Source organism: Indolivaga alginatilytica (genome assembly GCF_003201355.1).
Classification (GTDB): Bacteria; Bacteroidota; Bacteroidia; order Bacteroidales; family Dysgonomonadaceae; genus Dysgonomonas_A; species Dysgonomonas_A alginatilytica.
Genome location: NZ_QICL01000027.1, coordinates 1 through 57671 on the forward strand (window position 1 = coordinate 1; position 57671 = coordinate 57671).

The following is a 57671-nucleotide window of genomic DNA, read 5'->3' on the forward strand; positions in this document are numbered from 1 at the left end:
TTTATCAGTTTAAGCTCTTTCTTCTTGGGAATCATAACTGAAAAATAATGGGGATTATTCTTTTAAGTTAATGATTTTCAAGAGATTGAGCAAATAATCAATCGCTTATTTTATTGATTATAAACATTTTAACTAAATAAATCAGCGGAAAAGTTCAACTACTGATTCGCATTATTAATTAAACCCGTATTGTGAAGTTATGAGTAAACAGGTACGCAAGGACTCTGATTGCGAAGAGTGTAAAGAACGAGAGAAAACCGTAGAGGATGTAATACAGAAATTAAAAGAATCGGAAGTTACAAGTCTCGGACAGAAAAGAAAAAGTATCATTGATCTGTTTAAGGATATCAGAAGCGGGACTATGTTCGCAGAAGACCAAAATCAGATTACAGTATTAACCATTAAAATAGAAGTGTCATGGCCAGAGGATTCGCAGGGTATATAATGGAAGAGCACCGTAAACTGGAAGAGGAACTTCTGGCCGATGCGTACTTAAAATGCCGGAATACAGATCACTCAAAGAATTGTAAAGATGAAAGATTATTTGAGTATGTGTACTTTAAGGTGACGAGGAATAAACCTTACGTGGGTAATTACGACAGGTTTACCAAAGTCCATACTTATCTGCGAAGAACCTGCAAATGTTTCAAAGTCGCCATCGAAGGCATTTTCGGGTTTAGACCTCGCATGTATAGGTATCCCATTTATTCGGTAAAGGAGATCGCTTTTAGTCTCTTTTTCAGGAATACTTTGAAAAGAAGTTATGGGTAATGGAGTAGGTTTTGTGCAGTTATTATATTTAGAGTAAGTACCCAGAAATTCCATATGGGCTATATTTACACGACTCTTATCAGCTGTGGAAAAACTATAATAACGATATGTTTTGTTATTATTCAATTTAATTTCTTGCAAATATGGAAGAGGTGCAGTTTGTAAAACAAAAAGAGTATCAAAATTCTTTTTCTCGTCATTACTTCCACTAAAAAAAGCCCCGACCAATTTTTGTTGCAGCTCTTTGAGTTTTCTTTTTTCAGGATATTTTCGTAGAAGAGTCATTTCTTCGAGAAGTTCTTTATTTGGATGAATAGATACAAATTGAACTCCTTTTAGTAAATCTGCTTTATTATTTAGTTGTTTTAATACCCCATCAGTTACTCGAAAGTCAAAGATATATTTTGGGGAATTAACCGTGAGAGGCATAGGTATACTTGCTGTTATACCGGATAAATGAACCATAAAAGGTTCACCAAAATTTAATATTGTCTCGTCATCATAGTATACAGGTACAAATATGGTATTTAAAGGTACTTGTTCAAATGTGACTTCTTTTGTTTTCTTATTAATAATCCCCCATCCAACAGGGTTCAATTCATCTCCGTTGAACATACAGAGGTATGCTAACTTATTATTTGTATTCTCATTAAAAGGTAACCGTAATGTGATAGTTTGGTGATAACGGAAAGTCTGATCCAATAATAATGGGGATGAAAACTCGTCGGGAATATATTCAGACTCTTCAGCTAAAAAATAAGGTGTTTTTTGATTAGCGGCGAAAGTTTTTCTATAAACTTTTCCTGCATATTTAATATCGCTTTCCCAATCTTCTCTGAGATTATTTTCAGGTGCGGTGTAAGGTTGTAATATACCCTTTGAATCAGGGGATGTACACCAGAAATGCCTTCTGTTTCTGTCTTTCCATTGTGGAGTATATTCATATACTACTGGTATACCGCATGCCCTTAATGAATTACAAGTCCAATTGGTCATGTTATGGCAATCCATATTAAATTTAGGGAGAAAGAGATCAAATATGGCTATATGTTTTTCAGGTTTGGTGTAATCATTTAACCAACGGCATTTATTTATATATACTTTATATCTTTCGATTGGAAAAGTACTATTTGAGAAGCCATCCGGAGCTAACCTGTCTATCCACATTTTTTTTAGATCAGAACGTGTTAGTAACAATTCCTCATTTGTTGTTCTGTAAGGAAGTATAAATTCTTTAAAATCATCAAATTGCATATCTTTTAGTAATGGGTTATTTTCCCAGACCTCAAACGCTTGATCTATATTGTCAAGAAGAAACTCCGATTTTACACGCTGTAAGTCTGTTAGTGTATTTTTCTCAATTTTAGGTAAAGGAATGGTACTGAATTCATGCCTTTTAAGCTTTCTTAAATCATCATATCCTTTTGGTTTAAAGGAACGGATATCGGATATTTTATAATTCTGATAAATGGTATTATACAAAGAATCTGTTTGGAAAAAGAAAGAATAATAAGCACTGTCTAAAATGATTGTATTTTTACTGCTATGATATTGCATATTGCTGATTAAAAAGCAGGCTGCTTCATATTTTTTTCGATCCTTATTTTTATAGTGATTCAAAACAATTTCTAATTCGGCTCTGTTATCACCGGCTAGCTCCAGTGCATTACTTACTTCTTGCGGATACTCTTTACATCCGGAAATAAATAACATTAATAATAGTAGATACTTTAAGTTCATGCTTACAGCATTATTCGATTTATGTCTAGAATTTGGAAAATAAGAATGCCTAGGATACTTATTCACGAAGAATCTTTGTGTTTCCATCGAACGATGAGTTTTTCTGAATTAATACTGGTTATCTAAAAATGCAAGGTATGCTTTCTATCCTGAATTATAGGGGGTGAAATTAACCAAATGCGATAGATCAACTGTTTTAGAATGGAAAATTGCAAAACGTCATATATTAAATACTGATATTCAAATTATCAATCAATTTACAATTTTGTTATTTACGTTGCTCAGTACTACACATCATAAAAAAAACATTGCATTGCACGCGATTTGCACACACCCATGCTAAAAGCAAGCAAATCTATCCAATTAGATGAAAATAAAATTTTCAACAATTAGCTGGAAACCAATAATATTGCAACTTAAAGAAAACGGATGAAAGCAGTTGAGAAGCAATCAAATGCGACTCTTAATCAATGGGTCGAGGGTTCGAGCCCCTCCGGGGTCACTTAGGGAGAATAATCAAGGCTGTAAATCAACGATTTGCAGCCTCTTCTTTTTAGGTACTTATAGAATCACTTACAAAAAGAAATGTGCTTCGCTAGGAATTACAGTAAACCCCGAACATTAGAATCTAAAAAGAATCAGCTAAGACCTAAACTGTCCGAAGAGAAGTATCAGCTCCGGTTTTCATTTACACAATTTATTGGACAATGTCAATTGAAATGTTTTATCTTCGTTATTACTTTACTAGTCTAGAACCAATATGAAAAATATACTTTTTATAATAGTCTTATTACATTTTTTTGGATGTAAACAAGCCAATCAGCCAGAACAAAAGATCATATTTCTAAATTTAGGATATAATTTATTACCTGATACATTGGGAGACCCTCAATTAAATATTTACCAATATGTTGAATATAATTCAGACAGAGATCCTTTAATAATAGCTAAATCAAGCGGTAATTTATTTTTTGTTGTATATCATCCTTTATAGGCATCGATAACTAAAATTAGTTTTCGTCTTATTTTTACTCATTTCAAAACGCCCATTAACATATTTTTCAAAATTCCGACAACTATTAATTTATTTGATTCTATAGATTGAATCTATAGAGAGTATTACTAATTTGCTTAAGGGTGAATTTATAAGAGTTTTCTGACTTACTAAGTATTGAATGAAGGTAAATCTTATCATTTGAGTTTCTGACTTAAATGATTAATTACACAATAAATAACATATTATAGTTTTTTTTGACAGTGACTTAATTTTCATACTTATTTGACTCATTTCTCCCCATTCTCTTTCTGTAGATACACCACCTTTGTTTCACCTTATTTTAATAAGTAAACATTTATCTAATTCCATTATGAAAAAAAACAATTATGTAACTTTAAAATGCAGGGATAAAGTGAGAATAATACATCGCTTTGTCTTGATTCTTGCACTGGTGTTTATTGTGCCTGTTACAATATTTGCACAGGGAAAAAGCATAACAGGACTAGTGACCGATTCTAAAACAGGAGAACCCTTAATTGGAGTTTCTGTTGCCGCAGAAGGAACAACAACAGGTACTATTACTGATATAGAAGGTCGGTTCTCGTTGAATGTTCCCCAAAATTCTACTTTAAAACTCGTTTACATGGGGTACATAACACAATCGGTACAAGTCGGTAATCAAACTAATCTGAATATTAAATTAGTTGAAGATAGTAAATTACTGGATGAAGTGGTTGTTGTTGGTTTTGGTACACAGAAAAAAGTAAACCTGACCGGTGCTGTAGGTATAGCTACAGCAAAAGACATTCAGGATCGCCCTGTAATGCTGGCAACGCAAGCTTTGCAAGGGCTTGTTCCGGGATTAAACATCTCTCAGAATAATGGTAGTTTAGAATCGCGTGCATCGATTAATATTCGGGGTACGGGTACTATTGCCGATGGTTCGAAAAATTCGCCTTTGATTTTGATTGATGGAATGGAGGGGGATATCAATGCTCTTAATCCTCAGGATATTGAGAATATCTCTGTTTTGAAAGATGCTTCATCTTCTTCTATTTATGGATCGAGAGCACCTTTCGGGGTAATATTAATTACTACTAAAAAAGGAACTGTAGGAAAAACAGTAGTAAATTATAATAATAGCTTCAGATGGAACAAACCCATTTTGATGCCTCAGATGATGGACTCTTATACTTTTGCAAACTATTTTAACGATGCTGCTTTAAATGGAGGCGGTACTGCTCATTTCAGTGATGCATGGTTGGCTAATATATTAGCTTTTCAAAGAGGAGAGATAACCACATCAACAGTCCAAAACAGGAATAACAATCGTTGGGAAGAAGGTTTCGACCCGAATGGTATTAATAATACAGGAGGTAATGATAATAGAGATTACTATAAGGAAATTTTCCGATCTCAATCGATGGGGCAGGAACATAATTTTAGTATCAGTGGTGGAAACGAAAAAGTAACTTATTACACATCCTTCAATATTTTGGCACAAGATGGTTTAATGCAGTTTAATCAAGATACTTACGACAGATATGCCGCCACTGCAAAAGTGGGCTATGATGCTGCAAGTTGGGTAAGGGTTAATTATACTAATCGATTTATTCGTGATAAATACAAGCGTCCATCGGCTATGACAGATGGTCTATTCGGAGACTTAGGGCGTCAGGCCTGGCCAACGCTTCCGTTATATGATCCGAACGGCTTTTTAATGCAACGAACCGCTCTGGCTCTTAGAAATGAAGGTAATGACAGGATTGAAACAGATAATTTATACCAACAAATTCAGTTTGTTTTCGAACCTATTAAACATTGGAAAACATTTGCCGAAGTAAATTATGCAATAAAAAATGCAAACAGACATTGGGATAAGCAAGTGACATACATGTATGACGTAGACAGTAATCCTTTTGTGTGGTCTAAAAACTCTAATGTGCACGAAGATCATTTGAAGGAAAACCAATCGGCAGTTAATTTATATACCGAATATACGTATACCGTGAATAAAAATCACAATTTCAAAGGTATGCTTGGGATCCAGTCGGAAAATATGAAACAAACCAAATTCGGGTTGCAAAGAGATGGGATTCTGGTTCCAGGAATCAACGAAATTGATGGAACCAGTGGAACTGACTATGATGGCAAACCCGTGACCCCATCGGTGAACGGATCGAGACAACGTTGGAGTACTTTCGGATATTTTACCCGTATCAACTACGATTATCAAGGAAGATACCTTGCCGAATTTAATTTAAGGAACGATGGATCTTCACGTTATAGAAGCCATAATCGCTGGGTATGGTCTCCATCATTCTCTTTGGGATGGAATATTGCACAGGAAGATTTCTGGAAACCACTTCAGGATGTGGTAGGAACATTAAAACTAAGAGGATCGTACGGACAATTAGCTAATCAGAATACCGATAAGTGGTATCCTACTTATGCTGCTATGACAGTAAAAGCATCGGAAGGTGCATGGATGCAAAACGGTATTAAACCGAATGTGTCGTGGGCTCCGTTGACCCTGATTGATGAAAATCTGACATGGGAGAAAATACGGACTACTAATATAGGTCTCGATTTTGGTTTGTTAAATAATAGATTGACAGGCTCCTTCGATTATTTCGTCCGTGAAACAAGAGATATGTTAGGTCCTGCACCCGAGAGACCTGTAATACTTGGGGTTACTGTGCCAAGGGCAAATAATACAGACTTACAGGATAAAGGTTTTGAACTTCAGATTGCATGGCAAGACCGATTAAAAAACGGACTGGGCTATGGCGTAAGATTTAATTTGGCTGATTATCAGACAACGATTACGAGATATCCCAACCTCACAGGTAATCTGGGTGCACGTACAGGAGAAACGTACAATCCTAACCAAAAAATGGGCGAGATATGGGGATACGAAACTATAGGAATAGCTAAAACTCAGGCAGAAATGGATGCACATCTAGCCACTTTACCTAATGGAGGACAGGATGCTCTAGGTAATCAATGGGGGGCAGGAGACATTATGTATAAGGATATTGACGGAGATGGTAAAATTAATAATGGTAGCAATACTTTGAATGACCATGGCGATTTGAAGGTGATAGGTAATACCACCCCTAGATATCAGTTTGGATTTGAACTTACCGCCGATTGGAAAGGTTTCGATATGAGAGCGTTTTTCCAAGGTATTATGAAACGTGATTTCTGGAATGGTAATTATTTCTTCTGGGGAGCATACGGAGGCGGAGATAAGCAGACAGATACCGGAGGTAGCGGTATGTGGTGGTCAACGGGTTTTATACAGCACGAGGATTATTTCAGAGATGCAAATACCAATTCTGTAGTGAATGGAGTGAATGATGTAAATCTTGATTCTTATTACCCAAGACCTTTATTTAATTCGAGTAAGAACACCAAAAGACAGACTCGTTATTTACAAGATGCATCCTATATAAGATTAAAAAACTTACAAATAGGCTATACACTTCCAACAGCTCTTTCTCGTAAACTATGCGTATCGAAACTAAGAGTATTTGTCTCGGGAGAAAATTTGTGGACAAAGACAGATATGGCAGAAATGTTTGATCCCGAAACAGTAGATGGCGGATGGGGCAATAGCGGAAATGTATATCCTTTGTCCAAAGTATTTGCATTTGGTCTGAATATTAATTTTTAATTTGATTACTTATGAAACTATATAATTATTTAATAAAGTTTTGTACTTGCATAATGGTGTCATCCTTATTTGTTGCTTGTACCGATGATTTGAACCAAAGCCCCCTTTCTACGATTCCGCCTGAAATATATTTCGAGTCCGAATCGCAATTGGAGTCATATGTGAATAATTTATATGCTCCCCGTAATCAATGGGATAATGGGAACGATCAGGAATTTGATGTACATGGAAACTGGAGTTTCGGGACATTCGGATTGGATAATAATACGGATAATATGAACAACAAAACTTCAGCTAATCACTTTATTCCCGGAGAATGGAGGGTAGATCAGACCGGAGGCGAGTGGGCATTCACATTTATCTACAAATGTAATTACTTCCTGAAACATGCACAGGAAAAACTGGATGCGGGAAAAATAACAGGAACCAGAGTAAATATTGACCAATCTTTTGGGGAAGTTTATTTTTTCAGAGCATTCGAGTATTTTAAAAAATTGCAAAGGGTAGGTGATTTCCCTATCGTAACTGAACCTTTGCCCAATGAGATGGCTCCTCTGATTGAAGCAAGCAAGAGACAACCACGCACAGAAGTTGCTAAGTTTATTCTGGCTGATCTGGATAAAGCGATTTCACTCTTAAAAGAGAATCCTGATGGAGGAAGAAAGAACCGAATATCGCTGTATGCTGCTTATATGCTTAAATCGAGAGTAGCATTATACGAAGGTACATGGATGAAATACTTTAAGGGCACAGCTTTTGTTCCCGGAGGAACCGGTTGGCCGGGTGCTGCAAAAGATTATAACAGCGGTTACACTATTGCTAATTATGATGCAGTAATGAATGATTTTTTCCAGCAATGTATTGATGCATCTAAAATTGTGGCAGATAAATACCCGTTGGTAACAAATAATGGAGTACTTCAACAAAGTATTACAGACGTAGAGAATCCATACCATAATATGTTTGGAAACACCGATTTGAGAGGTTACTCAGAAGTTATCCTATGGAAACAATACGACAGGGGATTGGGTATAACACATAATGTACCCATTGCAGCACAGACAGGTGGCTATGTAAACGGATTAACAAGAGGATATGTGGACAACTTCCTTTTAGATAATGGAAAACCGATTTATGCTGATCCGTCAAGATATGCAGGAGATGATTATATTGCAGATGTCAGAAAGAATAGAGACGGACGCTTGTGGCTGTTTTTAAAAGAACCTCAGCAAAAGAATATGTTATTTAATACCGAAGGAGCCGGACGTGCTAATCCGATTGAAGGTTATCCGAATATCACTTCGTCGAATGCGGAAGTAGGGTATGGTACAGGATACGCCATACGAAAAGGCGGAACTTTTGATGGCAGACAATTTACGGATAATGGCGGATGTTATACAGGCTCTATTGTTTTCAGATCGGCAGAAGCCTATTTAAATTATATAGAGGCTTATTATGAGAAGAACAATTCTCTGGATGGAGTAGCTACCCAATATTGGAAAAGTTTAAGAGACCGTGCCAAAGTAAATAACGATTTCAATATCACAATTGCTTCAACTGACATGAGTAAAGAAGCTTTGAATGACTGGGGAGCTTATTCTGCCGGACAATTGATTTCTCCTACGCTATATAATATTAGAAGAGAACGCCGCAGTGAGTTAATGGCTGAGGGTTTAAGAATGGCAGACTTAAGGAGGTGGAGATCTTTGGATCAGCTTATAGCCAGACCTTATCATCTGGAAGGAATGAAACTATGGGGACCGATGAAGGCTTGGTATGTGGATGATAAAGGTGTGTCTATATTGAAATACGGAGTGGTTGATGCCAATGTTAGCGGTCCAGAGCAAAGTGTCTATATGAGGCCTCAGGAGATAAATCCGAACTCATTGGTGTTGAAACAGGGCGGTTGTAAATGGGCAATGGCACATTACCTGTATCCGATAGCAATACAGCACTTTCTGATAACCTCAAGTGGTGGTGTAGAAAGTTCTCCGATATATCAGAATCCATACTGGTCTTTAGTTGCAAATGAAGGAGCTATTCAGTAAGTAGATCTAATAATTATAAAATAACAGAAGACCTCAATTAATTGAGGTCTTCTGTTATTAAAATGCCATTCCATTGTGGGGTTAAGCTGTATTTTCTATTTAGTTTTGGCTTTCTCAGCTTCTAATATGGCTTTTAGTTCAGCAACCTTTTTAGGGTTTTCGCCAGCCAGATTCTTTTTCTCACCCATATCTTGTTTCAGATTGTAGAGTTGAGGTTCTTTATTATTTCCAAGTTCGGTGTTTGTCAATTTATCATAAGCAGCACCATTGCCGGGAGCAATATACTTCCATGTGCCGTCTGATATGGAAAGCGAACCTGCTTGCTCAACAATATACTTACGACCTTTCTTGTCTTTCCCCAATAATGTACTCAGTTGATTCTGACTGTCGGGAGCTGCATTTGCCGGAATTTCACCATTAATTAAACCGGTGAGTGATGCAAAAAGATCAATTTGAGAAACCGGAGCATCGGATACTCCTTCTTTTGTCTTGCCTGCCCAGCTAACCACGAATGGTACTCTTGTGCCTGCTTCAAAAATACTATATTTACCTCCACGGAAAGGTCCCCATGGGCGATGATCGCCAAGTAGTTCTACTGCCCGATCGGCATAACCATCGTCTACTACGGGTCCGTTATCGCTTGTAAGTATAATTAAAGTATTTTCTGTTAGACCTAGTTTCTCCAAAGTCTCCATAATTTGACCTACACTCCAATCAAATTCAAGAATAGCATCTCCACGAGGTCCCATTCCGCTTTTTCCAGTGAATCGAGGATGAGGAACACGAGGCACATGTATGTCGTTGGTTGCAAAATATAAAAAGAATGGTTGGTCTTTATTGCTTTCTATAAATTCAATAGCATGAGAGGTAATACTATCTGCAATTGTTTCATCTACCCAAAGAGCGCTTTTGCCACCTTTCATGTAACCGATGCGCGATATTCCGTTTACGATAGCCTGATCATGTCCGTGGCTTGTGCTGGGCTTTTGTACATAAAGCATGTCGGGATTGTCTTTACCTAGTGGTTCTCCCGGGAATGGCTTTTCATAACTTACTTCTATGGGATCATTGGGATCCAGATTCACGATTCGCTGATTCTCTACAAATACGCACGGGACGCGGTCGCCTGTAGCTGCCATAATATACGAGTAATCAAAACCGATATCTTTCAATCCGGGAGTGATGTAACCGTTCCAATCCTGTTGACCGGCTTTATCACCTAGTCCCAAGTGCCATTTTCCTATAGCTCCTGTGGCGTATCCTGCATTTTTGAATATATCGGCAATGGTGGTTTGCTCGGGTTTAATGATCATACCGGCATCTCCCGTGGCGATTCCGGTATCGTTTCTTCTCCATGCATATTCTCCGGTCAGAAGCGAGTAACGCGAAGGTGTGCTTGTTGCAGCAACTGCGTGGGCATCGGTGAAACGAATTCCCTGAGCAGCTAATTTTTCTACGTGGGGGGTCTGAACTGTTGGTTCTCCATTACAACTGAGATCCCCATAGCCGATATCATCAGCCAGAATAATAATTACATTGGGTTTTACTGCTGTTTTTTTGTCTTTCTTTTGAGCGCTTACTGAAAGAGGAATCAGTAAATAAGCACCTATTCCAAATATGGAAAAAAAGGTTTTTTTCATAAGAAATATTTTTATTAAGTAATTCTAAATATCTAATGCGATGATTTATCAGCATAACTATCTCTGGTTGTTATGCCCGGCCAAAGCAATAAAAAGGTCTGCGACCTTAGATCTTAGACCTATTTGTTACTTCGATAAATATAAAGACAATTGATAGTTTCTTTTCTGATCTATCCAGTCTCTTTTAATTACTGTCAACATTTAAAATATTGGAGGACTACCGGTCTAGTAGCCCTCCAATAAAGGGATAACTATCTTAAATTCGGGTTAATATCCTGCTCTCTTTGCGGAATAGGCCATTTATAGTCTTTGTCTTTTCTAAAACTGCGATTACCTACATACCATCTCTCATATTTGTCAACCTTGCCATCAGGAGTAGGGCTCGTTCTTTTAGCTCCGGGAAAAGGTGCGCCAAATATGTAGGCGTTTAATGCCACATCGGCAACCTCCCATCGTAATAAATCCCAATAGCGGATTCCTTCCATTGCTAATTCTACACGACGTTCGTTTCGAAGTATTGCACGTAGCTTGTCTCTATTTAATTCTGTAACAGGAGGCATATTTACCGAAGATCGGGTTCTGGTCTGATTGATGGTTTTATTCAATAAGTCGGCACTTATAGCGTCTCCCGCTTCAAGCTTTGCTTCTAAATAGCTAAGCAGTATTTCTGCATAACGGATAACGGGAATATTTGTGCCGTAACTGTTTAAGTTTCCGGAAAAGTTCTCATCAAAATATTTACGCATCATTAAACCTGTTTGCGTTGTTTGTCCGGATGCTATTTTATCAGGACTGGCAATATCAGGATGGCACCTGTATATACTCCCTTTGAATGTTGCCTTATCATAGTAGATGGTGTAATCGAGGCGCGGGTCTCTGTTCTCTCCTAAGTTGTTCGGATTATACAAAGGGCTTTCGTAACTAAATGGAGTACCGTCTTTAAACTGATAAGCTTCAAACAAATCGGCAGCTACATTAATTAAACTCCATCCCCCGTTTTTACTGGGGTATGCATGTTGCGGCATTGCATTACCTGCCAAATCCTGAAGGTATTGCATCGAGAAAATGTTTTCGGAACTATTTTCACCGGCTGGTAAAAAGATTGATTTATAATCAGGAGCAATACTATTATCTCCGTAGTTGATTATTTCTTCATAAACCTTTGTGGCCTCGGTGTATTCCTTCTCGGCAAGTAATGTTCTGCCTAAAAATGCTAAGCATGCTTGTTTGGAAACCCGTCCTGTTTCGGTACTCTTCAGATCTTTGAATCGTGGAAGATCTTTTGCCGATTCAGAAAACTCAGTAATAATAAAAGAAATGATTTCGGCTTTTGTGTTCTTCTTCACCGTATTTGCTTCCTCCTTGGTGAGCGTTTTTGTTACGATAGGAACATCTTGGAAAAATTGCGATAAATAAAAGTACTGGGCAGCACGCATAAATCGAGCTTCAGCTTTGAATCTGTCCCTTACTTCCTGACTGGTTGGTATTTGGTCTACTCCTTCCAGGAATCTGTTACTTCTGGCAATTTTAGTATATGAATTAGACCAATAGTTATTTACATAATCATTGTTGGGAAGCAGTGTTCCGGCAGACATTTTATAAAAATTAGAATTCACTCCACGTCTGTCATAGGCATTATCACTCGGAAATTCAAGGAATATGAGTCCGCCGTAAGACCACCAGTCGGTAGGGTTATATTCGGGACTATTAAACAGAATATTTGTTCTGTAAATTCCGGTTAATGCCAGAATAGCATTTTCTTCACTCGTCCAGAATTTGTCTTCGGCATATTCATCCAACGGATGCCTTTCCAAATCGCAAGATGTTAGAAATAGGATAGGAAGTAAGATGCCTATAATTATAGATTTGATAGATTTCATACTTTTTAGAATTTAAGATTAATACCAAATGTATACGTCTCCAATATTGGATAATAGCTACCGTCTGTACTTATTTCGGGATCCCATCCTTCACGGTACTTCTTCCATGTTAAAGGATTCTCTGCCTGAATATAGAATCGCATACCTGCAATTTTCATTTTATCCAAAATGTTTTTAGGTATTGTATATCCTAACTGAAGGTTTCTTACACGTACGTAAGAAGCATCGAGTATCCAGAAATCGGATGTCTGGGTATTTGGTCCTATAGTATTTCCCAGACTCTCGATACGGGGGTATTTCGGATAGCGGATGGGGTTTTTAGGATCGAAGCGCTCATCTGCCTGCCATCGTTGAATATTACCGCCTGACCAGATTGCAAAACCTGCGTAGCCTTGAAGAAATCCTTCCACTCCCGATACTCCTTGAATAAGCATTGAGAAGTCTAGTCCTTTGTATTCCACTCCGATATTTAATCCAAAAGTATAGTTCGGAATTTGTGATCCTAAGGGAACACGATCATATTCAGGGTCGATCACGCCATCGGGTACGCCATCCGGGCCGCTTATGTCTTTGTATCGTATGTCTCCTGCTTGTGGTTTAGGTGTTACTTTCGATTGGTCGTACCAAGAATCTATATCCGCCTGATCGAGAAAAACTCCATCGCTGCGATAGCCGTAATATAGTTGCATCGGGTGACCAATGAAAAGATCGCTACCATTTCCAACCATTCCATTTAATTGTTGAATATTACCCACTCCAAGACTAAGTACCTTGTTGTTTATAATACTCAGGTTTCCATTAATGTTGTATGTAACTTGTCCTATTTTGTTGCGGTGTCCTATTTCAAATTCCCAACCGGTATTTTTTAATTTACCGGTATTGGTTACAGATACTTTTTGTCCTAAAATGGATGATACACTCCCACTGGGCTGATAAAGAATATCTGTGGTTTTTCTGTGAAAATAGTTTGCATTGAAGCTTAATAAACCATTCCAGAAAATAGATTCGAGTCCTCCGTCAATAGTTTGGGTTGCCTCCCATCTTATAGTTGGGTCGGTAGCTGTTATTACGGCTGCTCCCTGAGTAAAATTGTCTCCAAAAGGATAATTCTGACCAAGACCAAATCTGGTCTGATAGGGGTAGTTTCCTATGTTTTGGTTGCCGAGTTTACCCCATGAAGCTTTTAGCTTTAAGCTCGAAAGCCAATCTAGGTTTCCGTTTTCCTTAATAAAATTTTCTTCCGAAATTCTCCAGCCGCCAGCTACAGAGGGGAATAGCCCATACTTGCTGTCTTTCGGGAAACGGGACGAACCATCGTAGCGGATAGTTGATTCAAACAAATAGCGTTCATCAAAATTATATTTGAATCGACCAAAGAACGATTGCAAAGCCCAGCCATATGCTGTACCCGTTGCAGTCTGATTGTCAGGCGAACCTGCATTTAGATAAGGCAGGTCATTCCCCGGGAATTTATCTCTGGTTCCTTGCACCTTTCTATAGTCTTCTTGCTCCCAAGAGTAACCGACCAATAGCCCGAATTGATTTTTTTGAACAGTTTTGTTATAATCAGCTGTGGCTTGGAATGTTTTATAAGTAGTCTTATCCATCATATGACGCAGTTCTGAGGGACCCATAACCCTGCCGCCTGCTAGTTTCATTGTCGATTTAAAACCACGTTCTTCGTCATTAGAGTATGTATATGCACCGATAGCAGCCAGTTGAAGATCTTTAATTGGTTTATAATCGAGTCTCAGATTGGCATTTGCTGAAAATTTGGGGTTTTCATAAAAAGAATCGCTGTTTATCCATGATATTGGAGTTCCATGTTGCTCAGGTCCCGGACCATTTGATCCGTCGGAAAGAATAGAAGGATACAAACCCGGAAAACGAACTGCTTTTTGGATAATGCCCACCATTCCCTCAGCGTCATCTCCTCCCGGTACATTAGGTTCTTCTCTTTTACTGTACATTCCGGATAAGCGTGTTGTTAATATCAGTTTTGGTGAAATCTGATTCACAATGTTTGCACGCCCGTTGTAGCGTGAATAATTATTCTTTTCTATAATTCCATCTTGTGATAAGTAACCGAATGAGATCATGTATTTATTGGCACTGCTTCCCCCATTCAGTGTAACATCGTGTCCTGTTTGGAATCCTTTGTTGTCTAGTATTTCTCTCAGATAATGACTGTTTGCATAGTTATCGGGATCGCTTCCGTCCTTTAATTTTTGTATAACATCGGCGGTGTATTCCTCACGGCCTACAGCTTCATTGTATAGAGTAGCATATTCCCACGAATTAACAAATTGAGGAAGCTGAGTGGCTTTATTGAACCCTAAATAGCCATTGTAGCTTATTGCCACTTTGCCGTCTGCTCCTGTTTGTTTCCCTATTTTAGTGGTAACCAATATAACTCCGTTGGCTGCACGTGCTCCATATATGGCAGCGGTTGAGGCATCTTTCAGGACAGATATACTTTCCACATCTTCAGAATTCAAGTCATTCAATGATCCGGGAATGCCGTCGATTAAAACCAAAGCATCGGGTGTTGCTCCGAAAGAACCTACACCTCTTATTCGGATTTTGCCACTGCTGTCTCCGGGTTTTCCCGAATTTTGTATGACTGTCACACCCGACATTTGCCCTGTCAGAGCATTCGATAATTGGGGTGTCGATCTGTTTTCTAACTTATCACTGGTGATCTGAGCTATGGAGCCGATTACATTCACTTTTTTCTCTACTCCATAACCCACTACTACCACTTCGTTTAGTAGCTGAGGATTCTCTTCGAGAGCTATTGTATAGTTTTTATCTGCTCCTACTGTAAACTCTTTGGGTTGAAAACCAAGATACGATACTTGTACTTTAGCACCTTTAGCAGCATCGATATTGAAGTTGCCGTCAATATCGGTAATTGTTCCGGTTGATTGCCCTCTGACCAGAAGGCTTGCTCCGATTATTGCTTCACCTGACGGATCGATTACTTTTCCCGTAATTTTTTCGGTGGGCTGATCGTCCTTTTTAGCCAGTAAAACAATTTTCTTATTCTCTATCCGGTAGCTATATCCGCTGAATATTTTGCTTAGCACTTCTTTTAGCGTACCGTTACGGATGTTTATATCGACTCTTTTGGTAAGGTCGATTTCTGAGTTATTATAGAAGAATACAAAATCGGTTTGCTTTTCAATCGTTTTTATTGCTTCTCCCAGTGTTGCATCAGATAGATTAAGATCCAGCTTGGTATTTTGCTCGTAATTCTGACTCGCTAAAGATGAAATGATGAAGAAAGTGAAGATGAGCGTAGTTAATACTTTCTTTCTTAGCGAATAAATGTTAAATAGGAGGCTCTGCCCCTTTTCTAAAGACATTTTTTTCATAGATTTGTAATAATAGGTTAACAAAAGGCTCCTGAAAATTTTCCGTTCTCAGAGCTGGTAGTTACTTTCATGAAACAGGTAAATGTGGCATCATTTGCCTGTTTTTTCTTTGGTTAGTTTTTCACATAAGCACTAGATTTAAGGTCAATAGTTATTTTCGGGTGATCGTCACTTGATCATTATCTTTAATCTCGCAATTAATAGGTGTTATAAGTTCTAACAGTTTGAATATTTCCTCCTTGGTTTCTTTGCGTATGGTTAACGAAAGTCTCATATCTAATGGAATATCTTTATTATAGACAATATCAATTCCGTACCAGTATTTCATCTTATGCAGTATGCTTACCAGCTGCTCGTTGTTGAAGGTTAGTTTTTCGTTAATCCAAAGTGTATAGTCTTCGGCATTGACTTTGCTTACTGAATAACTTCCATCTGTTTTACTTATTGATATTTTTTGATTCGGTTCGAGGATGATTTTTTGTCCGATATTATTTTCCACTTGTACTTTTCCGTTGAGTAAAACTGTCTCGGAGCTGCTTCTGGATGCGTGGTTGTTTACATTGAACCATGTTCCGAGTACCTCCACATTCATATCTTTTGTATTTACTTTGAATGGTTTTTGTTTATTCTCTTTTACTTTAAAGAAAGCTTCACCTTCTACGGATACAACTCTTTCGCCTTCTGCAAAAACTTCGGGATAGCTTATCTTACTATTTGCATTTAGCCAAACTTCTGTTCCATCGGGCAGGGTTATAAAATCCTTACTGTCTTTGCCTGTTCTGATCTGATTCATAACCATAATTGTAGCTTCCTCTTGTGTAGGTGCGAAGCTATTCCTTCCCCAATAGAAGGTTGTTACAGAGCAAATCAGGACTACGGCAGCTACGGCAGCAATGTTTCTAATTGTAGGTAGAATGACCTTTCTATTGACTTTCTGTGAGGATTTATTTACTTCTCTGTTAAAGCGAATAAAGGCTTCGTCTATATCGGATTCTGTTATTTTTATATCGTTAGTTAATAGCCATATATCTCTTGTTTCGATGAATAAGTTCTTATTCTGTATATCTTCCTTTATCCATTGAAGAAGTTTTGTTTTTTCTTCAACGGTGGCTTTTTTATTTAAGTATTTACTTATGATATCTTCCATTTTCGATTTGCTTCTATACTATACACACATTTAAAAGAGATACCCCCACCTCCTTTTTTTTATTTTTCTCTTTTTTTCTTCTTTTTTCTCTTATATCTGATTTAATAAAATTATCTTACCTTCGATTTTGAATCTAAAGAAGAATGAAAACATGATGAAAAGAAATCTAAATGAGGATATGGCTTTCTTTGAAAGGCTTTTTCAGACCCATTATTCTTCTTTGGTTCTCTATGCATATAGATATACATATGAGAGATCACTGGCAGAGGATATAGTTCAGGATGTCTTTATATCGGTATGGAATGGGAGAGAAAATATAGATTTTGAAGCCTATCCCATTAAAGCCTATCTACAGAAGGCGGTTTATAATAAATATCTAAATCATTTACGATCTCATCGGAGTCATCTTTCTTTGGATGATGATATTGATTACCTATTATTGAAGGAGATCGAATCGTATAATCAGTTGGATGATCTGGTTAAAAAAGAAGTGGAAAATGAAATCGAGAAATGTATAGAAACACTTCCCCCTCAGTGTAAAAAAGCATTTGTCTATAGTAGGTCGCACAGCATGAAGAATAAGGAAATAGCCTCAGAATTGGGTATTAGCGAGAAGGCTGTGGAGAAGCATATAACGAAGGCTCTTGCTAAAATAAGGACTCATCTGTTGAAGGCTGATCTGATCTCTTTTATATTTATAGTTCATCTGCCTGCCAATTTTAAAATACTTAGTCATTTGATCGATGTCTGACCTTAATAAAAGAAACTCCTGATTTTATCAGAAGTTTCTCCTCAAACCGAGTTTTAATTATGCTGTTTTATTTGAATATTCAATAGAACGGATTAGTTGGATTACCTTTATTTTTCTTGTAGGAGTAATTTTTGAAAAAAAGGTAATAAAAGAGATAGATCAAAAGACCTGTAGCGAATACAATGGCTATGGTGACTCCCGATTTCCACACTATTTGCCAGGATATGGGCTGAATTCCCCAAAGAGCCAGTACCGTAAGGGTTGCACCTGTTAAAACAATAATTGTAGTAAGTATACCTATTAGCAATCTCATAATTAGTAAATTTAATTAAATTCCACATCGAATTTTCTTCGCTTTTCGGATCAGTTTGCAGTGTGTGCTGTAAAAATAGCAAATAAAGATGAATACAGGTAGCGAAGGTTCAAAAAAGAAAGGATTCTCTTTATTCGAATGCTCTTTGGATAAAATTCGAGTGAAATTTACCATTATTCGGATTGAAAATAGGGAGTCAAAGGAGATATTATAGCTGATAGTTATTATATAGCTCATTTAATGGCAGTAGTCAGTTATTGTAACTCTGGTTTTTATGCAAAAAAAGTATTTACTTTGTCCATCCGAAAAAGAATAATGAAAGATTAGATATATTATGGCACAAGAAGACGTTTTTAAGAAGATTGTTTCGCATTGTAAAGAGTATGGATTTGTATTTCAGTCCAGTGAAATTTATGATGGGTTGGGAGCAGTGTATGACTATGGTCAGAATGGAGTTGAATTAAAAAATAACCTCAAAAAATATTGGTGGGATAGTATGGTACTACTCAATGAAAATGTTGTAGGTATTGATTCTGCTATATTTATGCACCCTACTATCTGGAAAGCTTCGGGACACGTAGATGCTTTTAATGATCCGTTGATTGACAATAAGGACAGTAAAAAACGTTATCGTGCAGATGTATTGGTTGAGGATTATCTGGCTAAGATTGACGATAAAATAAACAAAGAAGTAGAAAAAGCAGCCAAGAAATTTGGTGATAGCTTTGATGCTGCCATGTTTCGTGAAACAAATCCGCGTGTATTGGAAAATCAGGCTAAGCGTGACGAAGTACATGCTCGTTTTGCAAAGGCGTTGAATGATTCGGACTTGGAAGAGTTACGCAACATTATTCTTGATTGTGAAATTGTTTGCCCGATAAGCGGAACCCGTAACTGGACAGAGGTTCGTCAGTTCAATCTGATGTTTGCTACCGAAATGGGTTCTACGGCTGATGGTGCTATGAAAGTATATCTTCGACCCGAAACAGCTCAGGGTATTTTTGTAAACTTCCTGAATGTGCAAAAAACAGGGCGGATGAAGATTCCATTCGGAATAGCTCAGATCGGAAAAGCATTCCGTAACGAGATTGTCGCCCGTCAGTTTATTTTCCGTATGCGTGAATTCGAACAAATGGAAATGCAGTTTTTCGTTCGTCCCGGAGAGGAGCTTGAGTGGTTCAAAATATGGAAAGAAACTCGTATGAAATGGCATAAGTCGCTTGGTTATGGCGATGCTAAATACCGTTTCCATGATCACGATAAATTGGCTCATTACGCTAATGCAGCAACAGATATAGAATTCGAAATGCCATTTGGTTTTAAAGAAGTAGAGGGTATTCACTCCCGTACTGATTTTGACTTGAGTAGTCATGAAAAATTCTCAGGAAAGAAAATTCAATATTTCGATTCAGAGTTGAATAAGTCATATACCCCTTACGTAGTTGAAACATCTATCGGAGTAGATCGTATGTTCCTTTCTACTATGGCGGCTTCGTATTGTGAAGAGATTTTAGAAAATGGCGAAACTCGTGTAGTCTTGAGACTACCTGCTCCATTGGCTCCTATTAAACTAGGAGTATGCCCATTAGTTAAGAAGGATGGTTTACCCGAGAAAGCAAGAGAGATAATCGATGCTTTGAAATTTGATTTCAAATGCCAATACGATGAGAAAGACAGTATCGGAAAACGTTACCGTCGCCACGATGCTATTGGTACACCTTATTGTGTAACTGTAGATCATCAAACATTGGAAGACAATACTGTTACTATCCGTTATCGTGATACAATGCAGCAAGAACGTGTTGCTATCAGTGAACTGTCGGCAATAGTAGCTGATAAAGTAAGTATGAAAAGCCTACTTAAGAATTTAGGATAAGAAACTGTTAATAGTCTATGTAAGAGCTGCCCTTGTTTATCAAGGGCAGCTTTTTTTATCTATAAATAGAATGTATGCTTAATGAGGTATAGCTATAAGTAGGTTATGGCTATTTAAGTAGACTTATATCGCCCAAAGTTAACATTTTTTCTCAATTTGTTTAATGTTTTTTTTTATGTTTAGGCTGCAACACCAATACTTTTCTTGCATCCTTAATTAAAATATACCAGTTCAGTGTTATGTATGGTTTTTTCACAATTGTGTATAAGATCTGTTTTTTTTCGATAAATCATGGAGTGGCTCTAAGCTCTTCCGGTATTTTGTAGTGTGTTGGCTTATAATGTTTTATTGCAGGGTGAATTACCGGTATATTCTATTAGTATTAAGCAAAATAAATTGTTTCTATATTTCTTATTTTCAGGTAAATAATCTCATTTTGTAATTTTCAACTACTATAAAGTAAATAATATTTGGAAAAAGTCCGTTTCTTTATTGTGTAGAATGAACATAATACATCGGTAAGGATATTTATGCAACAAAAAATATACTTAAGTGTTATAAAATCGACAACAGATATCTCTATAAACTTTTAAGAGATAGGTTAAAAGAGAAATAAATTGGCTTTATTTGGAATAATGTTATATAGATATTTGATGTTTGTTGATTCTGGATATGAGTGTTGTCGTATTTTATTTTGAATCAGGTTTTATTTGTTGCAAGTGATTGTGAAATAAGATTGTGGCTGAAATGAGTATTAAATTCGATCAACTTTAAAATGAAAACAAAATTATTTTTTATTTTCTTATTATTAATGTCTGCTTTAACAACTAATGCTCAGGTGGGAATTAATACAGAATCCCCCAAAGCAACATTGGATGTTAATCCGAGTAACGCGGATGGTGTCGTTCCCGAGGGAATTATAGCTCCTAAGTTATCTCTTAAACAATTGGCAGATAAGGATAGCCAATATACCACGAATCAAACAGGCGCGATTGTTTATGTGAGTGATATATCGGGTACAACGACCGCCAAAACGACTAACATTAAGAAGGTAGGATACTATTATTTTGATGGAACTTTATGGCAAGCCTTTGCCCAGACTTCGGCTGCGGGATGGAATCTGACAGGAAATACTGGAACCGATCCCTTAGCCAATTTTTTGGGAACCACTGATAATAAAGACCTTCTTTTTAAAAGGAATAATGTATTGGCAGGTTATTTGGGAAGTAGCGGATATAATGGCGAGACAAATAATACGGTATTCGGCGTGGGTGCATTGAGTACTTCGGCAACAACTCCGGGGTGGAATGTGGCTATAGGTAATAACAGCTTGAGAGCCAATACTACTGGTGGAAACAATACTGCTATAGGGCACAGCTCTCTTGTCGCTAACGATAAGGGTGGCGATAATACGGCTATCGGGTTCAGTAGTCAGTCGGCAAATGTTTCAGGGACATATAATATTTCTGTAGGGAGTGCCACTTTAAACAGTAACGTTATAGGAGGTAGTAATACTGCCGTCGGAGCGCATAGCCTTAGTAAAAGTACCGGAAGTTTCAACACAGCCGTAGGAAATAATTCTATTGCAAATCTTACGTCCGGCGAAAGCAATATAGGTATAGGCTACCTATCAGGTTCGGGACTTACCACAGGTTCTAATAATATCGCTATAGGTAAAAATACAAGCCTGCCGGCAACGTCCTCCAATCAGATGAATATAGGTAATTTGCTGTTTGGTACGGGTATGAGCGGTACTCTTGCTGCACCGGCAGGCAGGGTTGGGATAGGAACATCTGTTCCGGCTTCAACATTGCATATCAACGGAGACTTGACTATCGGAACAGCTAACACGGCATCTGCCGATGTGTCTATGCTTGTACGCAACAATACTTCGGGCTTGGTGGGCGTAATTCCTCAAACAAATATTCCTTTTAATCCGGTAGCCTCCGGTGCTACTGTAACAATGGATGTCGGGGCGTTATTCTATCCGGGAGCCGGTCATATTATTGTGACTTCTAATAACACTTGTAACAGATTTATGACTGCTATATTCAGTGTTGTAGTATCACATCCTACAGACTTCGGCTTATCTATCGTGTATTTAAATGGTATGGCAAGAGAGGTTGTAGGCGTGGCAACTAAAGTTAGCTCGTTCAAATATCAGGTGAAATTTCCGAATGTGACAACCTGTGCCGACGGAGGTAACGGTACTCAGTTCGATTTTACGATAGATACAAGCGTACCGGGTAAAATCTCGATCACTAATAACGGAAATATTACACGTAGTTATTCTGTGAGAATTTCTCAGATTATTTAAGAGTAAGGTATAAATATAATAGCCTGATAGAGTGTGAGGGTGATTTTGGGATCATTCTCACATTTATTTTGATAGTGCAGATTGATATTTACATTTTTTATATAAGACTTCCCTTTAAATGTTCTATTTTTGCGAGATAAATTGAAAACTAGTCTAATGAGAAAGAAATTATATCTTTTCCCTTTGTTCGTTTTAGTATTTTTCTTGTTTGCAACTACATCTTGCCTTAATAGTGATAATAATAATGAGGTTGCAGTAGATGAAGTATGGAAGGCCTTGAATGAATCCCGATTTGCAAAAGTAGCAAGTGATGATTCATTTAACGCTTTATCGTCTCAAACAGGTTATGGTAAAGTCTATTGGCAAAAATCAACTGAAATTACCAATGTTGATCAAGGTAATACTGTAAGAATAAGCGTTGAAGGAAGACCTGAGTTTACGGATACTGTAGTGGTTCGTTATGAGGGATGGTTCTTTGATAAAGATGAAAAGAAAGTTATTTTTGATTCTACTGAAAACCCATCTTTAATCTCTACGATTAAATATAGATATGGACTTGCTTCTAGTACGCAACCCAATTATAATAAAGCAACATTTGCAGTGAATCCAAGAACGGATGGAACCTATACAGGTGTTTATGGGGTTATTGAGGGTTGGTCGACATTACTACAAGATATGAAAGTTGGAGATGAACGTTTAGTTTGTATACCTCAGGAGCTGGCATATGGGGGAACAGCAAATACTTATACGCCAAATGTAACAGGGGCGCCGACTTTTACGATTGTACCGGCTTACACAACGCTTTGGTTCAGAGTTAAACTCTATGAAATTATACCGATGAAACCACTAAATAGCTGAAATCGGTCAGAAGAGATCTAATAATAAACTTTCAATAGCCCTCACAACATCTTTGCGGGGGCTATTGTAGTTATTGACCATAATGCTGAAAACATATTTTTTATCACCATCTATGTAGTAACCTGCATAACATTGTACATTGGCAATGCTTCCGCTTTTTACATATAGCTTGCCTTGCAGGCGTGTTCCCTTTAGTAAATTTCTGACAGTACCTTCTTTTCCTGCTTTTGGCAGGGAGGTAAAGAAGGCATTCGTATATTTACTTCTTACTTGCATATATATTAGGATATCGCAAAGAATCTCCGGATTTATGCTGTTGGAAGGAGCCAACCCACATCCATCATAAATGTGTATTCCATCAGTGTTTAAACCTTTAGATGCCCAGTAGTTATTTGTTCTGTTTATTCCTTCAGTGAGAGGATCGCTATATGTGTCAGGATTGGCTTGGCGTCCGATAGTTCTCATTAAATGCTCTGAATAATGATTATTGCTTTTTTCATTAATTACGCGTATAATCTCTCTTAGAGCAGGAGATAATTCTTTATAAAAAGAAACAGTTTCATATGGATTTGCCTTGTATGAATTATACATTTGCTGAAAATACTGCTGGCGTGTAGTTCCAATTGAATTTATTCTAAAATTGTTTTGTGCTAAAGTATTCGCAAGAGCCTCACCTAATATTATTCCCGGGTCGGGGAAATCTCCTTTGATAACAAAAGATGATCTCTTGGCTGGGATATCACCTGCTAACCTTCTATAATTAGAGAACGGCTCGCCGTTTATATTGCCATTATCTTTACCCTCGTAATTCAATTGAAGATTATTTGAGAATACAATATTTCTCATATTGGGAACTGTTTTTAGGATTGCAGGGCAAGTGTCAGTCCTCATTGTATTCAGGAACAATTGGTACATATTATCAAACACACTGATACCGTAAGCTCCGGATGCAAAGTAATTCCCCATATCTTCCCTCAGCCATTTGGATGATATTCCGTTATAGCCGAAAAAGTCATCGGCAATTGTTATGTCAATCGGGTATTCTGTTTTAAATTTCTTTTGGATATGTTGTACCCAGTTACCCAAAAATGCGGAAGGATTCTCAAAGAGGTACTCACTCCCAAGAGTAGGGTCTCCATGTCCATGAACAATAAGGTGTTGAGGGTTGTTTTTATCAATGGATAATTCTGTTGAAAATTGATAATCTTCACCTAGTAGTTCAAGAGCTGTGGCGGTAGTTAATATTTTTAGAGTAGAAGCCGGAGTCAATGAAACAGCTTTGTTGTATGATACTATGTTATTTCCCGAAAGATCTTTTACACAAACTCCGATGGATGCATTCTCGAATCCGGAAGTTTGTACGAATTTTTCAATCGCAGCATTTTGCTGACTGGATACAGTTATAAAACAGAAATTTAATATAAGGACTAAATAGTATTTCATTTCGTAATAATTTAGTGGTAGACGAGTAAACAACTTGTACTAATAACAGGTATTGTTTCTGAAAAACAAATATCTTTGTAAAGATAAACAAATTGAAAAATAAGAAAAATTTCATGAGGAACAGTTTTGATAGGCCTTTTACTTTCGATCGGGTAATTCGCTTGACTATAAGTGTGATACTGATCGGACTCGGTATATATATGATTTATATCCTGAGAAGTGTGTTGCTTCCTTTCTTAGTGGCTTGGCTAATGGCTTATCTCCTCAATCCTGTGGTTCGTTTTATCCAAGAGAAACTTCGGCTTAAAAAGAGAGTTGTTGCAGTGTTGATTACCTTTGGCCTGCTCATCGGTATATTAACACTTTTCTCTATATGTATAACGCCTTTAGTCGAAAATGAGCTTTATCAGATTAATAGTTTAATTACCTCATACGATCTTCAGTCTTTCACTGTCAATGGTATGCCATTGAGCGTACACGATTTCATAGCTAAAAATATTGATTTCGATTCACTCAGAAATGTTCTGTCGAAAGAAAATGCTTCTGAAACCATAAGGTATTTGATTCCGACTTTAGAAAATATGGTATCTAATAGTATATCTTTCATCCTCGGATTTACAGTTGTATTTATTATTATATTATATCTGATATTTATTTTATTGGATTATGATAAGATCAATAAACTGTGGATGGATCTTATACCACATCGTCATAGAGCCTTTGTTAGCAGAGTAACGGTGGATGTTGAAAGGAGTATGAATAAATATTTCCGGCATCAGGCACTTATCTGTGTTATTGTAGCAATTTTATTTGCAACAGGTTTTCAGATTATAGGACTGCCTTTAGCTATAGTACTAGGTATTCTTATCGGTTTCTTGCATATGGTACCTTACATGCATATTATAAGTGTAGTACCTGCTGCGTTATTATGTTGGTTAAAGGTTTCTCAAACGGGTGAGAGTTTTTGGGCTCTTATAGGTTTGGTTATTTTACTCTATCTTGTTATCCAATGTATTATCGATATTATACTTGTACCTCGGATAATGGGTAAAGCTATGGGACTCAATCCGGCTATAATATTGCTGTCTCTCTCGATCTGGGGCTCGCTTATGGGTATTGCGGGAATGATTATTGCAATTCCTCTTACAACTTTATTGCTTTCTTACTATCAGCAGTTTATAGATTCGGAAGAAGAGGTTGAAGAAGATGTTCCGACTGAAAATTCAGATAAAGAACTCTCGAATGAGTAGTTTTTTGTACCTTTGTCTTTAATAAAAATTTTTAAGTTTGAATTATGCAATTAATAGCAAAATTAATACAAGTATTGCCACTCCAGACCGGAATGGGAAAAAACGGAGAGTGGAGAAAGCAAGATGTAGTTGTGGAAACAGATGGACAGTATCCTAAAAAAGTATGTATCTCAATATGGGGTGATAAAGCCAGTGAATCGGTACTTCAAATTGGAAACATGCTTGATATATCGTTTGATGTGGAAAGCCGCGAATACAACGGACGCTGGTATACTGACGTAAAAGCTTGGAAAGTAGATTTGGCTATGCCTTCAGCCGGAGGTTCTGCTCAGGGAATCCCCGAATATGCTCAACAAACTCCCCCTCCTGCGCCTGCGGATTTTGGCGGAGACAGTGCCGACGATCTGCCTTTCTGATTAGTGATATTTTCCAGAACTATAATAGCTTCCGGTTGTTATACTTGTCAAAATATTAAATAGGTCTCAGACCTTACATTATGAAGAAGAAAGTATTATCAGGTCATAATTTTCATCGTGAGCCTTTTCAGATATTGGAAGATCAGTTTGATGTAACATATCCTTCAACAGGACATTTCAAAAAAGATCAGATACTTGATATAATAGAAGAATACGAGGTTTTTATACCCAATTTCAGCTTTTATACTGATAAGGAGATTATTGATAAAGCGAAGAACTTAAAGCTTATAGCCAACTTTGGTGTAGGGTATAATAATATCGATGCCGAATATGCCGCTCAAAAAGGAATTGCAGTAACCAATACACCAAACTCGGTTTTAGAGCCTACTGCCGAACTTTGCTTTGGACTTATTCATGCAGTTGCCCGCCGCATTGGTTTCTATAACAATAAGCTGCGTACTCCTGAAGGATTGAGCTGGGGACTATACGATAATCCCGGAATAGCTATTTTCGGTAAAACGTTAGGAATATATGGTTTCGGACGCATCGGACAGGCTGTTGCCAGACGTGCTGTTGCTGCCGGAATGGATATTATTTATCATAACAGAAAACCGGTTGCAAAAGGAATAGAAGAGCAATATAATGCCAGATATGTAAGCTTTGAGGAGTTACTTTCTCAGTCTGATTTTATATCTGTCAATGCTCCCGCTACTCCTGAAACCTATCATATTATCGACGAGAAGGCAATAAGTAAGATGAAGCCTGATGCAATACTTATTAATACCTCCCGGGGTTCTACGGTCGATGAAGCTGCTTTGATAAAAGCCTTAAAGAATAATCGAATCTTTGGTGCAGGATTGGATGTCTTTGAAAACGAACCTCGTATCAATCCCGAATTTTTAGTCCTCGATAATGTTGTTTTGACTCCTCATACAGGAACACAAACTATTGAAGGCAGATATGATATGCAACGTGAAGTAGCCGAAAATATTATTAACTTCTACAATGGAGGCGTAATATCGAAGGTAAACTGAGCCGGGGTAAACTGAGCCGGATAAAATAAACGATTATAAAAAATCTCTTGTAAATATAGTTTTTGCAAGAGATTTTTCTTTTGTTATATTTGTACAGAATCAATCATCATTATCTTCTTCATCAATCAACTGATAAACCGAATCGGGAGTATATTGATTGCCTTCCGCATCATAAATAATCCAATCGGTTAGTACTTCGATAGGATACGATTTAATATCTCCTTCCTTAAGAGAAGCTATCCAATACGGTGCATTAAGCAACTTTCCTTCTACCGTTTCGCTATCAGCAGAAATGGCTCTGAACCATAAATGTTCCCTTTCTGTATTATTGTTGGCATTATCTACTATCAGCCCGAATTTAACAATGAAAGACCACTGGTTTTCGTTTTCTTCCTTTTTTCCCAATAATCTTTTAAAAAATGACTTAGTCGGTTGTTTGGCATGTTTTTCGAAAATCCGGAGAAAATAAGAAAAGCGATCCTTTGCCAACCTGCTCATTCTTAAAGTTTCTTCTGTAGAAACAAATAAAATAGGATTATTTGCAAGAGTAGAAGCATATATTTCAGGAGAAATAAGGATTCCGTCTTCTATAGCAAAAAGTACACCTGAAGGTTCCGAATGTGCATTGGAATCTCCCTCTCTGTCGTGAAAACCTCCCAGAATAGGCGTCTTGTAATCTTTTAATGCCTCTTCCCAGCGAATCCAAGTCAGGCTTATGTCGAGTCCGTCAAAACCGGCGGTGAATTTTTCATGTTCTTTGACCGGATCCGAAAGAAACCGTTTCACCGTATGATTTACCAGATCATACATCTGTTGTGCTCCGTTGGTGGTATTCAATATTTCGATTTCAACAAACCCGCATCTGACAAGTCCATGGGTGTGGAACCAGTATTCGGTTTTCTCGTCCTTCTCATCATATACAGCATGAAGTGCATACAGATAATCGGGTGAAGGTGGAATGGTAGAGGAGGCAGTCAGATCCAGCCATTTACCGGAAAGTAGCCGGAAGGACATAAAATCGATTACCAAACTTGCATCCGGAGCCACAGCTGCCAGTATCTTTAGTTGAAGATGAAATGAATCTAGAGGTTTCGAGCTGAAATTGACAGCTGCATTGAGATGTTTCTTTTGGGATAAAGCCGTATTGATATCATCTTCATTGACCATATTGGCAAGGCCGAATTCTTCCAAACGAAGATCTTCTACAGATAATATAGAAAACACAACTCTGTATACTTCTTCCAGATATTCTATTGTAGCTATGTATTCTTTGTCTACATGATCGTTAGCCTGTGATAATTCGAAAGATAAAAGATTAAAGCCTTTATATCTGCTGAGAGTATCGTTTATGTAGTCTTGAGTGAAGAGATCGTCTTGCTTGGAGGATATTACCCCCATAATAGAGGGCTGAAAAATTTCTCCTTCACTCAATAGTTTATATTTGTGATCGTTTTCCATTTTATGTCAAGTAAATTTATTATCAAAGATAATAATAATAGATACAAATTAATAGTTAGTCGAATTTTGATTTAGGACAAACACATCAAACTTCTAATAAGGTGACATTCGTTACAAAAGTTCCAAAAAGTAATCAATAAGGTAGCAAAGGTGACTGCCGGGTGTTACTTTTTGATATTTTTCAATTTATTGAATATGAGTATTTTAACTTTTTAAAAAGTTGCAAAGGTAACAAAAGTGACACTTTTTTACGGGTTTTGTTTTCTCTTACAGCTTGTTTAGAAATTAGAAAGAGCGTGTGTACGGATAAAAAACGAAATCAGCCATTGTTTGATCGGGGTGAGGTCGTAATATATCCTTACATAGATAGATAAAATAACCCGACTACAGATTTACAGGTCATTAAGAAGGGCAGAGTAAAACGCTATGCTCCTATGGTAGTCAAGCTTAGCAGGCGAACCGCCAGTTATTCTAATGCGTGTGTCGTAAATCCGAATGAAGTGTTTTATCCTTATCGTTACTACATTATTTAAGATTTTAGAATTCTTAAACAATTATGCAATATAACATACAAAAGGATAGTCGGTTTTTGGAAAAAAAAATATAATTTGCGTTGTCTATCGGGAATTAAGGTCGCAGACCTTTTTATTGCTTTGGCAAGCATAACAGCCGGAGATAGTTATACTGATAAAATATCGCATTAAATATTTAACTCTACTTAAGTAATACAAAATATGTAATACGAGATTTAAGAGTGATAATTTACTATAGTTAATCTCCTTGATAAAGCAATAAAAAGGTCTGAGACCTTAACCGCATTTTAGGTACAAACTAATACATTTCTGCCATGATTTTAAACGTAATTCTTCAAAGTTCTAATTTAGTTACAGACCTCAATTGGATGTCGGTCGTTTTTGCTGCAATCCCAGTTATATTACTTATCATTCTGATGGGTTTTCTTAAAATGTCGGGAGACAAAAGTGCGCTTATCACATTGGCGACTACGGTACTGATTGCTCTATTTGTTTTTCATCTCCCGGTGGCAGATACGGGATTGTCAATTATTTATGGAATTCTAAAGGCGATATTCCCCATTCTGATTATTATCATTATGGCAATATTCAGTTATAATGTATTGGTACATACAGGTAAAATGGAAGTTCTGAAAGAACAGTTTTCATCCATATCATCCGATAAATGTGTTCAGGTCTTATTATTGACTTGGGGGTTTGGTGGACTTCTCGAGGGAATGGCAGGTTTTGGAACGGCGGTTGCTATTCCTGCAGCCATATTGATCAGTTTAGGTTTTAAGCCGATTTTTTCGGCGGTTGCCAGTCTTATTGCCAATAGTGTTGCAACAGCCTTTGGTGCAATAGGTACTCCTGTTAAAGTATTGGCTGAACAAGCCGGTGCAGATAGTATACAAACACTGAGTACTCATGTGGTATTGCAGTTGTCTCCTCTAATGATACTCATACCCTTTGTGCTGGTTTTCATGACCGATCCGAGAATTAAATCTTTGCCCAAAAATATCTTATTGAGTGTTATTGTAGGTGTTGTCTCTTTGGGTACACAATATGTAGCTGCCAAATATATGGGGGCCGAAACTCCTGCCGTATTGGGTAGCATCGCTTCTATTATTACGATTATTCTGTATGCTAAGATTACAGCAACAGACGAAGACCGGGAATTGAAAGCTCAGTTTCCAAAACGCTCGACTTCCGAAGTAATAAGTGCATGGAGTGTTTATGGATTGATATTATTGCTGGTAATACTCACAAGCCCGTTATTACCATTGAGAGCTATACTGGCTCCTATCCTGAGTACGACATTTAGCTTTAATATATTTGATACTGTTGCACAATCAGATATAGTACGTTCCGTAAAAATCTCATGGCTTATAGATGCAGGAGTTCTTTTATTCCTCGGTTCTATTATCGGCGGTTTAATACAGGGAGCTAAAATTATTGAATTATTGAAACTATTAGGCAAGGTTTTTAAACAACAGCGTAAAACGATCATTACTGTGTGTTGTCTTATTGCTCTTTCTTCGGTGATGGATTTCTCGGGAATGATAGCGGAGCTGGGTTTAGCTTTGGCAATAACAACAGGTTCTTTATATCCGTTATTTGCGCCGACAATCGGGTGTCTGGGTACATTCCTCACAGGTAGCGATACTTCGTCTAATATTTTGTTCGGAAAACTTCAGGCTTCCGTTGGTCATACTATCGGTGTAGATCCGAATTGGTTGGCTGCGGCAAATACGGCAGGAGCAACCGGAGGAAAAATTATCTCTCCACAAAGTATTGCGGTTGCTACTTCGGCTTGTGGATTACAGGGACGTGAAGGAGAAATAATGAAAAAGGCAATGCCTTATGCCTTAGGATATATAGTTGTAGCAGGTCTTATGGTATACTTTGTTCCCAAATTGATGGGTACACTTATATTTTAGATAGTATTGTAGGGGCTAACCTATGTGTTTGCCCAAAGAGGACAGACACATAGGTCTGCCCCTACGATTCAAAACAGATCAACCAAAAACTAATATAGAAATGAAAGTCGGACTATTTATTCCATGTTATGTAAACGCCATATTCCCCGAAGTAGGCGTAGCGGCATATAAGCTGCTCGACCATCTGGGAGTGGAGGTCGATTATCCGATCGATCAAACTTGTTGCGGGCAACCCATGGCTAATGCAGGTTTCGAGAATGAGGCTATCCCTTTGGCTCAACAATTCGAGAAGTTATTTGATAAGTATGAATACATTGTAGCTCCATCGGCGAGCTGCGCTGTATTTGTAAAAGAAAACTATCCCCGATTGTTAGAGAAAGAAGGGCATCTTTGCCAGACCAGTGGGAAAATCTATGATTTCTGCGAATTTCTGCACGATGTGTTGAAGGTCAATAAACTTCCCGGAAAATTTCCTCATAAGGTGAGTGTACACAATAGTTGTCACGGGGTACGTGAACTTCATTTATCATCCGCCAGTGAGTTAAATATCCCCCGCTATTCAAAAATCAGGGATTTATTGGACAAAGTAGAAGGTGTCGAAGTACTTGAACCGCAAAAAGTAGACGAGTGCTGTGGATTCGGTGGAATGTTTTCGATCGAAGAACCTTCGGTATCGGTATGTATGGGACAGGACAAAGTGAAGAACCATATGGCTACGGGTGCAGAATATATTACGGGTGCTGACAGCTCATGCTTGATGCATATGCAAGGGGTGGTAAACAGAGAAAAACTGCCTGTCAAGTTTATTCATGTTGTTCAAATTTTAGCTGCCGGACTATGAGTACAAAACATACAGAAGCTGCAAACCGCTTCATCGCAAATAAAGAACAGGAGACATGGCACAATGAGACTCTTTGGTTTGTTCGGGAGAAGAGAGATAAAATGGCTATGGATGTACCCGAATGGGAAGAGTTGAGAGAATTGTCGAGCAAAATAAAGATGCATACGATTACCCATCTCGATAAATATGCGGAAGAATTTACCCGAAATGCCGAAGCAAACGGCGTCATCGTTCATTGGGCAAAAGATGCAACAGAGCATAACGAGATAGTATATAGTATATTGTCGAGGCACGAAGCCCAAAAACTGGTGAAAAGTAAATCGATGCTTACCGAAGAATGCCACATGAATCCTTATCTGATTGAAAAAGGAATTGATGTCGTAGAAAGTGACCTCGGTGAACGTATTCTTCAATTGATGGACGAACCGCCCAGCCACATTGTAATGCCTGCCATTCACTTGAAACGGCAAGAAGTAGGTAAATTATTTGAGGAAAAACTACATACCGAAAAAGATAACAGTGATCCTACATATCTTACCCGTGCAGCTCGTCAGCATCTGCGAAATGAATTTCTTACTGCCGATGTGGGTATGACAGGATGTAACTTTGCCGTTGCAGATACAGGTGATGTGGTGGTGTGTACCAACGAGGGTAATGCCGATATGGGAACATCTCTACCCAAAATACATATCGTATCTATGGGGTTGGAGAAGCTTATTCCCAATCATAAATCGTTGGCTGTATATTCCCGCCTATTGGCACGTTCGGCAACAGGGCAACCTGTAACCTCGTACATGTCTCACTTCCGTAAACCACGCGAAGGAGGCGAAATGCACATTATTATTGTAGATAATGGCAGAAGCGATATTCTCGGTAATGACGAACATATCCAAACGCTGAAATGTATTCGTTGCGGAGCTTGTATGAATACATGCCCTGTATATCGTCGTAGTGGAGGGTATTCTTACACTTATTTTATACCGGGTCCGATCGGAATTAATTTGGGTATGCTGAAGAATCCCGAAGAGTATTACGATAATGTATCGGCTTGTTCGCTTTGTTATTCCTGTAACAATGTTTGCCCTGCAAAGATTGATCTGGCAGATCAGATTTACAGATGGAGGCAGAACTTAAATTCTTTAGGTAAGGCTGATACAATGAAGAAAATAATGTCGGGAGGTATGAAGTTCTTATTTACCCATCCTGCATTATACAAAGCAGGTCTGAAAATGGCTCCTATCATTAATCATATGCCTCGATTCCTTATTTATAACGGATTGAATGATTGGGGTAAAGGACGTGAATTACCAAAATTTGCACCCGAATCTTTCACTTCGATGTGGAAGAAAGGCAAGGTTCAGAAGAAAAACGAATAACATGTAGGGGCAGACCTTCGTGTCTGCCCAATATAGGGAGAACACATAGGTTCTCCCCTACAACCTAAAAAAGAATTAAGCTATGAGTATAAATAGTAAGAATGATATATTATCGAATGTAAAACGACATATCAAAGTTCAATATGATATGCCCGATTTAGATATTGCTGCGATTCAATATCCCGACAAGCTTGAAAAATTTACTCAGATGTGTAAAGCAGTGGGCGGTGATGCTATGGTTGTAAAAGAGGGAGAAGATATAAATGCTTTGATGCGCTCACTCTATCCCGATGCTAAGGTTATCGCCTCTAATCTGCCCGAAATCGATATAGCAACCGTTAATCCCGATAAGGTGGAGGATGCCCACAGTTTAAACGGGACTGATCTGGCTATTATTCAGGGAGAAGTGGGTGTTGCAGAGAATGCTTGTGTATGGATACCTCAGAATGTAAAGGAAAAAGTAGTTTATTTTATTTCCGAGTATCTGGTTATTCTTCTGGATAAAAACAAGATTGTACATAATATGCACGAAGCTTACGATCAAATCAAGTTTAATGATTACGGCTTTGGTGTATTTATTTCGGGACCTTCCAAAACAGCAGATATAGAACAATCGTTAGTTGTAGGGGCTCATGGAGCTAAAGGCGTGATTGTATTATTGAGGTAACACACTTATTTCTATATATTCAAGAGCAGGTTATCTTTTTGGGGATAATCTGCTCTTTCATTTCAAACTTATAACTGGCTATAGTTGTTCTACTGGTAAAACAGGTAAATAGGTCTGTGCCCTTAATTGATTATCTTTGTAATAAAGATTGTATAAAAGTCATGTCGAAGAGAGCAAAAACATTTTCAGCACTGTTAGAAACAAATAAGAAAGCTATTTCTAAGTTTTATTATAAGTATATTTTCCTGATTATTATATTCGGGACTATTCTTCTCGGAGTTATTTTCTATAAACTGGGTGCTCATATTATGTTATTTGGTGATACCACCGCTGCCTTGGGTGAGTATGTAAGAACGGTAGCAACAGTACTCGGAGGGGCTTTAGTACTTCTGGGTTTATGGATTAATAACAGAAGGGTAGCGGAGCAGACCCGTCAGAATAATATTAATGAAAGAGGTCAGATTAATACCCGTTTTAAAGATGCTGCAACATTATTGGGCAGCGAAAGTGTGAGTTCTATATTATCGGGTATCTATGCTTTGCACCAAATAGCTCTCGAAACTTCAATAGGGGATAAAGGACAAAGAGGGTATGTAAATATTATACAGGATATTTTATGTGCCTATGTACGGGAAAATACAGATACGATACAAAATGAGGAGAACGGTAAAGCCTGGCGGATAAATAAAAAGCCGACCATTGTAATCCAAACAATCGTTAAAGTTCTTTTCAGGAACGATATGCATATATACAGTAACCTGATGACCGATCTGTCGGATTGTGTTTTAGAGGGAATTAATCTCGATGAGGCATATATTGCCAATGTTGATTTCTCGCGGACAAAGTTTATAAAATCGAGTTTTAAGAATGCTACTTTTATTTCGTGTTATTTAGAGGACGCTTTTATTGATGAAGTAGATTTCAGCGGAAGCAGTTTCGAGAAAACTGTTTTTGATCTTTCCCATATCAAGAATACTACTTTCTCCAAGGGGAGTATTTCTCAATCCGATTTTTGGAATGTGGTCTTTCATCATGTAAGTTTTAAGGATACTTTACTGAATAATATCGATTTTAAAGATGCTGATATGGAGGATGGTGTGAATTTTGAAAATACCAAATTAGGAGGATATTCTACGGAAGAAATTAAAGCAAAATCAGCGATTTTGACAAAGAACTGATAGTAAGTAATTCTAACTATTTAATGCGATAATTTATCAGCATAACTATATCTGGTTGTTATGCCCAGCCAAAGCAATAAAAAGCAGGAACTTAATTCAAGTTCCTGCTTTCTTGTATATGTTTTATGCCGTATTAATCTTTAATTATAAAAGCATTCTTTTCTCCTAACTTTTCTAAGTTTTTGCCAATACGAACCGATGCTTTGTCAATATCATTGTCACTGCTGGTTCTGTCTTTATTGTAGCGAGAACTACACTCTTTCTCTACTTCTATAGGGAATTGAGTATAATAACGTAACGTGTCGTATTTACCCTTGTAGTGTTCAGCATCGCTATTTAGTAATTCCTTGAAACGACTGCGATACAAGTCTAAATATTTTTGAGCAGGTTCGCAATCAACAGTTATAGTATCGGCAACAAAAACAAAAGGTTTTAAGTCACTCAATTTATAGTTGCTTTGTTTAAGAGCGAAACCTTCAGGTAAGTTTTCACGTCCTACATAGTTATAAAAATCATTCTCCCTAAATAGTTTAGATTGAGGTGCGGTCGTTAAATTTGATGCGCCCTTAGCAATTACAACCCCATTTCTATAGGGTTCGGTTACTCCCAAATGCCAGAAATATTCGTATTGCTCAATAAACAATTGGTCACTGATTACTTTGAATGGAACATCTATAGTATCTCCCGGTTGTATTTCGAACGGGGACATGTAGGCAGATTTTATTTTTTCATATTCTGCATTTCCTTCCTCTTCTTTTCCTCTTTCGAAATATATTTCGTGGAAGAAGATATAATTACTTAATGTGGGGTTGATAACACATCCCTGATCATTGGGCTTTACAAAAAACTGTACAGACTCTCCGTTGTATGCCAAAAAGTGCCTTCCTGCAGGTAATTCTACCGATAGGCCCGAGCTGGCTGGTAGATCATAAACTATTGAGTCAATTTTAACCTGAATTGCTTTGTCTGTAGGGTTATCCATCCAGAACTGTTTAGATGGAACTTTACTTGACGGGTCACAAGATGTGAATAGAAAAAGAGTTACAATAAAATAAATAAACTTCATAATAAATATATTTCAAATGCGTGTTTGTTACGCAAAGGTAATTGATTTATACCCATTATACTAGTTTTATATATCAAAAAGCAGATTATCGGGTAAGGATAATCTGCTTTTGTATGGTGTGATAAATGCAATTTAAAGGCATTTCGAAAGACGTTCTATCGTATCTTCTCCAAGCTTCGATTTCACTTTGATATGTTCGAGAACTGCTTCTACGAATGCATTCTTTTCGAAAATACCCCTTACTTGTTCGAAGTCTATCTTTTGATCTTTTTTGTTTCCGTCCATTCCGAAGCTGGTATGGGTTGGCAGGGAAAATTCTTTTCGGGCATCTTCGTAGATCATCCAATCGAGTTTCACTACTGCCTCTTTCCACTTCTCGACAATAGTGATAATATCTTTGGCTGTGATAGTATCCGGAGAAAGATTAAAGTATTCCTGAATCTTGTCCCAAGCCCATGTCCACTCCAGAGAGTAGTAATCTTTGTGGAGTTTTTCGAAGACGGCATTTATATCTTCGATACAGGTCAGTCTGCCAGATTCTATATCTTCTATCAGTTTATCTATTTCGGTACTTGGAGCTAAGAGTCCTGCTAAATCGCGCCATTTATCTAATCCTGCACTACTATCGGGTTTCAGATATTCTCTGATTTCTTCATCACTGGTACAAGGACAATTGCTTAACCGTGAAATAATGGAATTACCCAAGAATTTGGTAATAGCAATATCATAATACTTCAAGCCACTGCGAAGTGAAGAGCCTTTTATGCGGCAACCTCTGTATGTGTAATGTACCGATGCTTCTCCGCAAGTGCTTAACAGCTCATTTAATACTTCAATGCCTTGAAACATCTTTTGAACGGTGTAAGGGCTCAGAAGGTTGAAATTGATCTGATCCATTTTATGCGGATCTTTTCTCTTATCACGCTTCGGGAATTTTTGAGCATCACGGATAGTTCCTACACTGCGAAGATTAACTCCGGGTACAAGTACCGTTTCGTCATCATGCTCTATCAAGTATGAAAATGGCATTTTGGATGTATCCGAATTTCGATAATGACGACCCATAACCAAAGAGAACGCCCCTATCTTGGCAGGCCAAAGGATATATGAGTCACTGGCAGTTTTACCCCCTCTTTCCATTACTCCCTGATGAATAGGGCCTAGTTTATACATATGGTTACTTTGATTTGACCCCGATCCTGCATTCATAAACGAATACATACCGGAAATCAGCAAAGTGGATTTATGGTGTGTAACGGTATAAGGCCCTGCGAAGATGGCACAAGCCTCACCGTTTTCTCCCTGACAATTACTAAAGAAGAGCGAATCACTCGCAGAATAAGTATGCCCCAGTTGGCATGCCTGACCTATAAAGCAACGGGTAAGCATGGTTCCGTCTTCGACATGTGATCCTGAGCTGATAATAAAATCTTTAGCCATTACATTATAGCCAATGTGTACGGGGTCGTATTCGTTACTGTTTATAGTTCCGTTTTCGAGATGGCAAGTGCTTTCAATGGTGGCATAATCCCGTATGCGTACATTTTTGATTGTACCTGTGTTGATTATTTTGACATTATTACCGACAGTTCCTATATTAGAGGTATTTTGTTGTGTGTATAGTTTTACTATTTCCTGCATTTTATGAATTAATGCCGGACGATGGCGATAGAATGACATGATGTATGCAAACGAAGCACTCAGCTTGTCATGGATAATAACCTCCCGACCTCCTGTTTCGTTCAGAACGGTAACTTCTATGCCATTGCCGAATGACGATTCATGATCGACATACATCAATTCGAGATTGTGGATAAATACATTATCCCCGATCTTATAGTTTGCAATATAATTGTTTACGTCCGAGATAAAAGTATTGTTGCCTATCTCACAATTGTGAAGTGTTACATTCTTGATTCCCGAATGTTTTTTGATTCCTCCCGGAAGTGTAAATTCTTTCTCATAAATTCCCAGTTTTATATCTCCTGAGAAATTTACGTGACGAATGTAAGCTGTATTAAATTGGCGGTGAACGGATATACTATCCCAATTACTGGCTACACAGCCTTGATTTTGCAGTTCTACGATTTCAGATTCAGTTAATTTTCTATACTCCATAGTGTATATTCATTTTTGTTGCTTTGGTTAGGAAGAGCTTAACAAAAGCCTTTTATTTATTGTCGCAATAAGTATTTATTGTACCTATAAAACGATAATCGTAGAATTATATTATAGAAAAGTGAGATTTTATTTCTTTTTGTAACAAACAGCCAACGCCCGTAAAGAAAATGTACTTTATCGGGCGTTGAAGTAGTGTAGTGGTTGTAAGAAAATAATTAATTTATGAAATTGGTTGATTTAAGGTTAATAATACTTCTACAAAAGACTTAAATTAATGTTGTAAAGACAAGAGTAAATTACTCTGTTTTTTAGAATTTATTTACTCACCCACTCGGTTTCACTCTATTTTTATATATATTTGTAAAGGTGTCAACATTTCAAATACCAATGTGTTATATCGTAAATAATTAATTTTGCCATTTATGGAAACTCAATCGGAAACTTTAAATAAACCCAATGTACATCAGGGACATAATATAAAACGTCTCAGAGAGTCAAAAGGAATAAGCCAGCATGGGTTGGAACCGTTGGTTAATTTATCTCAGCAGACCATTTCGAGGTACGAGGATAAAAGAGTTATTGATGAAGAAATGTTGCAACGGTTTGCTAAGGCATTGGAAGTACCCGTTGAAACGCTTAAAAATATGGAAGAAGATGCGTGTTTCAATTATTATATTGAAAATAATACATTTTCAGAATTTTCAGATCACGCTTATGCTGTAGCAGGTACTCATAATAATTATAACCCTGTAGAGGAGATTATCAAATTGTGTAACGAGAAGGTAGAGTTGTACGAGCGTATGCTTGCCAATGAAAAGGAAAAAATCAGCTTGCTTGAAAAGATGCTGATGGATAAAAAATAAGAATACGGTCAAAAATACAAAAAATCCCATGAATTTCAGATCATGGGATTTTTTGTTCTTATGCAATCTGAAAATGCCCGATTATTTATCAGTAATTTTTCTCGCTTTCACATCTCCCGATCTTTGCTCCCTGTAGCTCTTAGGAGTTATTCCGTACTTCTGGGAGAACATCCTGAAAAAATTACCCCTGTTGTTGAAACCCACTTTATAAATAATTTCTTCTATCGACATGTTTGAGGTGACAAGCAATCGTTCAACAATTTTCAATCTGTATTCTTTAATAATATCGCTGGGAGTTTTGTCCGTAATATTTTTTAATTTACGGTATAGATGTCGGGTACTTACACCCAAAGACGAGCTGAGGAATTCGACCGAAAGATCGGGGTTGGATATATTTTCGTCAATGATCTTCATGATTTTTTCGAAGAGAGCCTTGTCATCTTTATGTATAAGGCGCCCGTCTTTAAGATCGAACGAACTTAGAGCCGAATTGTAGTATTCTTTGAGACTTTCGTCGCGTTGAAGGAACCGTGCCACTACCTTTTCGAGATATTCGATATTGAACGGTTTTGTTATAAACATTTCGGCTCCTGCCTCTACTCCTTTTACCTGCATCTCGGGATCGTTCTTTGCCGAAAGAATAATGATGGGAATATGTGCCAGAAACTTGTCAGACTTTATCGTTTTAATCAGCGATATACCGTCAATGTCGGGCAATACCAAGTCGAGTATAATTAATTCGGGCTGGTCTTGTTTCAGATAATCCAACAGGCTTTCGGACGAATTTAATGTCACAATATTGTATTTACCTTCGAAAATTTCAGAAATAAACCAAAGCATCTCGGTATCGTCATCAACAATTACAACCGAAGGCTTATTCTTGTCGTGATGATATTCCTTCTGCTCGAATGTGATAGGAATATCTATAAATAATTTAGGAGGTTCTATACTTATAGTTTCATCGTTTGCATTAGCGGCAAGCAGGGGCAGGAATACTTTAAACTGAGTGGTCTCATTCGGAATACTCTTCACCTGAATTTCACCGTTAAGCAGTTTTACCAAGCTGTGACAGATAGCGAGCCCCAGTCCGTTTCGGGAAAAAAGCCCGTCCTGTCCCCTTTTCTCGAAATCGTCCAGTACTTTGTATCTGTCAAAAATATTCGGCAGGTTATCCTTACCGATGCCTTTACCTGTATTGGTAATTGAAAATATAAGAGTTTCATTTTCTATGTGCAGATATATTGTTATAAGACCATTATTGGGGGTATATTTAAATGCATTCGACAGTAAATTGGTTGCTATTCGTACGAAACTATTCAAGTCGCAATTCCAATAAATGCCGGGAGGAATATTCATCTGATAATCAATGTTTTTGTTTTCAGCTATTTCAAGAAACAGATCGGCTATATTTATGGCTGTTTCCGACATGGGTATTTCTTTTATTTCGAGAGGCATATTTCCCGAATCGAGGCGTCTGAATTCTATTAATTCCTGTATCAGAGTATTTAGCTTTTCTACATTCCGTTGTATTAGCGAAGCGTATTTCCGGACATGAGAGTCGGTATTCCGATGGCTTATAATTTTCTCGCAAGGCCCGTATATTAACGTTAGAGGTGTACATAATTCATGAGTGATATTTGTAAAGAAGCGCAACTTCGATTCGTATATTTCCTCTTTTTGTTGTTCGTTTAATTGGGCTATGATGGTATCCTTTCTCATCTTAACCCATTTAAGACTAAGCCGGATGGAGAGGAAAATCAGGCTTAATACAATTATACTGTAGATGAGGTATGCAATATTCGTTCTATACCATGGAGGGCTTATCTTGATTGTGAGCGAATAAACGGAACTTTCTTTGCCGGTTATTCTGTTCTTATATTTTACGTAAAGGGTATATTGCCCCGGAGAAATACTGGTAAAGGAGATGGTATTGGAGTTCCCGTTTTCTATCCAGTCGGGACTCAGTTGATCCAGTTTGTAATAATATTCATAATTGCTGCCATTTATATAATCAATAGCAGTAAAAGAAATAGAAAAGAAGTTTTGACTATAATCGAGTTCTAATATTTCGGAATCTTTTTCTTGTATAAGAAAGTCGGATATATTGTAGCTTTTTCCAAATATCGATAAGTTATCAAAAAATATGGGAGGGGTATATTCCTTTTCGGTAAAATCATTTTTAGTTATTGTGATAAATCCGTTGACCCCTCCGAAATACAAGGTTCCCGAAGTTTCATCCTTGTAATATGCTCCGTCACTGAATTCGATAACATCCAATTCGTTTTGTTGTTTATATGTCTGGAATGTCTTTTCGATGGTATTGAATTTTATAATACCCTGATTGGTACTCAGCCAGAGATTGTTATTATTGTCTTCGAGAATACCGTGAATCGTATTGTTCGGAAAACCATTCGCTTCATTATAAACCTGTTCTTTTCCATCCGAGAGCCTGATTAGTCCGAAGCTGGTTCCAAACCAATAACCTTTATCGTTTTTGGCAATCGAAAATATATCGTTAAGAGTCTGGTTGGTATAATCTTTATCAAACTGAAAGGTCTCGTACTGATCTGTGATTGTATTCATCTTGAATAGACCGTATCCCCTGTTACCGAACCAGATGGTCGAATCATTTTCTTTATAAATCGTAAAGAAGTAGTTGTAAGAAGTTTCGCCGTTGTTGAATACTATTCTTTTAGTACGTGTTATGACGGGTACATCCTTTGTACCTCCTATATGAGCTTTTATAATGCCTTCTCCCACGGTTGCAATCCATAGGGTAGAATCATTGGCTTCACAGATGGCATGTACATACTTTATGCGGCTGTCTTCTTCGGTAATTTCTATTTTTTTGATTCTATTCTCCTTGTATGAATAATAATTTATCCCTTCATCGCTTCCTATCCATAAGATGTTGCGATTGCTTTTGGCAAAGGCAAAAACCGAATTGTCATTCAAATTACTGTTTATAGATAATATATGTTCTTTTTTGCTGTCTTTAATATCCTTGCCGGGATCGTAATCGGGTATTTTTACAATACCGTCTCCTTTAGTTCCTATCCACAGAGAGTTTTCTCTATCGACAAAAAGCGATCTGACAGGTTTATTTATAGGATAATTGAGGGTGTTAAAAATGGTCGATTTTACAGAATATGCATCTATGTAGTACATATATACGCCTTGTCCATCGGTTCCCACCCATATAATATCCTGAAACTTGTCTTTTGTCAGGCAGAATATTCCCGACTTAATATCTATCTGATTCACCGAATAGTTATTCTTCTGATCGGGTATATTTTTCAGATGCAGTAAACCATTGGTCTTGAAACCAAGATAATAGTCGTTGTGGTGTTTTATGATAGCCGATACTTCTCCATTCCGGCTTATTTCGTCCTGGAGATCGTATATATAATATTTTTTCCGTGTCAGAAGATCGTATTCGTATAGAATGTGGCTCTCATCAACAAAATAAACAGAATTGCCTTCGTTGAAGCAAAACGAAAGCTTTTTATCGTGCTCAAACAGATTGGCGGGCTTTAGTTCTATTTCTTTTCCTTTTTTTTCTATGTGATAGCTTTTGCAGTCACTGTCATTTGTAAATATCCATAGTATGTTGTTGTTATCTACAACTGCCTTTAGAGTCGATAAATAACTGTTCTCCAGTGGGTATTTTATAAAATTATTTTCACCTTTCTTTAAATAATAGATAGAATTGTCTTCTGTAATCGCAAAAACATCGCCCTGAGGGCTGGTGGCTAACTTGCTTTTTCCTTTAAGTTCTTTATAGGTTATTACAGTCTTTTTCTTTTTATTAAACTGATCCAGTCCATAATTTGTTTGAATCCACGATATATCGTCTCCGGCTTCTATGATAGATTCGATAAGGTTGCCCGACAGATTGTTTTTTCCGTTGGTGGGTTTATATACACGGATATTCAGCCCGTCAAACATATTCAGCCCATCGCATGAACCAAACCACATGAACCCGTTATTGTCCTGACTGATCGACAAGATTGCACTATTGGACAGCCCGTTTTTACTGGATAATTGTCGCAGGCTATACGGTTTTGAGTTCTGACAGAAAAATATGAAGAATATAAAGAAAAGCATATATGCTTTCTTTAAGTTAAATCCTGTGATATACATAGTTAAAGTTTTTCGATGTTGTAAGGTTAAGACAAAAATATCGCAAATTTGTCATAAAATGAAGCCTTAAATCTATTAATACGATCCCAATAGTCCGATTTTAAGACATTGTTGTCTGATTTTAAGACATTGTCTCTTAAGGGTTCTACCGTGTCCGAAAATCAGACCTGTTGAAGCCTGAATATGTGATAAGTTTGGGTTTCAATTTTATTTTTGTTAAACCTATCCTAATACCTAAAAAAATTATGCATGTACATAAAAAGTACTTTTTAAGGCTATGCTGCTTGGGTACATTATGTCTGATTTCAGGATCAAGTGTGATGTTTCCACTATCAGCAAAAGAGCATACTTCAAACACTGCCGGCATTTCTCAACAAGCAACTAAACGAAAGATAACAGGAGTAGTAACAGACCAATCGGCTCCGTTAGTAGGGGTTACCGTTACTATAAAAGGTTCTACCATAGGCACTGTTACCGATTTGGATGGTGTGTTTTCTCTGGATGTAGAAAATGGTCAGACTATTGATATATCGTATCTGGGCTATATACCGCAATCTATAAAAATAACCAATCAGACAAGCTTGAATATTGCATTGAAAGAAAATGCAGCTGTTTTGAATGAAGTGGTAGTTGTGGGATACGGAACTCAAAAGAAGTCCGATATCACAGGTGCGATGGTTAACGTAAAAGAAGATCTTATCAGACAGGCTCCTGTAGCCAATGTTGCGTCTGCTCTACAAGGTCTGGCAGCAGGTGTGCAGGTACAGATGGAGGGAGGAGATACCCGTCCGGGTGCGGTTCCTAAAATCAGAGTTCGTGGAGAGAGATCAATTAAAGCGGATAACGATGCACTTATAGTTGTTGACGGCATACCGTTTGCCGGAAGTTTAAATGACATAAACAACGATGATATACAAAGTGTAAGTGTTTTAAAAGATGCTTCATCTACTGCTATTTACGGATCGAGAGGTGCTAACGGGGTTGTACTTATTACTACCAAACGAGGAAGTAAAGGTAAAATTCAGGTTTCCTATAATGGTTTTTATGGTGTGACCAGTGCTATAAAAAACTTTGATGTAATGAATAGTGAACAATTCATCAGGCTTAAACAATGGTCTCAGTATAATGCAAACCCCGATAAATACACGGGAGTGGATGATCCCGAATTGATGAAAATAGGGGTTGTTTTCCGTGATCAGGATGAAATGGATGGATTTAATGCCGGAAATAATACCGATTGGCAAGACCTGATTTTCAAGAATGGTATCAGAACCAGTCATCAGGTTTCATTAAACGGAGGCAGCGAGAAGACATCTTATAATGCTTCTGTCGGATATTTTAAAGGCGAAAATAATTATCGCGGGCATTCTTTCGAACGTATGACTGCCAAATTTTCTCTCGACACAGAAGTTAGCCGTGTGCTTAGAGTGGGGCTTTCGTCTTTGAATACGTTTACCAAAACGAAGGGCGAAGATGTAAACCCGATGGATCAGGCATTGAGAGCTTCTCCGTTTACAACTCCTTATAACGATGACGGATCTTTGAGAACTTATCTGCCGGGAAGCGGTCAGAATGTATGGAACCCTTTGCTCGATGAGCAAGAAGGTGCAGTGGTCGATAACAGAAAGTCACTTTCAACATTTACCTCGGGATATCTGGAGCTTGCTTTACCCGAAGGTTTCAAGTACCGTTTTAATGGAGGTATACAATTGAGACAAAACAACAGAGGTGAATTTTTGGCTTCTAATACCACCCGAAGAATGGGTGCTTTAAATAAAGCATTTTCCCAAAACGAATTTATTCAGGATTATACAGTAGAAAATATCCTGACGTGGGATCGCACTATAAATAAGGTTCACAATATTTCGTTTACAGGATTATTCAGTTACGAAGACCGTATTCTTGAACGAAACAGCATAGAGTCTTTTGACTATTATGATGACAATGTCCAACACCATAATCCCGGAAAAGCACAAGGAGCAATTACGGGAGGCGGAACTTTTGATAAATGGAGTATCTTATCTTATATGGGACGTTTGAATTACAACTTTAAAGAAAGGTATTTATTTACTGCAACAGTCAGATATGACGGATCTTCTCGTCTGGCAGAAGGAAATAAATGGCATGCTTTTCCGTCACTGGCTTTGGGATGGAATGTAATTCAAGAATCCTTCATGCAGGAAGTGGATTTCCTTTCGGGCTTGAAATTACGTGCGAGCTGGGGTAATGTAGGTAGTACGGCGATTGATCCATATCAAACAATGGCACGGTTATCTGATAATAAATACCTGTTCGGTACGGCAGGCGCAATGGGAGTATATCCCGGTTCGGTTCCCGATAAAAGTTTAGGATGGGAAAATACTGAAACATATAATATTGGTATTGATTTCGGATTTTTATCGAATCGTATCAATGGTACATTAGAGTTGTATCAACAAAATACAACGGATTTGTTATTACCTGTAAAACTGCCGTCAACTTCGGGCTATTCGGGTTCATATCTTACCAATCTGGGTGCAACCCGAAATAGAGGAATCGAATTTAATGTGACTACCGTTAATATAAATGGCGATGGTCAGAATAAACTATTGTGGACTACCGATTTTAATATTTTCGGTAACCGAAATAAAGTGGTAGATCTGGGCGAAGGTGTTACTCAGATTCCCGATGAAAACTTATATCTGGGTAGAGATCGCTGGGCTATTCTTTCTCTGGAGGCGGATGGTATATGGCAGGATACACCCGAAGACAGGGCTTTGGCCGAAACGTTTGGATATAAAGTATCAGGACCGACTTCTGTTATTGGAAATGTAAAGGTGAAAAATCACCATGTTGATTATGAAGATGATGGAGTAACTCCAAAGGCGCAACAAAAAATCAATGAGGATGATAGAGTATTCATTGGAAGAAGGGCTCCTAATTTTGAAGGGGGTATTAATAACCGGTTTGCATTAAAAGGATTCGACTTGGCATTCTTATTTACATTTCGTGAGGGAGGAATTCTAACCTCAGATATGCATAATAGCTGGATGAATGAGATGAAAGGGTCATACAATAACCTGAATATTGATTACTGGACTCCCGATAATACAAGTGCACGCTGGCCCAAGCCGTCTTCCGCCGAGGTGCCCAATAAGAGCTTATTGGCAAGGTATAGTGCTTCGTATCTGAAACTTAGAAATATTACTGTCGGATATACAATACCTAAAAATGTTTCGAACAAATATGGTATACAATCGGCAAGAGTATATGCTACGGCTTCTAACCTTTATACATGGTTCGATTCTCAATATAAGAAAGATGGTGGTATAGATCCGGAAACAACCAGTACTATAAATCTTACAACGCCTCCGACCAGAGCTTTTGTATTTGGACTGAACTTATCATTTTAACCCTATAAGTAACAGTAAATATTAATTTTTACATTTTACAACTATAACTATCTCTCGCTATTATACTTACCGAAGTAACAAATAGGTCTGGGACCTTAATTGAAATATGAACATGAAAAAAATAATATATCTGATAGCAATATCCCTGATGGTAGGTTCTTTTACTGCTTGTGAAGACAAATTAGAAGAGGAAAATCATGCTAATACCACTCAGGATTTTATGAAAACCCCTAAAGGGTTTAAGATGGGATTGACTTCCATATATGGAACTTTGAGAACCATGTATGCTTATGAAGAAGGAATACATGGTTTGATGAACCCCGGAACGGACGAAATAAAGCCTAATATGGCAGGTAGTAACAGAACTACGCATATAGGTAATTATCATCTCGAAAGTTTTAATACGGATAATGAATTTCCCCGAAAATTGTGGAATGACTCATATACCAATATCAATACACTTAATTTTCTAATCGAAAATGCTCCTAATGTCGATACGGGTACAACAGACCTGACGGCTGTCGAGAGGGATCAGTTTTTGGCGGAAGCTAAATTTTTCAGAGGCTTTTTTTATTTTCTGATGGTTGAACAATTTGGAGATTTAACTATAAATACAACCTTCAATACCGAGCCTCGGACATCGGCTGTACGTGAAGATATGCTTTTGGCATACGATGTCATTATTGCCGACCTTGAAGATGCTGCTAAAGGGTGTTCGCCTAGTCCTCAGCAGAATAGTTTACCTTCGGGGCGTATTTCGGCTGCTGCTGCACGTCACCTGTTAGGTAAAGTTTACTTGACATTAGGGTGGGTATACGATAAAGATGCAGCCAAATATCCGAACAATCCGCATAATAAATATTACAATCCGTCGAAAGCTCAGGAATACTATCAAAAGGCATATACTGTATTGAATGGTCTGGTAACTGATGCCCCCGGACTGGGAATTTCTCTCATGCCTAAGTTTGCAGATGTGTTTGATGAAAACAACGACGCGCCATCTGGCAAAAATAAAGAAGAATTGTTTGTTGCCCGTATGGATTGGGATGACGATAATGTTTATGGAGGACGCACAACCCTGAACCATTATTTTGTAAACGGATACGACGCTTATCTGGGTGAACGTAATATAAATGACGGTCGTTCTTATTCGTGGAACAACCCGAATACCTATACCTACAATGCATTTAATAACAGAGATAAAGACACTCGCTATCAGGGAACATTCCAAATGGTATGGTTTGCAACTAAAAAGCAAAACGGAGGAGCCATATCATACACTATTAATGGTGTAAAAGAATCTTTTGATTGGAAATTGACCACGGTTGGAGATACAGCTATTTATTATCCCGGTTATAAAATGTCGGCCGGTGAAATAAAAGCCCGCACTCAACATAGGGGAGACAAAAACCAATACATCATTTTTACTCCCGATGCTTATAACGGTACAGGCATTTTTCCTACAATAACAAAATTTTTGGATAGAACCCGTGCTGTGCCCAATGATAATTCGGATCGCTCTTATATTATTTACCGTTTGGCAGAAACCTATCTGTTGGCTGCCGAAGCTGCGTATAAGTTAGGTAATAATGCCGATGCTGCCAGACATATAAATGTTGTACGTGAGCGTGCCCGTAACAAAGAAAAGACTGTTGCAGGAGTTTTAGATGTAAAAGCGTCGGATATAACACTCGATTTTATTCTGGAAGAAAGAACACGTGAACTTCTGGCAGAACACTGTCGCTGGGCAGACCTTGCAAGAACCGGAACTTTATTGGAAAGAGTGAAAAAATACGGAGAAGGGAATGCTCCGATAAATATACGTGAAAAGCATATACTTCGTCCGATACCAAAACAACAGATAGACAGAGTTACCACAGGTACGCCATACCCTCAAAATCCGGGTTGGTAAGGTCTGATAAAGAATATAAGGGCGTATTGCATACACCCTCAAAATAAAAGGAAATGGGGCTGTCTCAAAAGAAATTCAGCACACAGAATACACTGATAAAACAGATTTTAGATGTTTTATAAATAGCTATTAAATAGAAAAATAAGAAAAATAAAATTCTGTTTTTTCTGTTATTTCAGTGTAATTTGTGTTCCATTTAGACTTTTGGGACAGCCCCTTACTGAAAAAAAGAAAAAACAATGAAGAAAACAATACCGGCAATTTTTTGTCTCTTACTGGCAAACGTTTTTCTGACAATGGCTCAAAGCGGAGATTTGAAAAATTTCCCCAAAGGAACAGATCCGCTCGATGTTGGTAAGCGAGTATCTCAAAGATACGTTTCAATACCATTCCGAAACTTTGATGGTATAAAATCTCCTCCCAACGAAGTAACCTATCCCGAGGTTTGTACTTGGTTTGGTGCTTTGAAGTTTGCAAAAGAATCCGGAGACAAAAAACTATTGAGGCAACTCGAAGAGCGGTTTTTCCCGCTCTTGGGAAGCCAAAAGCACTTGATGCAGAGGCCCGATCATGTTGATCATACCGTTTTTGGATCAGTGCCTTTACAACTATATATGCAAACGGGTAATGAATTGTATTACTATATAGGGATTGATTTTGCAGACCGTCAATGGCAGATGCCCGAATCGACAAAACATGCGGAACAGTATCAGAATTTTCTGGATAGAGGTTTGTCCTGGCAAACCCGTTTCTGGATAGATGATATGTTTATGATTTCGACTATTCAGAGTCAGGCTTATTTAGCTTCGAAAGATGAAAAATACATCAACAGAGCTGCTTATCAAATGACAGTCTATCTTGATTCTATACAACAACCGAATGGCTTGTTCTTTCATGCGAAAGAAGCCCCTTTTTTCTGGTGCAGAGGAAATGGATGGATGGCTGCCGGTATGGCTGAACTATTGAGAAATTTACCAAAAGATAATCCGGATCGTCCACGAATACTGAAAGAATATGAGAAAATGATGGAAACCCTTCGTAAATACCGGAATGAGGAAGGATTATGGGGGCAACTCGTAGATCAACCTGATGCGTGGACAGAAACCTCCGGGTCGGCAATGTTCACTTACGCTATCATTACAGGCGTGAAAAACGGTTGGCTCGATTCGAAGGTTTATGCACCCATTGCCCGTAAAGCGTGGATTGCTCTGAATACTTATATTAATGAGGATAACGATTTGAGAGAAGTTTGTATGGGTACCAATGTAGGTACTAGTAAAGAATACTACCTGGCTCGCAAACGAATTGTCGGAGACCTGCACGGACAAGCTCCTATCCTTTGGTGTGCAACAGCTTTACTCGAAAAATAAGGTCGCAGACCTTTTTATTAAAAAACACAATAGATGAAAAATTTACTATTATCAAAGAAATCATTTTTGATTTTATTCTCATTATTAGCTTATTACTCTTTAGGGGGCGTAAGTCTATTTGCTCAAAACATGGAACTGAAATCTCCGAATGGAGAAATTAAAGTTTCCCTAAGTATTAAGGATAAAATTTACTATTCAATTGATTACAATAACGATGCGTTACTGAACGATTGCTACCTGCAATTGGCACTGGATCCTGAAGTTTTAGGTGAAAATCCTAAACTTGCAGGACAAAAACGAAGTGTGATTAATGAAAATATTAATCCCGTTGTGCCTCTTAAATACTCGACGGTAAACAATAACTGCAATGTATTGCTTCTAAATTTCAAAGGAGACTATTCTGTTGAATTCAGAGTTTTTAATGATGGTGTTGCCTATCGTTTTATTATCAATAAGAAAAAAGAGTCTATTGTAAAAGGCGAAGATTTTGTGATCAATTTTCCTTCTGATTATTTAGCACATATGCAACAGCCGGGCGGGTTTAAGACTGCTTACGAAGAAAAGTATACTCATGTTCCGACCGGTAAATTTGTTTCGGAAGAACGGAAAATGGCGGTTCTTCCTGTGTTGCTCGATACTAAGAAGCAATATAAAATACTGATCTCGGAATCTGATGTAACCGATTATCCATGTATGTTTTTAAAAGGAACAGCAAGTAATGGGATGCGATCAGTTTTTCCTAAAACACCTCTTGAATTTGGAGAAGATGGTGACCGTAGTTTGAAAATTCTTAAAGAAGCCGATTACATAGCTAAAACAGCAGGTAAGCGTAATTTCCCTTGGCGGTACTTTGTGATAACCAAAGATGATAAACAGTTGCTGGAAACTACAATGACATTGAGGCTTGCTCCTAAAAGTGAATTGCAAAATACATCGTGGATCAAGCCCGGTCAGGCAAGTTGGGAGTGGTGGAACGATGCTTCTCCTTATGGGTCTGATGTGAATTTCGTCTCAGGATATAATCTGGATACTTATAAATACTATATAGACTTTGCTGCAAAATACGGCATACGTTATATTATAATGGATGAGGGTTGGGCAATGAGTACTCGTGATCCTTACACTCCTAATCCAAAGGTGGATGTACATGAGATTATCCGCTATGGCAAAGAAAAGAATGTAGATGTTATCCTTTGGCTCACATGGTTGGTGGTAGAAAATAACTTCGATTTATTCAAGACATTCAAAGAATGGGGTGTGAAAGGTCTTAAGATTGACTTTATGGACAGAAGCGACCAATGGATGGTAAATTACTACGAGCGTGTGGCGAAAGAAGCTGCTAAGAATGAGTTGCTTGTCGATTTTCATGGTTCGTTCAAACCTTCCGGATTGGAATATGCTTATCCCAATGTAATATCTTACGAAGGTGTGCGTGGTATGGAGCAAATGGGCGGTTGTTATCCCGATAACAGTATCTATCTGCCTTTTATGCGTAACGCTGTTGGTCCGATGGATTATACACCCGGAGCAATGATCAGCATGCAACCCGAAGTGTATAAAGCAGAACGCCCCAATGCTGCAAGTATAGGAACTCGTGCCTATCAAATGGCATTGTTTGTAATCTTCGAAAGCGGATTGCAAATGTTGGCCGATAATCCTACGCTTTATTATCGTAACGACGATTGTACTCGTTTTATCACACAGGTTCCGACTACTTGGGATGATACTAAAGTGCTCGAAGCCAAAGTGGGAGAGTATGCCATTGTGGCTAAGAGGAAAGGAAACAAATGGTTTATCGGAGGTATGACCAATAACAATGAGAAGGAGAGAACTTTTGAAATAAGCCTCGATTTTCTGAATGAAGATAAACCCTACCAAATGACATCTTTCGAAGATGGTATTAATGCAGGTCGTCAGGCAATGGATTATAGAAAAAATGAGTCTTCGGTTCAGAAAGGAGAGAAAATAAGTATCAAAATGGTGCGTAATGGCGGTTGGGCTGCTGTGATTGAATAAAGCTTCATACTAGCCTCCCCAAAATGGCGTAGCTAAACTGAGGGAGTCATTACGAAACTTAAAACAATATACATGAAAAAAATACTATTAAGTTTTTTAATACTATGTTTTACACATTTGGCTTTTGCCGAGGATGGGTACGAGTTATGGCTTCGTTATCATAAAATAGAGAATCCGTCTCTTTTGCAAAAATATCAAAGCCGGAATAAAGGAGTGGTTTTTACTGCCAACTCGGACAGATTAAAAGCAGCTAAAAAAGAACTGGCTCTCGGTCTGAAAGGATTATTAGATATTGATTTGGCAGATTCTCAAAACCTGACTTCGGGAGGTGTATTGATTGGAACACCTGAGTCTTCGGGTCTGATTGCTCAATCGGGCTATGCTAAAGAAATAAACGGACTCGATCCCGAAGGATATATAATCCGTACAGTAAATATAGATGGGAAACAGATTACGCTTGTTGCTGCGAAAACAGATATAGGTGTCCTTTATGGAGTATTCCATTATCTGAGATTGATGCAAACAAATCAGTCATTAGATAAGTTGGCAATCACCGAAGAGCCTAAATTACAGTTGCGTGTCTTGGATCATTGGGACAATCTGAACGGAACGATCGAACGTGGCTATGCAGGTTATACCCTTTGGGACTGGGCTCGCCTTCCCAACTATAAATCGCCTCGCTATACAGATTATGCACGTGCAAATGCTTCTATAGGTATAAATGGTGCAGTACTTAATAATGTAAATGCCAATGCCAAAAGCCTGCGTGTCGAATGGCTTATAAAAGCTGCTGCTTTAGCCGATGCTTTTCGTCCTTATGGTATCAGGGTATATCTGACTGCTCGTTTTAGTGCACCCAAAGAAATCGGAGGATTACCGACTGCCGATCCTTTAGACCCGCAGGTAAGACAATGGTGGAAAGATAAAGCAAAAGAGATATATGGATACATCCCCGATTTTGGAGGGTTTCTGGTAAAAGCCAATTCCGAAGGGCAACCCGGTCCTCAGGATTATGGTCGTACTCATGCCGATGGAGCCAATATGATGGCTGAGGCGCTCGAACCATACGGAGGCGTTGTATTCTGGAGAGCTTTTGTGTATCAGAACGAAAGACATATTGATCGAGTGATGAATGGCTATGAGGAGTTTAAACCATTGGACGGAGCCTTCAATAAGAATGTATTTGTACAGCCTAAAAACGGACCGATTGATTTTCAACCCCGTGAGCCATTTCATCCATTATTCGGAGCGATGTCTAAAACGGCTTTGGCTCTCGAATTTCAAATAACGCAAGAGAATTTGGGACATGCAGGTCATTTGGTGTATCTGGGTTCGCTCTTTGAAGAGACCTTGCAATCGGATACTTACGAGAATGGTAAGGGATCGACCGTATCGAAAGTGCTCCAAAACTATAAAAAGACACATGGTATATCGGGAATTGCCGGTGTGCCCAATACGGGAACAGACCTCAATTGGACAGGACACCTGTTCGGACAAGCCAACTGGCATGCTTTCGGGCGTTTGGCATGGAATCCCGATATGACATCGGAGGAGATGTCGGAAGAGTGGATCAGAATGACATTCTCGAATGACAAAAAGATCATTGATCCTATACAGAAAATAATGCTGATGTCTCGTGAAGCAGCCGTTAATTATATGACTCCTCTGGGATTGAATCATATTATGAATTACGATACTCACAATGGTCCCGAACCTTGGCACGACGATCCGGTTTGGAGTGCATTTGATTATCATAAGGCGAGCGAATCGGGTGTAGGGGTAGATCGTACCCGTACGGGAACTAATGCCGTAGGGCAATATCATGAACCTTTGAGTAGTCAGTTGAACGATGTGAAAACCTGTCCCCCTCAATTTTTATTGTGGTTTCATCGGATGGCATGGGATTATAAAATGCCGTCGGGAAATACGCTGTGGAACGAATTAGTGGCACATTACTATCTCGGAGTGGAAGAGGTTCGTCAAATGCAGACGATATGGAACTCACTGGAGAAAGATATTGATGAAGAGCGTTTTGTTCATGTAAAATCGTTACTCGAATTGCAGGAGAAAGAAGCTGTATGGTGGAGAGACGGGTGTTTATTGTTTTTTCAACAATATTCCCAATTACCTATTCCCTCGAAATACGAACAGCCGAAACATTCGTTGAATTATTATAAGCGGATTCCTTATCCATATAATTGGAAAGAATCGCAATATAAATAAGGCAGTTGCAGGGGCGAACCTATATGTTCGCCCGTATGTGGGCAGACACCTAGGTCTGCCCCTACAACGAAAAAAATAATTACAATATGAAAAATTCACGATATATACTTCCTTTTTTCTTTTTCCTCGGAATCTTCTTTAGCGTCCAAGGGCAAGATTTATTCGAAGAAAGGCGGCAACAATATATAGATTATTGCACTAAAGAAGGAGATACCGAAGGACAAGGTGGAAGAACCATCATCTTTAAAGAAATTACCCGTGTTGCAGGAGGACTTTCTATTGACGAAAAGCGAGTACAGGAAACACTGGATGTTATTTATTACAACAGAGATTGCAATGATTTTACCTTGAACGGACTACTTCGTCTGGAGTATCAGAACAGGGAAAAAGCAATCCTGTCAAAGGAGATGAATGGAAAGGTTGAAGATTGTATTCTCGATTTCAAATATTGGTGGGACGATGCACGACGCGATACTACCTACAAATGTTATCATACCGAAAATCATCAGGCGTTGTACCATACTGCCGAATTATTGGCAGGGCAATTGTATAAAGACAAAGTTTTTAAAGATGGAATGACGGGAGTGCAACATATGGATCATGCGAAAGAACGTTTGGTCCGTTGGCTCGATTTCCGTTTTCGTTTCGGGTTTAGTGAGTGGCTTTCTGCGACTTACTATGATGTAGAGGTTCTCCTGTTATGCAATTTGTATGATTATGCCGAAGATCCTCTTATCAAATCACGGGCAGGATTGGTTCTGGATATGTTGATGTTCGATTTGGCACTTAATAATTATAAGGGCGTTCTAGGTACAACAACAGGCCGTATTTATGCCCCTACATTACTTACACACGAAAACCCCATTTCTCCTGTAATGAAATTGGTTTTTGGAGTGGGGCAATATTTACCCCGTCATATAATGGGAAGCACTGCATTGGCAACTACTACATATAGATGCCCCGAAGTAATAACAAAGATCGGAACCGATTACTCGGTGACGATGCGTAACCGCCAACGCAATAGTATTGAAGTGGCGGATGCTCCCGAATACGGACTCTCGTACGATAATGAACTGGATACTCATTTGTTCTGGGGAATGCAGGAGTTTATTCATCCTCTGGCTATTCGAATGTCCAAGTATATTTCGGAGATGCACGATGCATGGCCATATCGTGATTACGACCGTTATATTAAAATATACGATGACCAGATTGCTAAATACGGAAAGGTGATTACTCCTGATCTGGATCGCTTCGCCCTTTCGGAAGCCAATATCGAAACATACCGTACTCCCGATTATATGATCAGTTGTGCATCCGACTTCCGCCCCGGAGCTATAGGTTATCAGCAACACCCCTGGCAGGCTACTTTGGGCAGTAAGGCATTGGTGTTTACCAACCATCCCGGATCGGAGCATCTGAATGTTACTCCTAATTATTGGGCAGGTAATGCTGTATTGCCCCGTGCAGCACAGCATAAAAATGTGGTTGTATGTATATATAATACTCCAAAGAGCGAAAAATTGCATTTTACACATGCTTATATACCTAAAGATGCTTTTGATGAGGTTGTCGAAAAAGGTTCGTGGGTATTTGCCCGAAAGGACGATGGATATATTGCGATCTATTCTCAACATCAAACCCGATGGAAAGCAAATGCCGAAGGCGTGGTGAACGATTTGATTGCCGACGGCTTACAGAATGTATGGATTTTTGAAATGGGTTCTAAAAAAGAATCGGGAAGCTTTTCCAAGTTTGTAGATACGATATCAAAGTCGACAGTTGTTGCCAACAATCTGGAAGTAGTTTATAATTCACCTTCTCAGGGTAAGATTGAATTCGGCTGGGCATCACCGTTTAAAATAAAAGGTAAAAAAGTTTCATTGAGAGGCGGTTACCGCTATGATAATCCATACAGTAAGACTATCTTTAATAGTACGAAGATGGAAATCAAAAAAGGAAGTGAAATTCTGGTGTTGGATTTTGAAACGGGTAAACAATGGGTAGAGTAGGAGAGTGTGCCAAAAGAGATTCAGCACACAGAATACACTGACATCACAGATTTTTAGATTTTCTAAATTGCTGATAAATAGAAAAAAATAAAAACTGTGTTTTTCTGTTATTTCGGTGTAATCTGTGTTCTATCCAGCCTTTTGCCAGCCCCTACGACGAGGTTAGCTGTAATAGCTTCTTTTTATCTATAAAAGAAAATATTATGGCAAAATTTAATAATACATTAGTGGAAAAAATACGGGCATTAGTGGAGGAGGACAATTATACAATTACCGAAATCTGCCGTATTGTAGGTGTTAGCCGCAAAATGTTTTATGAGTGGAAAGCCACAAAGCCTTCTTTTGCCGAGGCATTGGATGAGGCGATAGATGCACGTGAAGAGAAACTGAAACAAAAAGCCCGTCAGTCGATGCGGCAAAAGCTGGAAGGGCATAAGCAAATCGAAACAAAAATAACTTATGTGGCATCAAAAGACAGTGACGATCCTTATACGCTTGTAGTGAAAGAATATGTGGTAAAAGAAAAGTATTGCGTACCCGAAACATCGGTTATTATGCATGCTTTATCGGGTGGGCATACCGGATCGAAAGGAGGTAAGCAACCACAGCCCGTCAGTCCGATGATGATAACTGTGGATAGCGAGAAGACGAAGCGCGATTTGGAAAGGTTACAGGAACGGTTGAGTAAAAAAACCGGCTGAAAAAGTGTTACCTTTGTTACTTTTGTCACCTTTTTAAATGTAATATTCTTATTAATAGTGATTTAAACAGGTGGCGAAATATACAATAAGGCTCTTGATTTGTTACCTTTGTGCCACCAAATGTATATAGTTGTTACCTTATTGTATACTTTTTATTGATTAATGCGACTCAGTAGTTAAATATATTTATAAACTACGCGCAATCAAAGATTGCTTGTGTTCCCTTTGCCCAAAGCCGCAAAAGGAACCAAAAAGTCTTTGCCGACCACTTACGCCGGCTTTGCTTACGCCCATCAGGCTCTCCGACATTGGCGGTTGCACGGGTACCCGATGTGGGAGGAAA

Annotated in this window: 35 protein-coding genes; 24 read left to right on the forward strand and 11 right to left on the reverse strand. The window is 38.1% G+C overall.

The genetic code is table 11. The features are described 5' to 3' along the window. Positions 1-199: 199 nt before the first annotated feature. Positions 200-445 (forward strand): hypothetical protein, encoded by a 246-nt coding sequence (locus CLV62_RS16780; RefSeq protein ID WP_110311938.1) that lies wholly within the window; start codon positions 200-202, stop codon positions 443-445. A gap of 95 nt (positions 446-540) precedes the next feature. Here CLV62_RS16780 and CLV62_RS16785 read toward each other — a convergent pair whose 3' ends face one another. Further along, positions 541-2511 carry a hypothetical protein gene (locus tag CLV62_RS16785; RefSeq protein ID WP_146212774.1) on the reverse strand — a complete coding sequence of 657 codons (1971 nt, stop codon included), beginning with the start codon at positions 2509-2511 and terminating at the stop codon, positions 541-543. Between the two features lie 760 nt (positions 2512-3271). On the opposite strand from CLV62_RS16785, the gene CLV62_RS21960 reads away from it, so the two are divergent. From CLV62_RS21960 to CLV62_RS16800, 3 genes are all read left to right on the forward strand, one after another. Further along, positions 3272-3505, forward strand: a complete 234-nt coding sequence (locus CLV62_RS21960) for a hypothetical protein (RefSeq protein WP_110311940.1) — start codon at positions 3272-3274, stop codon at positions 3503-3505. A 373-nt stretch (positions 3506-3878) separates the two neighbouring features. Then, the gene (locus CLV62_RS16795) at positions 3879-7187 is read left to right on the forward strand and encodes a SusC/RagA family TonB-linked outer membrane protein (protein ID WP_110311941.1); all 3309 of its coding nucleotides are present in this window, start codon (positions 3879-3881) and stop codon (positions 7185-7187) included. 11 nt (positions 7188-7198) lie between these two features. Continuing rightward, positions 7199-9235, forward strand: coding sequence for a RagB/SusD family nutrient uptake outer membrane protein (locus CLV62_RS16800; protein ID WP_110311942.1), 2037 nt, complete (start codon positions 7199-7201; stop codon positions 9233-9235). 95 nt (positions 9236-9330) lie between these two features. On the opposite strand, the gene CLV62_RS16805 is transcribed toward CLV62_RS16800, so the two are convergent. From CLV62_RS16805 to CLV62_RS16820, 4 genes are all read right to left on the reverse strand, one after another. Next, positions 9331-10875: a sulfatase family protein gene (locus CLV62_RS16805; protein ID WP_110311943.1), complete on the reverse strand. Its 1545-nt coding sequence runs from the start codon at positions 10873-10875 to the stop codon at positions 9331-9333. A gap of 251 nt (positions 10876-11126) precedes the next feature. Continuing rightward, the gene (locus tag CLV62_RS16810) at positions 11127-12755 is read right to left on the reverse strand and encodes a RagB/SusD family nutrient uptake outer membrane protein (RefSeq protein WP_110311944.1); all 1629 of its coding nucleotides are present in this window, start codon (positions 12753-12755) and stop codon (positions 11127-11129) included. A 5-nt stretch (positions 12756-12760) separates the two neighbouring features. Next, a complete protein-coding gene (locus CLV62_RS16815; protein WP_110311945.1) occupies positions 12761-16132 on the reverse strand; it encodes a TonB-dependent receptor in 3372 nt (1123 codons plus the stop codon). 151 nt (positions 16133-16283) lie between these two features. Next, entirely contained in the window at positions 16284-17279 is a 996-nt protein-coding gene (locus tag CLV62_RS16820) for a FecR family protein (protein WP_110311946.1), read from the reverse strand. Positions 17280-17430: 151 nt separating this feature from the next. Between CLV62_RS16820 and CLV62_RS16825 the strand changes: the two genes are divergently transcribed. Then, positions 17431-18030: an RNA polymerase sigma-70 factor gene (locus tag CLV62_RS16825; RefSeq protein ID WP_110311947.1), complete on the forward strand. Its 600-nt coding sequence runs from the start codon at positions 17431-17433 to the stop codon at positions 18028-18030. 79 nt (positions 18031-18109) lie between these two features. Here the strand turns inward: CLV62_RS16825 and CLV62_RS16830 are convergent, their stop codons facing one another. Beyond that, positions 18110-18343 carry a hypothetical protein gene (locus CLV62_RS16830; RefSeq protein WP_110311948.1) on the reverse strand — a complete coding sequence of 78 codons (234 nt, stop codon included), beginning with the start codon at positions 18341-18343 and terminating at the stop codon, positions 18110-18112. A gap of 334 nt (positions 18344-18677) precedes the next feature. Between CLV62_RS16830 and CLV62_RS16835 the strand changes: the two genes are divergently transcribed. From CLV62_RS16835 to CLV62_RS16845, 3 genes are all read left to right on the forward strand, one after another. Further along, positions 18678-20219, forward strand: a complete 1542-nt coding sequence (locus CLV62_RS16835; RefSeq protein WP_110311949.1) for a glycine--tRNA ligase — start codon at positions 18678-18680, stop codon at positions 20217-20219. A gap of 775 nt (positions 20220-20994) precedes the next feature. Next, on the forward strand, positions 20995-22536 hold the full coding sequence (locus CLV62_RS16840) for a hypothetical protein (protein ID WP_146212775.1): 1542 nt from the start codon (positions 20995-20997) through the stop codon (positions 22534-22536). A gap of 156 nt (positions 22537-22692) precedes the next feature. Further along, complete coding sequence (locus tag CLV62_RS16845) at positions 22693-23394, forward strand: FKBP-type peptidyl-prolyl cis-trans isomerase (protein ID WP_110311951.1); 702 nt, start codon at positions 22693-22695, stop codon at positions 23392-23394. A gap of 6 nt (positions 23395-23400) precedes the next feature. Here the strand turns inward: CLV62_RS16845 and dacB are convergent, their stop codons facing one another. After that, positions 23401-24837, reverse strand: coding sequence for a D-alanyl-D-alanine carboxypeptidase/D-alanyl-D-alanine endopeptidase (gene dacB, locus CLV62_RS16850; protein ID WP_110311952.1), 1437 nt, complete (start codon positions 24835-24837; stop codon positions 23401-23403). 113 nt (positions 24838-24950) lie between these two features. On the opposite strand from dacB, the gene CLV62_RS16855 reads away from it, so the two are divergent. The 3 genes from CLV62_RS16855 to CLV62_RS16865 all read left to right on the forward strand — a co-directional run bounded on the left by CLV62_RS16855 (position 24951) and on the right by CLV62_RS16865 (position 27537). Then, a complete protein-coding gene (locus CLV62_RS16855) occupies positions 24951-26087 on the forward strand; it encodes an AI-2E family transporter (RefSeq protein WP_110311953.1) in 1137 nt (378 codons plus the stop codon). Positions 26088-26131: 44 nt separating this feature from the next. After that, complete coding sequence (locus CLV62_RS16860) at positions 26132-26503, forward strand: DUF3127 domain-containing protein (RefSeq protein WP_110311954.1); 372 nt, start codon at positions 26132-26134, stop codon at positions 26501-26503. An 80-nt stretch (positions 26504-26583) separates the two neighbouring features. Beyond that, positions 26584-27537, forward strand: coding sequence for an NAD(P)-dependent oxidoreductase (locus tag CLV62_RS16865; RefSeq protein WP_110311955.1), 954 nt, complete (start codon positions 26584-26586; stop codon positions 27535-27537). A gap of 99 nt (positions 27538-27636) precedes the next feature. Here the strand turns inward: CLV62_RS16865 and CLV62_RS16870 are convergent, their stop codons facing one another. Next, on the reverse strand, positions 27637-28995 hold the full coding sequence (locus CLV62_RS16870; RefSeq protein ID WP_110311956.1) for a DUF4026 domain-containing protein: 1359 nt from the start codon (positions 28993-28995) through the stop codon (positions 27637-27639). Between the two features lie 901 nt (positions 28996-29896). Here CLV62_RS16870 and CLV62_RS16875 point away from each other — a divergent pair. From CLV62_RS16875 to CLV62_RS16895, 5 genes are all read left to right on the forward strand, one after another. After that, a complete protein-coding gene (locus CLV62_RS16875) occupies positions 29897-31447 on the forward strand; it encodes an L-lactate permease (RefSeq protein WP_110311957.1) in 1551 nt (516 codons plus the stop codon). A 100-nt stretch (positions 31448-31547) separates the two neighbouring features. Beyond that, positions 31548-32288 carry a (Fe-S)-binding protein gene (locus CLV62_RS16880; protein WP_110311977.1) on the forward strand — a complete coding sequence of 247 codons (741 nt, stop codon included), beginning with the start codon at positions 31548-31550 and terminating at the stop codon, positions 32286-32288. Further along, entirely contained in the window at positions 32285-33664 is a 1380-nt protein-coding gene (locus tag CLV62_RS16885) for a lactate utilization protein B (protein WP_110311958.1), read from the forward strand. Before CLV62_RS16880 ends, CLV62_RS16885 begins: the two co-directional genes overlap by 4 nt. A gap of 88 nt (positions 33665-33752) precedes the next feature. Further along, positions 33753-34331 carry a LutC/YkgG family protein gene (locus CLV62_RS16890; protein ID WP_110311978.1) on the forward strand — a complete coding sequence of 193 codons (579 nt, stop codon included), beginning with the start codon at positions 33753-33755 and terminating at the stop codon, positions 34329-34331. Between the two features lie 161 nt (positions 34332-34492). Beyond that, entirely contained in the window at positions 34493-35509 is a 1017-nt protein-coding gene (locus CLV62_RS16895) for a pentapeptide repeat-containing protein (protein ID WP_110311959.1), read from the forward strand. 133 nt (positions 35510-35642) lie between these two features. Here the strand turns inward: CLV62_RS16895 and CLV62_RS16900 are convergent, their stop codons facing one another. Next, positions 35643-36575, reverse strand: a complete 933-nt coding sequence (locus CLV62_RS16900; protein ID WP_146212776.1) for a hypothetical protein — start codon at positions 36573-36575, stop codon at positions 35643-35645. A 132-nt stretch (positions 36576-36707) separates the two neighbouring features. Then, positions 36708-38693 (reverse strand): DUF4954 family protein, encoded by a 1986-nt coding sequence (locus tag CLV62_RS16905; protein WP_110311961.1) that lies wholly within the window; start codon positions 38691-38693, stop codon positions 36708-36710. Between the two features lie 425 nt (positions 38694-39118). On the opposite strand from CLV62_RS16905, the gene CLV62_RS16910 reads away from it, so the two are divergent. After that, positions 39119-39559, forward strand: coding sequence for a helix-turn-helix domain-containing protein (locus CLV62_RS16910; RefSeq protein ID WP_110311962.1), 441 nt, complete (start codon positions 39119-39121; stop codon positions 39557-39559). 81 nt (positions 39560-39640) lie between these two features. Here CLV62_RS16910 and CLV62_RS16915 read toward each other — a convergent pair whose 3' ends face one another. Next, entirely contained in the window at positions 39641-43666 is a 4026-nt protein-coding gene (locus CLV62_RS16915; protein ID WP_170120086.1) for a hybrid sensor histidine kinase/response regulator transcription factor, read from the reverse strand. A gap of 356 nt (positions 43667-44022) precedes the next feature. Here CLV62_RS16915 and CLV62_RS16920 point away from each other — a divergent pair, with 356 nt between their 5' ends. The 7 genes from CLV62_RS16920 (at position 44023) to CLV62_RS16950 (ending at position 57328) form a co-directional block, all read left to right on the forward strand. Beyond that, complete coding sequence (locus CLV62_RS16920) at positions 44023-47094, forward strand: SusC/RagA family TonB-linked outer membrane protein (protein ID WP_110311979.1); 3072 nt, start codon at positions 44023-44025, stop codon at positions 47092-47094. Positions 47095-47206: 112 nt separating this feature from the next. Continuing rightward, positions 47207-49006 (forward strand): RagB/SusD family nutrient uptake outer membrane protein, encoded by a 1800-nt coding sequence (locus tag CLV62_RS16925; RefSeq protein ID WP_245904109.1) that lies wholly within the window; start codon positions 47207-47209, stop codon positions 49004-49006. 239 nt (positions 49007-49245) lie between these two features. Further along, positions 49246-50376: a glycoside hydrolase family 88/105 protein gene (locus CLV62_RS16930; RefSeq protein WP_110311965.1), complete on the forward strand. Its 1131-nt coding sequence runs from the start codon at positions 49246-49248 to the stop codon at positions 50374-50376. Between the two features lie 129 nt (positions 50377-50505). After that, positions 50506-52392: a glycoside hydrolase family 97 protein gene (locus CLV62_RS16935; protein ID WP_245904110.1), complete on the forward strand. Its 1887-nt coding sequence runs from the start codon at positions 50506-50508 to the stop codon at positions 52390-52392. Between the two features lie 72 nt (positions 52393-52464). Next, complete coding sequence (locus tag CLV62_RS16940) at positions 52465-54615, forward strand: alpha-glucuronidase family glycosyl hydrolase (RefSeq protein WP_110311967.1); 2151 nt, start codon at positions 52465-52467, stop codon at positions 54613-54615. A gap of 86 nt (positions 54616-54701) precedes the next feature. Then, positions 54702-56627 carry a hypothetical protein gene (locus CLV62_RS16945; protein WP_110311968.1) on the forward strand — a complete coding sequence of 642 codons (1926 nt, stop codon included), beginning with the start codon at positions 54702-54704 and terminating at the stop codon, positions 56625-56627. A 203-nt stretch (positions 56628-56830) separates the two neighbouring features. After that, the gene (locus CLV62_RS16950) at positions 56831-57328 is read left to right on the forward strand and encodes a phBC6A51 family helix-turn-helix protein (RefSeq protein ID WP_110311969.1); all 498 of its coding nucleotides are present in this window, start codon (positions 56831-56833) and stop codon (positions 57326-57328) included. Positions 57329-57671: the final 343 nt, after the last annotated feature.

Coding starts and splice junctions, on each gene's coding strand:
- CLV62_RS16885 (WP_110311958.1), top strand. CDS start 32,285: ATGAGTACAAAACATACAGAAGCTGCAAACCGCTTCATCGCAAATAAA.
- CLV62_RS16815 (WP_110311945.1), bottom strand. CDS start 16,132: ATGAAAAAAATGTCTTTAGAAAAGGGGCAGAGCCTCCTATTTAACATT.
- CLV62_RS16940 (WP_110311967.1), top strand. CDS start 52,465: ATGAAAAAAATACTATTAAGTTTTTTAATACTATGTTTTACACATTTG.
- CLV62_RS16825 (WP_110311947.1), top strand. CDS start 17,431: ATGATGAAAAGAAATCTAAATGAGGATATGGCTTTCTTTGAAAGGCTT.
- CLV62_RS16925 (WP_245904109.1), top strand. CDS start 47,207: ATGAAAAAAATAATATATCTGATAGCAATATCCCTGATGGTAGGTTCT.
- CLV62_RS16900 (WP_146212776.1), bottom strand. CDS start 36,575: ATGAAGTTTATTTATTTTATTGTAACTCTTTTTCTATTCACATCTTGT.
- CLV62_RS16875 (WP_110311957.1), top strand. CDS start 29,897: ATGTCGGTCGTTTTTGCTGCAATCCCAGTTATATTACTTATCATTCTG.
- CLV62_RS16910 (WP_110311962.1), top strand. CDS start 39,119: ATGGAAACTCAATCGGAAACTTTAAATAAACCCAATGTACATCAGGGA.
- CLV62_RS16810 (WP_110311944.1), bottom strand. CDS start 12,755: ATGAAATCTATCAAATCTATAATTATAGGCATCTTACTTCCTATCCTA.
- CLV62_RS16935 (WP_245904110.1), top strand. CDS start 50,506: ATGGAACTGAAATCTCCGAATGGAGAAATTAAAGTTTCCCTAAGTATT.
- CLV62_RS16840 (WP_146212775.1), top strand. CDS start 20,995: ATGAAAACAAAATTATTTTTTATTTTCTTATTATTAATGTCTGCTTTA.
- CLV62_RS16865 (WP_110311955.1), top strand. CDS start 26,584: ATGAAGAAGAAAGTATTATCAGGTCATAATTTTCATCGTGAGCCTTTT.
- CLV62_RS16820 (WP_110311946.1), bottom strand. CDS start 17,279: ATGGAAGATATCATAAGTAAATACTTAAATAAAAAAGCCACCGTTGAA.
- CLV62_RS16830 (WP_110311948.1), bottom strand. CDS start 18,343: ATGAGATTGCTAATAGGTATACTTACTACAATTATTGTTTTAACAGGT.
- CLV62_RS21960 (WP_110311940.1), top strand. CDS start 3,272: ATGAAAAATATACTTTTTATAATAGTCTTATTACATTTTTTTGGATGT.
- CLV62_RS16795 (WP_110311941.1), top strand. CDS start 3,879: ATGAAAAAAAACAATTATGTAACTTTAAAATGCAGGGATAAAGTGAGA.
- CLV62_RS16880 (WP_110311977.1), top strand. CDS start 31,548: ATGAAAGTCGGACTATTTATTCCATGTTATGTAAACGCCATATTCCCC.
- dacB (WP_110311952.1), bottom strand. CDS start 24,837: ATGAAATACTATTTAGTCCTTATATTAAATTTCTGTTTTATAACTGTA.
- CLV62_RS16950 (WP_110311969.1), top strand. CDS start 56,831: ATGGCAAAATTTAATAATACATTAGTGGAAAAAATACGGGCATTAGTG.
- CLV62_RS16785 (WP_146212774.1), bottom strand. CDS start 2,511: ATGAACTTAAAGTATCTACTATTATTAATGTTATTTATTTCCGGATGT.
- CLV62_RS16780 (WP_110311938.1), top strand. CDS start 200: ATGAGTAAACAGGTACGCAAGGACTCTGATTGCGAAGAGTGTAAAGAA.
- CLV62_RS16915 (WP_170120086.1), bottom strand. CDS start 43,666: ATGCTTTTCTTTATATTCTTCATATTTTTCTGTCAGAACTCAAAACCG.
- CLV62_RS16860 (WP_110311954.1), top strand. CDS start 26,132: ATGCAATTAATAGCAAAATTAATACAAGTATTGCCACTCCAGACCGGA.
- CLV62_RS16855 (WP_110311953.1), top strand. CDS start 24,951: ATGAGGAACAGTTTTGATAGGCCTTTTACTTTCGATCGGGTAATTCGC.
- CLV62_RS16905 (WP_110311961.1), bottom strand. CDS start 38,693: ATGGAGTATAGAAAATTAACTGAATCTGAAATCGTAGAACTGCAAAAT.
- CLV62_RS16945 (WP_110311968.1), top strand. CDS start 54,702: ATGAAAAATTCACGATATATACTTCCTTTTTTCTTTTTCCTCGGAATC.
- CLV62_RS16835 (WP_110311949.1), top strand. CDS start 18,678: ATGGCACAAGAAGACGTTTTTAAGAAGATTGTTTCGCATTGTAAAGAG.
- CLV62_RS16895 (WP_110311959.1), top strand. CDS start 34,493: ATGTCGAAGAGAGCAAAAACATTTTCAGCACTGTTAGAAACAAATAAG.
- CLV62_RS16930 (WP_110311965.1), top strand. CDS start 49,246: ATGAAGAAAACAATACCGGCAATTTTTTGTCTCTTACTGGCAAACGTT.
- CLV62_RS16920 (WP_110311979.1), top strand. CDS start 44,023: ATGTTTCCACTATCAGCAAAAGAGCATACTTCAAACACTGCCGGCATT.
- CLV62_RS16805 (WP_110311943.1), bottom strand. CDS start 10,875: ATGAAAAAAACCTTTTTTTCCATATTTGGAATAGGTGCTTATTTACTG.
- CLV62_RS16870 (WP_110311956.1), bottom strand. CDS start 28,995: ATGGAAAACGATCACAAATATAAACTATTGAGTGAAGGAGAAATTTTT.
- CLV62_RS16800 (WP_110311942.1), top strand. CDS start 7,199: ATGAAACTATATAATTATTTAATAAAGTTTTGTACTTGCATAATGGTG.
- CLV62_RS16845 (WP_110311951.1), top strand. CDS start 22,693: ATGAGAAAGAAATTATATCTTTTCCCTTTGTTCGTTTTAGTATTTTTC.